Genomic DNA, 46,898 nt, shown 5'->3' with positions numbered 1-46,898 from the left:
CCATTTATTGGGCTATAGCCAAGCGGTAAGGCAACGGGTTTTGGTCCCGTGATCGTTGGTTCGAATCCAGCTAGCCCAGCCATTTACTTCTTTTCAATAGAATGTTTTTGAGCCATTAGCTCAGTTGGTAGAGCATCTGACTTTTAATCAGAGGGTCGAAGGTTCGAGTCCTTCATGGCTCACTTTATAGATCAGTTCCAGTAACTGTTTCTATTACGCGGGTGTGGTGGAATTGGCAGACACGCTAGACTTAGGATCTAGTGCTTCGGCGTGGGGGTTCAAGTCCCTCCACCCGCATCATCATTACTTTACTGCTGAGCGGAAGTAGTTCAGTGGTAGAACACCACCTTGCCAAGGTGGGGGTCGCGGGTTCAAATCCCGTCTTCCGCTCCATATGGGGCCTTAGCTCAGCTGGGAGAGCGCCTGCCTTGCACGCAGGAGGTCAGCGGTTCGATCCCGCTAGGCTCCACTCATATGAAAGTCGTCCATTTGGACGGCTTTTTTTAATTTTTTAAGCATAGGAGTAAATCTCCTATGCCTTTTTTGTTTATTCTGAAGCCTATCGGGAAACAGTTTAGATAAAAGGTCTTTGGTAGGAGGATACGAATGAAGGATAGGCATACATATAACCGCATGAATATCTTGTCTGGATTTTTGTTCGGTGTCGGTTTGGTTGCTTTTATTGATGAAGCTGTCTTTCATCAGCTTTTGCATTGGCATCATTTTTACGATTTATCTTCTTCAACTTGGGGGCTTGTATCCGATGGTTTCTTCCATGCGCTGAGTTGGTTTGCAACGGTTGGAGGTCTGTTCCTTTTTGCTGATCTTCGCAGACGCAGAGATCTAATTCCGCTTAGATGGGGCGGTGCTGTTATGCTCGGAAGCGGCGTTTTCCAGCTGTACGATGGCCTGATACAGCATAAATTGTTCCGCATACATCAGATTCGTTACGGAGTGGATATCTTCTATTATGATCTGATATGGAATGGTATCGCTGTGCTGTTGATTGCGGCGGGAATCTGGTGTATCCGTCTTTCAAGGAGGAAAGAGTATGCACGTTGATAAGCTTGCTCTTTATTTTGCCTTCTTCTGTATACTATTTTATCTGCTGGCAATGAGAACTTCTGCCAAGCGCTTCAAAGCCTGGCCGCTGCGCAAGTTGCTGCTATTTGTAAGCGGTATTGTCATCGGTCTTCAAGCTGTGGCGGGTCCAATTGCTATGCATGCGCATCATAGCTTTGTTTATCATATGATCGGGCATCTGCTGCTCGGGATGCTCGCGCCCTTGCTGCTCGTTTTATCGCAGCCAGTCACCTTGCTCCTGCGTGCACTTCCGCAATCGGGAGGGAGAGCTGTCTCTCGGATTTTTCGCAGCGGGTATGCGCGTTTCCTAATTCATCCGATCACTGCAGCCGTATTAAATATCGGAGGGCTATGGCTTCTTTATACAACGCATCTATTTCATAACATGCATCAGTCATCCTTCGTTTCTATGCTGGTTCATCTGCATATATTTGCAGCGGGTTATTTGTTCACGTTGGCTATGCTGTATACAGATCCCGTCCCGTATAGGAAAAGCTATCTTTACCGGGTGATTGTTTTTGTGTTTGCTCTTGCAGGACACGGCATACTATCGAAGTACTTATACGCGAACCCACCTATGGGCATAGCAGCTGCAGATGCACAGCAGGGGGCGATGTTAATGTATTATGGCGGTGACTTGATTGATCTTACTATAATTGTTATATTGTGCTGGCAATGGTATCAAGCTGCTGCACCTAAAACTTCATTATCAACTGCAAAAGCTGCCGAATAAGGCAGCTTTTTTCATGGTTGCTAATATTTTGGTAAAAATAACACTGTAACAGATTTACAAAGTGTCAAGACACCTGTAAACTTAATGTGTCAAATAATACATTTTCGCAGAGGTGCTGGAATGGAAAAAACAGTAGCAGATAAAAAAACAGGTAAAACGATATCTGAGCGGAAGCTGCTCGGTATTGTCGGAACAGGTTGGTTGTTTGATGCAATGGATGTTGGTATTTTATCATTTATTATTACGGCGTTAACATTGGACTGGGGATTATCATCCCAGCAGGCAGGCTGGATAGGCAGTATCAATAGCATTGGGATGGCTGTGGGGGCATTTGTATTTGGAATTATGGCAGACCGTGTAGGCCGGCGGACAGTTTTTATGATCACAATTTTGATTTTCTCTATTGCAAGCGGATTGTCGGCTTTAGCTGCATCTTACCTTATTTTTGTTGTGCTGCGCTTCTTTATCGGTGCAGGGCTGGGCGGTGAGCTGCCGGTTGCGTCAACATTAGTATCGGAGTCTGTGGCGCCAGAAAGACGGGGGCGCATGGTCGTGCTGTTGGAGAGCTTCTGGGCAGTCGGCTGGCTGCTAGCAGCGATTATTTCTTATTTCGTCATTCCGGATTACGGCTGGCGAGTAGCTCTCTTGCTGACAGCAATACCTGCGTTATTCGCAGTCTTTCTTCGTAAGAATCTGCCGGATTCACCGTCTTATACAAAGCTGAAGCAAAAAACTTCTGTCATGGCTGGTATTCGTCAATTGCTTGCGAAAGGATTTGCTAAACGCAGTGCGATGCTTTGGATCGTTTGGTTCTGTATTATGCTCAGCTATTATGGCATGTTTCTGTGGCTTCCGAGCGTGATGGTTGAGAAGGGATTCGATATGGTCCGCAGTTTCGAGTATGTATTGATTATGACACTCGCGCAGCTGCCAGGATACTTCTCTGCAGCTTGGCTGATTGAGAAGGTGGGCAGGAAGCCGATTCTGATCATTTATCTTATCGGTACAGCCATCAGTGCAGTTCTTTTCGGTAATGCAGAGTCAGCAAGTATGCTGCTGACGGCCGGCATGCTGCTGTCATTTTTCAATCTAGGGGCTTACGGTATTTTATATGCTTATACTCCGGAACAGTATCCTACTGCTATCCGTGCAACTGGCTCTGGGATCGCAGCAACCGCAGGAAGGATCGGCGGTATCCTGGGACCATTGCTGATTGGTTATCGCGGCACGCTCGGGATATCTGTCAGTACGGTTTTCCTTCTATTCTGTGTAACAGTTCTTATTGCTGCAGTAGCAGTGTGGCTGCTTGGGGAAGAAACGAAGGGTAAGACGCTTGCTTGATGCGAGATTTCGGTCCTGTGTGGTAAAGTAGAGCAAGAGTAAGAAGGAGGTTAACATTTTGTTTTCCATACAAGATTATACCGAGGCAGTCAGTGTCTCCTTGGAGAAGCATTCGGAGGATGTCATAAGTGAATTGAAGCAGATTTTCCAGCTGCCGTTCCTCCCGGAAGTAGAGAAAATTGCTTTTCGCATGTTCAAGGAGCCGATGGCCTTTGAACTGACAATCATGTATTATGCACTCGATGCAGACGGCAATGAACGTTATTATGATGAAATGGGCGATAAATACGCTGGAGGAAGTGAAGAAGTAGCAGAGGAGATCCCGTATTTCCAGCTGTCTGATACAGCTACCGATGCATTCGAAGCTTTTCGTGAACTGCAGGAGGATGCTGTAGAAAAAGCGGATGAACAGGTGATGATTGCCTGGTTTGCTGATTGCTACAAGCGAGCTGGCGGAAATGCTTTTTCTCTAGAAGCGAGTGTCGGTTTTCACAACGATGTGAAGGCATACTTCCTGAAACAAGGTGCCTGGGCGGAAGATCGTCACTGAATGAAAGTGCGTACCACGTGTACGTACTTTTTTTATGCAAAAAAAATTAACAGCTTCCCTTACAGGCTGTTAATTGCGCTACATATTTTTTCTTTGTTTTTCGTATTCGTTCAATAGATCATCAAGTTGCACACTTGCAGTGACGACTGCATCGGATGTAAGCGGCATACGGCGGGACAGGCTTAGCATGTGGTTGCGCGTCTGTTCGATTTTTTCCAAAAGATTGTCTAAAGTAACCATTTTAACCTCCATAATCTGATATACTATTTGTCGTTAAGAGTACCCTTTCTTTTTTTATTTAAAACGTCATATCTCTAAAAAATATAAAAAGTAAGAAAAAACTGTTGCTGGCAAACTATAAGGTTTGAGAAAAGATATTTTTGTGAAAGTGAAACCTTTTCGGAACGTCATTCGTTACTAAGAAGCCGCAGTTAGGCGGGAGGATTCCATGGAGAACATCATAAAATATCATATAAAAAACGTCAAGAAGGGTGATCATGCGGCCTTTGAGGAAATCGTTTCCTTTTATCAGAACAAGGTGTACCATATCGTATACCGAATGGTCGGAGATAGCCACGAAGCGCAGGATATTGCCCAAGAGGCGTTTATCCGTGCTTACACCAACATCCATTCTTTTGACGAGAATCGAAAATTCTCCACATGGCTTTACCGGATCGCAACGAACTTAAGCATCGATCGTCTGCGGAAGAAGAAGCCTGATTTTCATCTGGATGCCGAGGTGAAGGGGACAGAAGGATTGGATATGTATTCTCAGTTGGCGGCTGACCAGGCACTGCCTGAGGAAGAAGTCGAGAGCATGGAGCTGCAGAGTTATATCCATAAGGAAATATTGTCCCTCCCGCCAAAGTATCGCAGTGTTATCGTACTGCGGTTCCTGGATGATTTATCATTAGCGGAGATTGGCGAAATCCTGGACCTGCCGCTCGGGACAGTGAAGACGCGAATCCACCGTGGCAGAGAGCTACTACGGAAAAAACTGCGCCACGTATAAAGGGGGGTAACACATGAATTGCGAAGAAAGCCTTGCGCTTATGCATCTGTATCTGGATGGAGATGCTTCAGAGGAAGAAGCACAGCAGCTTCGAGAGCACCTGAAAATATGCCCAGATTGTAACCAGCATTACCGAGAGCTCAAACAGACAGAAAGCCTGCTTAGCGGTGCTGCCTATGAGTTGAGTGCACCGGCCGGCTTCACCGCCAGTGTCATGGCGAATTTGCCGAAAGAAAAGAAGCGCGCCGGGTATATGAGATGGTTCCGTGCGCACCCTGTCATCACGGCTGCTGCGGTATTCTTCCTATTCATGTTCACAAGCGTATTATCTGCTTGGAATAGTGATAGCAGTGTAAGTGTATCGAAGCAAGAGGGTTTAATAGTAGAGAACGATCTCGTAATCGTACCGGAAGGTGTCACAGTCAAAGGAGACCTGGTCGTCGAAAATGGCGATTTGGATATTAGAGGTCAAGTGGATGGTGATGTCACGATCATCAATGGCGACCTCATCGAGGATCCTGGAACTAAAGTGAATATGGCTTCTGTTGATAATATATCAGGCGAATATCAGGAAATTAACCGGATTTTCGGCTGGGCTTGGTACCATCTAAAAGAATTGGTTACATTCTAATGTAAGAGTATGTTGAGCTGCTTGTTGAAGGGCTCTTTTTTTTACCCTTAAATCATTGGCGGTACAAGCCTGTATTACGTTAAGATAACAGGGGACAGTAAGGTTAAATTACTCTCCTTGTTAGTAAGCGACTGCTATAGGGTAACTGTGCTATAATGTACGAAGAAATTCGAGCTATTCATATAAAAGGACGTGTATCCATGTTTGGGGGATTAAGTGAACTTTCTATATTATCCATACTGCGGATTATCGTGGACATTGCGGCAGTATGGTTTATTTTCTACAAAGTCTTAATGCTCATAAGGGGAACGAAAGCGATTCAGCTGTTGAAGGGGATCTTCATCGTTGTTATTATCGCTTTCTTGAGCAGTGAGCAGATACTCGACTTCCCGATGCTCGCCTTCCTGAGTTCGCAAGCGATTACATGGGGATTCGTAGCCATCGTCGTTTTGTTCCAGCCAGAGATCAGGCGTGCGTTGGAGCAGCTTGGACGAGGCAGCTTCTTCTCCCGAAACGTGCGATCGGAGGAAGAACAGACCAATAAGAACATTGAAGCGATTGTAAAGTCCTGTAATTACATGGCGAAGCGGCGGATTGGTGCGCTGATCACAATCGAGCGCGAAACAGGTATGGGAGATTATATTGAGACAGGAATTCCGGTGAATGGTCACCTGACATTCGAACTGCTCACGAATATTTTTGTCCCAAATACGCCATTGCATGACGGAGCTGTCATTCTGAAAGAAAACCAGATTGCGGCAGCAGCTTGCTATTTGCCGCTATCTGAGAGTCCATTCATTTCTAAGGAACTTGGGACGCGTCACCGGGCAGCTATGGGAATCAGTGAGGTGACGGATGCACTGACAATCATCGTTTCGGAGGAGACAGGATCGATTTCCTGTACGAAGAACGGAGAATTGTTCCGTGACATCACGCCGGATGCCTTGAAAGAGATCCTCGATAGAGAAGTAGGCGTACCAGCTTCCGGTTCCAAGGCAAGAAGATGGAGGGGTAAGAATGGATAAATGGCTGAAGAGTCCATGGACATTGCGTGTTGTATCGCTTGTGTTTGCTGTCCTTCTCTATGCCTATGTGAGTGCGGAATCGGACGTAGATAACCGTGCCGGCGAGGTTCCAATCACCAGCTCGGACGAAACAAACACAGTCGATGCACCTGTTGGCATCCGGATCGATGACTCCAAATATGTCGTCAGTGGTGTGCCAGAGTATGTTTCCATGCAGCTTGTCGGACCGGCAAGTGATGTAACAGCAGCGATACAGCAAAAGAACTATGAAGCTTATGTGGATCTGACAGATCTTGATACCGGAACGCACACAGTGAAGCTGCATTACGAAAATGTCTCGGACAACCTGCAAGTATATATGCAGCCGGCATCTGTTGAGGTGACAATCCAAGAAAAAGCTTCACAGCAATTTAATGTTGACGTAGGCTATACCAATGAAGATCAAATGGCAGCTGGATTCCAAGTAGACAGCTCCACAGTGGAACCTCAGACGGTTTCAATCGTAAGTACACAGGAGGTCATCGATCAAATTTCCAGTGTGCGTGCGTATGTGGATCTGACAGATGTTGATGCTGATATCGATAGCAGGGAAGCACCAGTGAAAGTATATGACGCCCAGGGCAATGAGCTGAGTGTGAATGTACAGCCGGAGACAGTCGAGGTTTCGGTACAAGTAAGCAATCCGAGCAAGACAGTCCCGGTAGAAGTGAAGACAAAGGGGCAAGCGCCGGATGATGTATCTGTTGCTTCGCTTACACCAGAAATTCAAGAAGTGACTATCTATGCATCGCAGGATACATTGGATGGTATCGATTCGGTCAGTACCGAAGAAATTGATTTGTCCAAGGTGACAGAGAACCAGACGATAGACGCGAACTTGCAGCTGCCGGATAATGTACGCTCAGCAAGTGATGAGCAGATATCAGTCGATATTGAGCTGGATGAAACGAGCGAGACGACAATCGAAAACGTTCCAGTTACAATCGAAGATTTGCCTGATGATCAGGAAGCGACCATTACAGATCCGCAGAATGAGCAGATCGATGTAACAGTAAGTGGAGCGCAGAGTGAAATCGAAGGCCTATCGGCAGACGACATTACGGCAACGATTGATGGAAGCAACTTGGAAGAAGGGGAGCAGACGGTTCAGATTGACGTATCAGGACCTCAGAATATCGAGCTTACCCCGAGCCAAGAGGAAGCCACAATAACTGTTCAGACCGCAGATAATGCAACGAGTGAAGAAGAGGAAGATACGAATACAGATACACAGACACAGTGACTGTGAGCCATGTGAAGGAGAGGTAACAATGGGAAAATATTTTGGAACGGACGGCGTCAGGGGGATTGCGAATGAGGAGCTCACCCCGGAGCTTGCCTTCAAGTTAGGCAGATATGGCGGCTATGTGCTGACAAAGACAAGTGAAGATAGACCGAAAGTGATGATCGGCAGAGATACACGTATTTCCGGTGAAATGCTTGAAGGAGCGCTTGTTGCAGGACTTCTGTCCATCGGAGCTGAGGTGATGCGTGTTGGTGTCGTTAGTACACCAGGTGTTGCTTATCTTACAAAGAATATGGGAGCAGCTGCAGGCGTTATGATTTCTGCGTCTCACAACCCTGTGCAGGATAATGGAATCAAGTTCTTCGGTCCAGACGGTTTCAAGCTTTCTGATGAGCAGGAGAACGAAATTGAGCAGCTGATTGATGCAGAGACAGACGAACTGCCTCGACCATCCGGAGCTGATCTAGGTCAAATTAATGACTATTTCGAAGGCGGTCAGAAATATATTCAATATTTGAAGCAGACAATCGACAATGACTTCGAAGGACTTCACATTGCGATCGACTGTGCCCATGGAGCGACTTCTTCCATTGCAACACACTTGTTTGCGGATCTGGAAGCGGATATCTCCTCAATCGGTACATCGCCTGATGGTTTGAACATCAATAAAAACGTCGGCTCCACGCATCCAGAAACATTGCGTGATTTCCTTCTGGAAAAAGAAGCAGATGTCGGACTTGCCTTTGATGGTGATGGCGATAGATTAATCGCTATTGATGAAAAAGGACAAATTGTGGATGGTGACAAGATCATGTACATTTGTGCTAAATTCCTGAACGATCACGGACGTTTGCGTCATAACACGGTCGTATCCACAGTCATGAGCAATATCGGCTTCTACCGTGCATTGGATAAGCATAATATCAAGAGCAACAAGACAGCTGTTGGTGACAGATACGTGATGGAAGAAATGCGCCGAGGTGACTTTAATCTTGGTGGAGAGCAATCTGGTCACATCATCTTCTTGGATTATATGACAACTGGTGATGGCATGCTTGCAGCACTGCAGTTGATCAATGTTATGAAAGAAACCGGCAAGAAGCTATCCGAGCTTGCGAGTGAAGTCGAGATCTTCCCGCAGATCCTAATAAATGTGCCGGTAACAGATAAGCAGGAAGCACTTGTGAACCAGCAGATCCTGGACTCCATCGCAGAAGTCGAGCAGGAGCTTGGAGATCAAGGGCGCGTCCTTGTACGACCATCTGGTACTGAGTCACTTGTACGGGTAATGGTGGAAGCACCGACGAAGGAAGACTGCAAGAAACATGCAGACAAAGTAGTAGCTGTCATCGAAGAGGTACTAGGAACAAAATAAAACCAACGTATGCGTAGGGAACAGAACATGCTCCCTGCGCATACTTTATTTACATGCAAGAAAGAATTGACCAACTGGATTTCCTTCATGTAGAATGAAGAGGTTAGTCATTCATGCAGGAAAGTGAGGATAGAGGTTACAACAACATAAAAGCGCCAGGACTTATCCCGACCGGTGGGGTAAGTTGACGAGGTGGAGGTTTATCGAACCATTCGGCGGATGCCTCCCGATTGCACACATCTCAGTCGTCATGTTTTAGAACCGAAAGCAGAGAGGCGACTCTCTGGATAAGGACAAAACAAGATGTGAAAAATAGATAAAACGAGAAAGGGGCAAACAACTGCCCCATGCTTAGCGCAGGCCGTTCGTTTGCCCCTTCCAAGTCTTGAGGAGGACAACAACGACATGTGTGGAATTGTAGGATATATTGGACAGAATGATACAAAGGAAGTATTGCTTAACGGATTAGAGAAGCTGGAGTATCGCGGATACGATTCAGCTGGTATCGCAATTGAAAACGAGCAAGGTGTGAACCTTTTCAAAGTAAAAGGCCGCATTGCTGCATTGCGTGAAAAAGTAGATCACAACGTTTCATCCACAATGGGAATTGGCCATACTCGCTGGGCGACACACGGTGCACCGAACGAAGACAACGCGCACCCGCACCAAAGCGCTTCTGGCAAATTTACGATTGTGCATAACGGTGTAATTGAGAACTATGTCGACATCCGTAAAGCGTATCTTTCTGACGTAACATTAAAAAGTGATACCGATACAGAAATCGTTGTACAGCTTGTAGAGAAAATGTATGAAGAGACGCAGGATACAGCAGCAGCATTCCGTAAAGCGGTTAGCTTGCTTACTGGTTCTTATGCCCTTGCAATGATCGATAAAGACGATAAAGAAACAATCTTTGTGGCAAAAAACAAAAGCCCATTGCTTGTAGGTATCGGCGAAGGCTTCAACGTCGTAGCAAGTGACGCGATGGCAACACTTCGCGAAACAGATACGTACAAAGAGATCCGTGACAAAGAAATCGTTATCGTTCGCCGTGACAGCGTGGAAATCCAGCTGCTTGACGGCACGACAGTAGAACGCGATAGCTTCAAAACGGAAATCGATGCATCCGATACGGAAAAAGGCACATACGATCACTTCATGCTGAAAGAAACAGATGAGCAGCCATTCGTTATCCGTAAAATCATCCAGCACTACCAGGATGATGCGGAACAAATTAAAATGGAACCTGCTATTCGTAACGCGATGGTAAATGCAGACCGTATTTACATCGTAGCAGCGGGAACAAGCTACAACGCTGGACTAGTCGGTAAACAATTCATCGAAAACCTGGCTAAGATTCCGGTTGAAGTGCATATCGCGAGTGAATTCGCATATAATATGCCGCTTCTATCTGAGAAGCCATTATTCATATTCCTTTCCCAATCAGGTGAAACTGCAGACAGCAGAGCCGTATTGGTGAAAATCAAGGAACTTGGACACCCAGCACTTACTATCACGAACGTGCCAGGATCCACCCTTTCTCGTGAAGCAGACTTCACATTGCCGCTTTACGCTGGCCCAGAAATCGCGGTTGCCTCTACTAAAGCATATACAGCACAGATGGCAGTTATGCTATTGCTTGCTGTAGATGCAGCAAAAGGCAAAGAAATCACACTTGATTTCAACCCGCTTCAGGAGCTTGCTATCGTTGCGAACGCAATGGAAGTACTGACTGACCAAAAAGAAACATTCGAAACACTAGCACAAAGCTATCTAAGTGAATCCCGCAACGCATTCTTCATCGGCCGCGGTGTCGATTACTTCGTCTGCGTCGAAGGATCACTGAAACTAAAAGAAATCTCCTACATCCAAGCAGAAGGCTTCGCTGGAGGAGAACTGAAACATGGCACAATCGCTTTGATCGAAGAAGGCACACCAGTCATCGCACTAGCTACACAAAGCTCCCTGAACCACTCCATCCGTGGTAACGTACAGGAAGTAAACGCACGCGGTGCCAACACATTGCTCATCAGCATGAAAGGCCTAGAGCATGACGAAGACGCCTTCGTCATCCCAGCAGTGCATGAGCTATTAACACCACTTGCAAGTGTCGTACCGCTTCAATTGCTTGCTTATTATGCAGCAGTTCAGCGTGGTGCAGATGTCGATAAGCCGAGGAACTTGGCTAAGAGTGTTACGGTGGAGTAAGTCTTACCGGTTAACGGAATAACAAACTCGCTATCGATTTAGTCTTAGCGTATATACAATACACACAGAGAAGCACCATACTTATTATTTATGAGTATGGTGCTTTTTTTCGAGGAAAAGAAAGGAGGGCCTATATTTGAAAAAAACATATTTTATTTGGCTTTCTATTCACTGTGTTGTTTGGACTTTAGCATATTGGGAATTTGCCCCGAATCTAAATGCAGGGCGACTAACAGGTGTGGGTGTCTTTCTAGTCCTGTTATTCATTGTTCCGCTCTTTAAAGAAAAAACACTGATACAAACCCTATTATTTTGTGCACAAGCTCTACTGACAATCTTCATCTTCTATCCTATAAGCAACGACTTAAGCCCATATCCGATCCTCATACAATCCTTAATTATGGCAGAAGCAGTCTTTTATCTTTCACGTACTAAAAGTTTAATAGTAATTGCTGTTCAAATTGCGAGTGTTGCAGTGATTTTAATATTATCGACACCTAGCATTACTCAATTAGTATGGTGTGCATTATATTACCTTTTACTAGTAGTCGCCTTGCTTTATCATCAAGTTATACATAACAGAGAAAAAGAGGCGCGCTTAAGCAATGAGGCCTTACTCGAAGAATACAGAAGAATGAAAAGACAGCTTCTTGTAGAGGAGCAACAAGCAAGACAAGATGAGCGGATGCTAATTGGACATGAGATTCATGATTCGGTCGGGCATAAGCTGACGGCATTGCTGTTTCAGTTTGAGGCATTTCGGTTAACAGCGGCTGAGAAGGATAAGGAGATGGTCGGGAAGCTGAAAGAGCTGGCTGAACAGAGCTTGGAGGAGACACGGCAGGCGGTGCGGTCATTCAAGCAAAATGAAGTGGGCGGTTTGCAGGGTGTGATCCGACTTATTCGGAAATTAGAGATAGAGAGTTTTATGAAGATCAATTTTTCTGTAAAGCATGGTGCGTTTGCGGCTCCTTTGACGGGTGAGCAGTCATTTGCAATCTTTCGGGCTGTACAGGAGGCATTGACGAATATTATGAAGCATAGTTCTTCAAGAGAGGCGCAAGTCATATTCGAAGCTCCTGGAGGCAGTATTTTTCGGTTTGAGGTGATCAATGCTGCGATGCATGATCGTTACTTTCAGGAAGGGTACGGGTTGAAGGCGATGCGGGAGCGCTTAGAGAAAGTGGGCGGAACGCTTGAGATCGATTATGAGACGCACCGCTTTTTGGTGAGAGGCACGATAAGATTAGCAGACTGGGGCGGTTCTGATGATTAAAATTTTGCTGGCAGAAGATCAAGTGATGGTTCGCCAAGGCTTAAAGATGATGATTGAAACGGATGACGAGATTCGCGTCATCGGGGAAGCGAATAATGGGAAGGAAGCGGTCAGCTTATGTGAGAAGCGGCTTTTCGATGTGGCCATTTTGGATATCCGCATGCCTGTGATGGATGGCATTGAAGCAGCGAAAATCCTCCGCTCGCGCTTCCCTCATATCAAGATCCTCATGCTGACTACATTTGACGATAATGAATATGTATTGAGTGCCTTAAGGCTGGGAGTCAGCGGTTATATGCTGAAAAACGGGGATACAGCATCTCTCATTCGCTCCATTAAAAGCGCATTGAGCGGCGGCTTATCCTTGGAGGATCAGGTTGCTTCGAAAGTGATGCCGATTTTACTGCAAAACCAGGAAGAAAGGCAAATCGACTCAACATTGACCCCGAGGGAAAGAGCAATATTGAAGTGTATAGGAGAAGGATTGAATAATAAGGAAGTGGCCGAACGACTAGGATTATCGGTTGGGACTGTGAAAAATCAAACGAGTCACATTTTAGATAAATTGGAATTAAGGGATCGGACACAGTTAGCTATTTATGCGATACGTCATCGTCTCGTATAAAAAAGTGACGAAAGTAATAAGTGCCCAATTGCAGAATGACCATAGTCAGTAGTGGCTTTGGTTTTTTTTATTTATGATGCAAGTAACAACATAAAGGAGGAAAAAACGTGCTGGAAACCATCAACTTAAGTAAGTCCTTCAAAGGAAAGAAAGTTGTTCATGATCTCAACTTGTACTTGGCAGATGGAGAATCAGTCGGATTGCTCGGTCCAAATGGAGCCGGGAAATCAACTACAATTTCGATGATTTCCACCTTGATCAAGCCGACAAGCGGAAGAATAACGATGAACGGTGTGAACGCGATTACTAAACCGGGTGAGATCAGAAGCGTTTCTGGTGTGGTGCCACAGGAATTGGCGCTATATCAGGAGCTGTCCGCCTATGAGAACCTTAAGTTTTTTGGATCGATTTATAAATTGAGGGGCAAAGAACTGGAGAAAGCTATTCAGCAGGCTTTGGAGTTTGTCGGGTTGGATGATCGAAAAAAGGATTTGGTTAAGACCTATTCCGGCGGGATGAAACGCAGGCTTAATATAGCGGCGGCGTTATTGCATCGCCCGAAGATTTTAATATTGGATGAACCGACAGTCGGTATCGATCCGCAATCGAGAAATCATATCCTGGAAGCTGTACGGGCGTTGAATCAGACAGATGGAACGACAATTCTTTATACGAGTCATTACATGGAAGAAGTAGAGCAGCTTTGCGATCGATTATACATTATGGATCACGGCAAGGTCATTGCAGCAGGAACAAAAGATGAATTACTCAGTATATTGTCGACCGAGGATAAGATAAAGGTGGAGTTAAACAAGCTGGATGAAGCCTTTGTAGAGCAAGTAAAGACAATTGAAGGAGTTCATAAAACAGAAGTAACGGAATTGCAGCTGAAAATTATAGCCGCAAAAGGCAGCAACTTGATCAGCAAATTGGTCCATCTTACAGAACAGCATCAAATCCAATTGCTTCATTTCCAAACAGAAACGCCTAGTTTGGAAGATGTATTCCTTCACTTAACCGGACGTACGCTGAGAGATTAAAGGGGTGTCGTGATGCGAAGTTTCATCAAGAAAGATTTGTTGATATTTTTAAGGGACTGGAAAGAGCTGCTCACGGTCCTGTTGCTTCCTATTATTTTGGTTATCGTGTTGAATTTTGCTTTTGCTGGGTTATTTGATAGTGGTGATGAAGTATCAATGGATTTACAGTTAGCCGTGGTCAATCAGGATAATGAGACGGAAGCAATGGAGCAGCTGAAGGAAAGATTGGTTCGTGATGCTGCCTTTGAAGAGCAAGAGGCAAATGCTATCTTGGAAGCTGCGGGAGAGATACAGCCTGTTCAACTGCTATCGGATTATCTGGAAAGTGACGATGTAAAGGAATGGGTGACGGTTCATCATCTGGAGGAAAAGGCAGCAGCCGAGAAAGTCAAAGAGGGCGAACTGGATGGTATGCTAGTCATCCCCCAGGGGTATACCGCGGATAGTTTATATGCGAGCTTCGCAGGCGAACCTCCAACTACATCATTGATTTATAAAATAGAAGAAGAGACGACAGATAGCAGTGCTCTACAACAGTTTATACAAGGATTTATTGAGCAATTAAATTATCAATTTGCAATGCAGGAAATAACGGGTGGTGCAGAAATAGAGGCTGATCTTCCTGAAGGTGGTTTGGAGGATATAGGCACCGCGCACGACTTCACGATGACCCAGTACTTTACGATAGCTTTAGGAGGGTTATTTGCCTTATTCGTCGTAGCGACGGTAGCGATGAAAACAGGAGTGGAAATCAGGGACCAAGTATTCAACCGAATCTTATTAGCGAACAGCCATCCAATGCGGTTTTTAATTGGTAAAATGGTTTCCACGATTTTTCTGGTTGTACTGCAGATTATATTTGTATTACTTGTATCCCACTTTCTTATGGATGTATTTCCGGGTCGTTCGATAGCCTTTTGGGGTGGTGTCTTCGTGATGATAGTCTTGCTCGCTTTGGTGCTGTCGGGTTTAGCGGCTATTTATACGGCAATGTTATTGCGAATGAATAGTGTTGATGCAGCAAATGGGATTTTTATGTTCCTTACTTTGCTGTTCGGTACGCTAGGAGGAGGATTTGTTCCCATTTATATGCTGCCTGAATGGCTGCAGCAAATTGGAGAATGGACTCCAAACGGTTTATTTCTGTCCATACTGACAGAGTGGGTACAATTTGAGAATCTGTCATCCATCTTCCAGCCAAGCATGTTCATGATCGGTTATTTCTTATTATTCACTTTCATTGGCTTAGCTTTGTTTCCGAAAAGGGGGAGAGCACAATGAAAAATGTATTATGGGTGCAATTCTCAAAGGACAAACGAAATCCATTGCTCGTTCTATTGTTGATTGCGGGAAGTATTGTAGCTGCCATTTTATTTGGCGGTGGCATTCAGTCCGCGACAACAGTTGGGATTTTCAGTGAAGAAGCTGATGCTGCAGAAATAGAAGATAAGTGGGAAGCATTGTTAAATACCGATGACTCCTTTACATTTGAAATAGTGGAACCAGAAGAAGCGCGTGAAGATATAAAGAAAGGCAATATCGATGTATCAGTAAAGGTCATGGAGGATGATTACCGATTACTGGTCTCCAAAAATATGCCGACCGTTTCTTCTGTAGAACGACATGTTGATAAGGTGTTTCAGCAAGAAGCACAAATCAGTGCGGTTGAGTCACAAGTGGGAGAAGATGTCCGGGATGAAATGGAGAGCTACCTAGAAGATGCACCATTTCAGCTGAAAGCGCAAGGATTGGATAGTGAACAGATTCCTGCGTACAACATCCGAACACAGCTGTTATTTTCCTTCACATTCTTGATCTCGATGTTCATCCTTGGATTCAAGGTTAACAATGTGACACAAGATAAGGTTGCTGGTATTTGGGATCGGATGATTTTATCGCCAATGAAGAAAACTGGTATGTACAGTGGTTATTTGTTGTATAGTTTTCTGATTACGATGCTTCAAATAGTTATCGTGCTAGTCGTGTTTAAATATGTCTTGCGTTATGATGTCGGAGATAGTCTGTGGCTGATCATCCTCATTGCAGCGTGTTTTACTTTTGGCATGATCAGTATTGCCATGTTGATTACAGGATTTGTCAGGACGCCGGAGCAATTCTATGCCATTTATCCGTCCGTCATCCCGCTAATTCCGCTTGTCAGCGGAGCTTATATGATGCCGGGAACGATTACGAATCCTGTGCTACTGTTTATTGCGGATCTGTTCCCGCTGGCACATGCAATGGAAGCGATTATGTCGGTTGTGTTCTATGGTGCTGGTTTGCAGGATGTCATGATGTCTCTGTTGTATATGTTGTTGATTGGTGTCGTGGCTATGGGAGTGGGGATTAATCTTGTGGAGCGGCGGAGCAGTTAAGAGATTGCTTATATGAAACAAAAGAACCTCGATTACGCATCGAGGCTCTTTCGTTTCTCATCATACCATTTGATCAAGCTATGTAAAATACTATCAAATAAACCAATCTCGACTGCTTTTGCTATGGCTCCATCCCCAAATCGTTCACTGCGCACTATATAAGTAGCAGCTCGAATCGCATCTGCAACGCTTAACTCTGTATCTGACGAGTAGTCTGGCAATCCGTTACTTCTCCAATTGTATAAAGGAGTTATTGCGCCGACAGTATATAGCAGACTCGTGGCCTTGTTTATACGTTCACTATAGACGGGGTATTTTAATGCTTGCTCGTTTCCTCCATTTGACCATACCACATTACGATCTTCGTCTGTCATCCCTTCCGCAACAGAACGCAATTCTTCCCAAGCGTCTGTTTTCGACAGGTCTAATTCGTTTATGAGTTGTATATTATCTGGATTTCCGTCCATAAACACCATCCTCCTTTTATTTGATTATATCGTATTCTTATTGAATCATATAAAATCTCTGATTTTGCGATTTGTTTAAGATAGACTAATATCTTCAACTAATCTATTGACAATGGTATTTGTACGTATAAGTTCTGCTTCTATACTTTTCTAATGCTATTTTCAATATCAATAATAAAGAATCTATCTATAAAACAAGGATTTTATACTTATTGACAACTTTCTCCATTCCTCCTAATCTTAAACTAGTGTTATGAAAGCGTTATCATATATTGAGGAGGAAAGAGATGAAAGCTAACAAACGTATACTCGTAACGTCGATGTTGTCGGTCGCATTACTTATACCTGCAATTCCAGGCGCGGATACTCTGGCAAAGGATAAAGGCGAAAAAGAGAAGGTACCTGTATTTGAGAATGCTTCTGTTCATGATCCATCCTTCATTGAAGTGGACGACCAGTACTATGTGTTCGGTTCCCACCTAGCTGCAGCAAAAACGAACGACCTTATGAAATGGAAAATGGTCGACTTGGGTGTACGTGATGGAAATAAACTCATTCCTAATGTAACGGAAGAACTCAAGGAGACACTTGAATGGGCACAGACGGATACTCTCTGGGCGGCAGATGTAATTCAACTGGCGGATGGGAAGTTTTATATGTACTACAATGCGTGTAAAGGGGATTCACCACGTTCTGCAATGGGTGTGGCAGTGGCGGATAATATTGAAGGACCTTATGAGGATACGGGGATTATCCTGAAGTCAGGTATGTGGGATGAGCCTAGCGAGGACGGTACGATTTATGATGCGACAAAGCATCCGAATGTGGTGGATCCTGATGTGTTCTATGACGAGGATGGCAAGCTATGGATGGTGTATGGATCTTACTCTGGCGGTATTTTCATTATGGAAATGGATGAGGAGACAGGCAAACCGCTTCCAGGACAGGGGTATGGGAAGAAGCTGATGGGTGGCAACCATAGCCGGATTGAAGGGCCAGCAATGATGTACAGCCCAGAAACAGATTATTACTATATGTTCCTATCATTCGGTGGGCTGGATGCTGTTGGCGGCTACAATATTCGTGTGGCGCGTTCTAAGTCTCCAGATGGTCCGTTCTACGACGCAGAAGGGAATGACATGATTGATGTGAAAGCAGATCCGAATTTACCTCTGTTTGATGATAAGTCAATTGAACCTTATGGCGTGAAGCTGCTTGGAAACAACTTGTTCGAGAAGAAGGTCGGTGATCCAGGACAGGACCCGGGTATTGGCTATGTCTCACCAGGACATAACACTGCTTTTTATGATGAGGATACGAAGAATCATTATTTAATCTTCCATTCTCGTTTCCCAGAGCGCGGGGAGGAACATGAGGTGCGGGTACATCAGATGCATATGAACGATAAAGGCTGGCCAGTCGTAGCTCCATCTCGCAATACCAATGAGAAAGAAGCGAAGATTAAACGCAAGGATATGGCTGGTGACTATCAGTATGTGAATCATGGAAAAGATATTTCTGCTGATGTGAAAACTTCTGAACAAATCACCCTGAAAGAGAACGGAAAAGTCGAAGGTGCTGTAAAAGGAAAGTGGAAGTACGGAAAAGAGAATGAGATTACCCTGACAATTGATGGCGAGAAGTATAATGGGTTCTTCCTGAAACAGTGGGACGAAGCGGCAGAAGAATATGATACAACTTTCACTGCTTTATCTGACAAAGGCGTCGCAGTCTGGGGCAACCGAATGGAAGACATGAAAGATAAAGAGGTTGTTTCAGAAGTCAAGAAGGATCTGAGCATCTCAAACAGCGATAATTTATTTCAGAATGTAGAGCTGCCGACAGAAGGGACTCATGAATCCGCGATCAAATGGACGTCATCCAATCCAAAAGTGATCGAGGCTGATGGTACGATACACCGGCCAGCGGCAGGAAGCGGAGACGGCAAAGCTACGCTGACCGCAAGTATTCAAGCAGGAAAAAAGAAAGATACGAAAACATTCCAAGTGACAGTGAAGCAACAGGCATCTGAGCCAGAAATAGCACAATATAATTTCAGCGATCCAGGTAGTAAGGAAGCGGCCGATTCTTCCGGCAGCAATCTGCCAGCACAATTGAATGGAAATGCTGTGCAAACCGAGGATGGAAAGCTAGCGTTGGATGGAAAAGATGCGTATGTGGAACTTGCCCCTCTGGTTGCAGATGCAGAGGATTTCACATTTTCCGCCCGGGTGAACTGGCAAGGCGGTGTAGCATGGCAGAGAATCTTTGATATAGGTGAAAGCAACGGCAAGAACATGTTCTTCACGCCATCTGACGGCAGCGGCAAGCTGCGATTTACGATTCATAATGGAGTAGATCAGAATATCACGACTGATGAGGCATTAGCTACAGGGGAATGGGTGCATCTTGCCGTGACGCTTGAAGGAGATACCGGAAAGCTGTACGTGAATGGAGAGCTTGCAGGAACAAATGAAAATATAACGACTAACCCATCTGATATTCTTGGAAATACAAACTATCTAGGGCGAAGCAGGTATGCTGCGGATGCGTTCTTTGGCGGGCAGATGGATGATGTTGCGGTGTATCGGAAGGCGTTGAGTGAAACGGAAATAACAGAACTGGCTAACTAATAGGCAGTATGAGAACACCTCTTGTGAAGGAGGTGTTCTTTTGCTTTAACTCATAAATTAAAATTAATATAAGTATTAACAGTGATTCTAATATGGATTAGGAATAATATTCCTTTAGTGTTTATAATGGAAAATACAAAGTGAAAGTTTATGTTAGGGTGATGATGTTGCGTACCGAGAGATATAAGAACCAAACAGAGGCTTTAGAGTATTGTCATGAAGCTATATTCTCTCTTGTTATAGGAATCTTATCAATATTAGGAGTCATTTTTTGGGATAATGGAGCAACTCTAGGCGGATTCGGACTAGGGATTGCGTACATCGCCCATAGAGAGATTAAGAAGAGAAAACTAAAAGGACGCAAGTTTGTAGTGTTAGGTATAGTTTGCAGTTTGATTGGTATAGTAGGTAGTTTCTTGTGATAGATTCCTAGTAAAAAGTCGGTAATAGAACAATCTATTACTAATCATCTTTTCTTTTTCAAGGCTTGTGGTTATAGTAGGGATACAATAAGATCTTCAATAATTTTTCTTGGGGGTAAGTAAAATGGAAGCATTCGCAGAATATCTAGCTCAAATTGATAATCCGCAGCACCGGGAACGAACGGAAGAAGTGCTGAAATGGGTGGCTGAGAAATTTCCTGCTATGGAGCCGAAAATAGCCTGGAATCAGCCTATGTTTACGGATCACGGTACATTTATTATTGGCTTTAGCATCGCCAAACAGCATTTGGCTGTTGCTCCGGAAAAGGCGGGAATAGATTATTTTTCTGATGATATTGTGCAAGCAGGCTATGACCATACGAAGCAATTGGTTCGTATCAAATGGGATGGACCTGTTGATTATTCATTATTAGAAAGAATGATAGAGTTCAATATTACAGACAAGGCAGACTGTACGACTTTTTGGAGAAAATAAAGTGAGTGAGTTGGAAGCACCTCTAAAGGTGTTTCTTTGCTGGGAATTCAAGATTCCGAGCTTGCTGGACAGAGTAAGGAGAAGACATATGGAACAATCTAATCAATTAAGACAAAACGCCTCACGTATTGGTATTGCTGTGTTAGTCTTAAGCATTCTGCTTGTCGGTGCTAATTTGCGCGCTCCGATAACAGGGTTAAGCCCTTTAATAGACAATATTCGTTCAGATACAGGCATAGGTAATGCTGCAACGGGCATGCTGACTACTTTGCCTTTGATTGCGTTTGCTGTATTTGCGCTGGTCGCGCCAAGAATTGCTAGGCGTGTAGGTATTGAAAGAACTTTGTTTGCCGGACTGATTATCATAGCTGTTGGACTTATATTTCGGTTTTTCTCACCAGTATGGATGCTTTTCGTTGGTACGGCTTTAGCAGGAATCGGAATCGCCATGGGGAATGTACTCTTGCCGGGCTTGATCAAGCGGGAATTCCCTAAAAATGTAGGCGTGATGACTGGAGCTTATGCGATGACCATGAACGGGATGGCTGCACTCGCTTCAGGAATTAGTGTTCCTCTTTCAAACGGTCTTGGCAGTGGATGGCATGGCTCACTCGCAGTATGGGTGATTTTGACGCTTGTAACGATGGGCGCTTGGATACCGCAGCTACGCCAGAGAGTAATAACATCATCCATTTCCCTTCCTAAGAAAGGAAAGAAACTATGGTCCTCGGGTCTCGCCTGGAAGGTAACAGGTTTTATGGGATTGCAATCGCTATTGTATTACATCATGATTACCTGGATGCCCACAATACTTCAAAATCAAGGCTTTAGTGAATCAACAGCTGGCTGGCTTTTAGCTCTCACACAGCTTTGCAGCTTGCCGACTTCATTTTTGCTCCCGATCCTAGCAGGTCGTCTTGCAGGACAAAGGGGCATAGTGAGCATAATAGCTTTGTGTTTCGTTATGAGCTTCTCCGGGTTGTTGACGGGTATTGCCTGGATTAGTGTCATCAGTGTTTTGCTGTTCGGATTAGCGGGAGGCGGTGTGTTCAGTCTCGCAACAATGTTTTTTGTATTGAGGACACACTCAGCTCAGGAATCCGCAGAATTATCAGGTATGGCACAGTTTGTCGGGTATCTATTAGCCGCAGTAGGGCCAACATTATTTGGCTTAATTCATGATGTTACGTCAAGCTGGACAGTGCCGCTAGCATTGTTGGTTGCGGTGGCTGTAGTGCTCTGGATTGTTGGTATGGGAGCGGGGAAAAACGCGTATATCAATCAGCAACACTAATCAAAAAGGCTAACTCCTTATTACAGGGAGTTAGCCTTTTTATATATAGCTGCACCGCCGATTTTATTTAGTAATCACAATTTATATCTTCACAATCTTCTTTGCATTCAGAAAATCCTTTTTCAGTACTTACCTTTAAATGTAAGGTCAACATTAAGACTAAGATAAACAAATGGCATACCAGATATTTACATATTTCAATAGCTTAATTTATCGAAAAGTACTAATTTTCTGTAATATGGTAGTATAGTTAACAAAAGGAGTGAAAAGTAAAAATGGAGAATCTTCCTCTCGCTGTGGTGGTCACGATTTTTAGTTTTACTGCACTTACTTTTTTGGTCAGTATAATTTGTATATTTAAAAGGCGGAACCTGTTAATATCCATATTAACTGCACTTGTAGCTATTCCTGTATTTTGTCTATCTGGAATGTATAATAGCTTGATGAGGGGGAGTCAGGGAAACGAATTGGAGTTCTTTTTTTACGGATTGGGTAATTTTTATCCAGCTGCATATATTACCTTGTTTAGTTTATTATTCATACTTTTTTGGTGGGCAAAGTATATTGCTTCTTTGATCTCGAAATAGCATTTGTGTATATACCAGCTGAATATCCAACCGTATTATAAGAACCCGGAACATTATTTGTTTCGGGTTCAATTATTTGCATTAAATACTCATGAATTAGTTAACTTAGATAAAGTTGGTTGCCAATTTTCAAGGAGTTTCGGATAATACACTTCCTGCTTCGAATCAAGCGGCTTAACTAGTTCTGGATAATGGCTGTGCCATGGAACAAGCACACGTGGTTTGATTCTATCAATGATATATAGAATATCTTCATTCTTGGCATGTCCAGATACATTCAGAGATTGATAGGATACACCGAAGCGTTCCAACAGCGCATACATCGTTTGGTGAGCAGGATCGAAGGAACCTAAAGGCATGCCATTGGAATGCAGGTAGATGCTTTCCTTCAAATCCAGATCAAGTAAATTTTGAATAGAATGATAGCTATTCTGCAGCAGGTATCCTGCTGGATTCTGATTGATATCAAAGGCAGTTACAGCTTTATATTTTGTCAGCAGCTGCTCGGTAATCACGGCATGTTTGCTGCTGTCGCCCAAGTAGACCATGAAATGAACATCATGTAAGAAGTGATCTGCCAGATAAGCTGTCGGTGCTTCTAAGACCGGTGTTCTGCCTGTTAACTTGGCCATTTGAAGGAAAGTGTTAATTCGATCGATATTCCGGTGGTAGATATTGAATATCCCTAGACCTTGCTTTTGGGAAAGTGCATCCTTTCCGACTATAAGAATATCCGCATCCTCCTTGCATGCTGTTTCTGTGTCTTTTTTATCCGGGTTGAAAGTGGTGCCTTCAATGAGCAATACGTCGATATCTCGCGTGGCCATGTAAGTTAGCCAGCCTTCTGTGTATTCTGGATGTGCACCGTGCATTCGCAGATCACCCGAGTTCACAACTGTGAGGTCAGGTGTTTCAATGAGGAAGGAGGCGGCGCCGATTACATCGTGATCTACTGGGATAGGTGTAATGCGTATGTCTCCTACCTCGATAGTTTGACCAAATGACATCCCGGTTGCTTCCTTATGTAATGATAATCCTTCGCCGACATGTTCCAGTGCATCATAAAGCTGCTTCGAGTCTTCCGTCATGTAAACAGGGATCTGTGGTGATAGTGTATCCATGGCACCCATATGATCTAGATGAAGGTGGGAGATGAATACAGCTGTTTGGTAGGATGACTCTTCCAGCGGTTCTGGTTTTACTGCAGAAAAACTGTCTCCTGTTAAAGATTCTTTGCTGTAGATGCCATCAATGGCGGGAATAGCGCCTAACTTGAGCATATCCAGCACGTAGCTCTGTTTGCGTTCTTTTGTATCAATGATGCTGCTGGCAGGATTATAGACAAGTCCGAAATCAAAGATGATTCGATCCTTCCCATAAGTTACTTCTGCAATATTACCGCCAATCGTGCGCAGCCCGCCCCAAAATTTGATAGTTGTCTTCATGTCTGTCACCTCTTAAAAGAAAAGGCAGGGGATAACCCTGCCAATCATTTATTATTGTAATTCAGCTTTTGCGCGTTCTTGTGCTTCTGTCAGACCTTCTTCTACTGTCTTCATGCCTTGGAGGATGTAATCCATTTCCTCAAGCACGATGTTGCGTACTGCATCTCCGCCAGGAACGCGAGCGATGAAGAATCCGGCATCAAATTGCTCTGTGCCTGCTTTGTAGGCTGGGTTTTCTTCAAGGAATTTCTGATATTCTTCTGTATCCAATGCAGATTGACGGATAGGCAAGTATCCGGAAAGCATGGACCACTCAGAAGTTACTTCAGGGCTAGTCAAATACTTCATGAATTCCCAAGCAGCTTTTTGTTCTGCTTCTTCACTTTGGTTGAAGATTACGATGTCATTGCCGGCAAATGTTGTAGCAGCCTCGCCGTCCAAAGTAGGGATTGGTGCAGTAGACCATTCGATGCCATCTTCCATAGCGCCGCCAACGTGCGGGATACCAGCAGAGGAACCGATATACATCGCAACATCACCGCGGCCGAATGGGTTGGACATATACTCATCTTCACCAGCTGTACGAGCAATGCCTTCGTCGATCATACCGCTAATCATTCCCATTGCTTCCTGTCCTTCTTTGGAAGCGAATTCTGGTTCGCCAGTTGCTTCATCCATATACGTACCGCCCATTTGTTTCAGGATGCCTTGGAATTCCGCTTCGTAAGAGTTCTCAAAGCCCATGCCGACAACACCGTCTTTTGTTACAGTCTTTGCAACTTCCTGTAGCTCGTCCCAAGTTTTAGGTGCTTCCAGGCCATTTTCTTCAAGCAGTGTCTGGTTGTAGAAAAGCACACGTGTGCTCTTGCTGAAAGGCAAGCTGTAGTATGTGTCATCCCACGTACTGGAGTCACGGAATACTTCGATATAATCATTCAATTCGTCTTCGGATAAGCCAACTTCCGGATCCTCGATAAAGTCATTCAAAGAAGTGATAAATTTGTTATCAATGTATTCTGGGATGACATTTGTTGTAGCCTGTGCCATATCAGGCAGGTTTCCAGCTTTGGCAGCAGCCATGATTTTCTGTTGCAAGTCCTCATAGCTTCCTTGATTCACAGGTTTGATCGTAATGTCATCATGTGTGCTATTGAAATCATCTGCAAATTTTTTGATGGCTTCTTCATGCGGTCCGCTCATTGCATGCCAGAATTCTACTTCTGCAGGTCCGTCTGCGTCACTTCCATTGGCATTGGCACCGGAACTATTATTACAAGCAGCTAAAAACAGAACCAAAAATAAGGACAGTACAGATATTACTTTTTTCATATTTGTCTTCCTCCTTAAAGGGGTTTGGTAGTATGCAAGATCAGTTGCGAAGTGCTGCGGTAGATTCCCTGGTCATCACCTCCAATAAGTGCTTTTGTCATGCTTAGCCTTTCAAACCGCTTCGGGCTACACCGGAAATGACGTATTTCTGCATGACGAAGAATAAAAGCAGCATAGGCAGGATTACCATTGTCGAAGCAGCCATGAGTAATTCATATTTGATGCCGGCTTCCGTTGTGAATGCTGAGAGTCCTACCGGCAGAGTCCTTAGTTCCTGGGAGTTGGTAACAATCAATGGCCATAGGAAGGCATTCCAGCTGCCGATGATTTTCAGCAAAGCAATCGTGATGAGTGCGGGCTTGGCCAATGGTACCATCACATACCAGAGAAACTTGAAGTCGCTGCATCCATCCACTTTAGCCGCATAGGACAGCTCCTGCGGTACCGAGAAGAAGTACTGGCGCAATAGGAAGATTGAGAAAATGCTGGCGATCCACGGAACAATCAGACCCTCATAAGAGTCGATCCAGCCTAAGTTTGAGACAGTGACGAAATTGGGAATCAGCAGCATCTCTCCAGGAACCATCATCGTTCCAAGCAAAACAGCAAACACGATACCCTTGCCATAAAAGTTGATCCGGGAAAAGGCGTAGGCAGCTAGTATAGTCGTCAATAACTCTCCAATCGTAGTCAGCACCGTTACAACAATACTGTTGAAGAAATAAGTGCCGAATGGAGCAGATTCACTCGCCTCGCTGTAGTTTCCGAACTGCCATTCAGAAGGAATCCAAACGGGCGGCATCGCCATAACTTCATTGGGAGCTTTTAGCGATGTGCTGATCATCCAGACGAACGGCAGCAGCATGAGGATGGCGCCTAATGACAGCAGTATATAGATTGTGCCTTTTGATAAAGCTTCCTTGCGCATTCCAATTCCTCCTTAGTTGTAATGTACAAATTTCTTTCCGACTATCAATTGGATGATAGTGAAGAGGAAGATGATAAGGAACAGGACAAAGGCAGCAGCTGTGGCCAGACCGAATTCCCATTCTTCATAGAATTTTTGATACACATAGTAAACGACGGTCAAGGCGCTGTTGGCTGGTCCTGGTCTTCCGTTGAACAGCGCAAATATTTCATCGAAGACTTTGAATGCATTAATGATGGAAATGATTGAAACAAAGAACATTGTCGGAGACAGCAAAGGCAGCGTGATGCTCTTGAAGCGATTCCAAGCAGACGCACCATCCACTTTTGCCGCTAGATAATATTGATTTCCGATATTCTGCAAGCCGGCTAAGAAGATGATGATATTAAATCCGAGTCCCTTCCATATACTTAAGATGATTAAAGCGGGCATCGCATAGGTTGGGCTCGTCAGCCAATCGATCGGATCGACGCCGAACAGACCGAGTATATAGTTCAAAAGGCCATAATCTGAATGGAAAATCCAGCTCCAAACAATTGCAACAGCTACCACTGAAGTGACGAAAGGCAGGAAGTAGATCGTCCGGAAGAATCCACTTAGCTTGATTTTGCTATTCAGTAAAACAGCAATCGCTAATGAAATGATGATTGACAACGGCACGACGCCAATGACGAATATGCCGGTATTTTTTAATGCAGTAATGAAGTTGGGATCCTGGAATAGCTTCGTGAAGTTCTCTAGACCATAAGCATTAACTGTGTCCGAAAAGAAGTCATAATCGGTATAAAAGCTCATCAAGAAGGATTTGATGATCGGGTAGATACTGAACACAACCAGGATGAGTAAAGCAGGTAACAAATAGAGATAGCCTTTAAGCGTGCTCTTCCACGTTGGTTTTTGCATGCCAGTTCCCGCCTCTCATTTGAAGTGGGAGTCGCTTTCCGCTTTCAGAATGGAAATAATGGACGTTCCCCGGGCGGACTCCTAAGCTATAAGCATCTCCAATTTGCAGCTGCTGTTCAGGATCAACCAACGCTCGTACGGTGATACTGCCGACTTGCATGCGGATCAGTGTATCGCGTCCGATTGTTTCAATATGTATAATTTCACCTTGGAAAAGCGGGTTCTCTGTTGTATGGAACAGATCTTCTGCTCGGATTCCCAGTCGTACTGTCTCCATATCTTCAGGTGGCAGTGCGGGCAGCTGGATAATTTCCTTTGAATCTGCCAGACGATAGACAGTAGATTCGTGGGTTTTAGTTAGCGTCATCAGATTGATTGGAGGATTGCCAAGAAAAGATGCTACAAACTCGTTTTCCGGCTTTTTGTACATGTTCTGTGGTGCGGATTCTTGTTGAATAATCCCATCTTTCATCAGCATGACGCGGTCGGAGATGCTCAGTGCTTCCTCCTGATCATGCGTGACGAAGATTGCAGTAATACCGATCTCCTGCTGAATGCGACGGATCTCTTCGCGCATCTCCAGACGCAAACGCGCATCCAGATTAGAAAGCGGCTCATCCAGCAAAAGCACGTTCGGTTTCTTGACTAATGCTCTGGCAATGGCCACCCGCTGCTGCTGGCCGCCGGATAATTGACCTGGCTTTCGGTCCAATAAATGCCCAATTTGGACAAGTTCAGCCATTTCTTTGGCCCGAGCTTCTGCTTCTTTCTTCGGTACTTTTTTCATTCTCAGCGGAAACATGATATTTTTCAGAACGGAGAGGTGGGGATATAATGCGTAGCTTTGAAAAACCATCCCGATACCGCGTTTCTCTGCATCCAATTTCGTTACGTCTTGATCACCGAAATGAATCGACCCGGAAGTAGGCTTGTACAAACCGGAAAGAAGCATTAAGGTTGTGCTTTTCCCACAGCCACTCGGTCCGAGCAGGGAAACGAGCTCGCCGTCCTTGATGGTAGTTGTCATTTCCTGAACAGCTGTAGTATTATCGAAAACCATTGAAAGCTGATTAAGATGTATATCCATAATGATTTCCCCCATAGTTTTCTATTTGAAAATTCAAGTAAATACTATCAGACTAGTATCAATTTACTATTAAGGGTTTGTAAAAATAAACTTTACAGCGGAAAGCTGGCAAAATCGTGTGTTATTCTGTAATCTTGGGTGAATTTTGACCATAAAAATGAACTTTAGATAGATGGAACGATGATAGTCTCTTGGAGAATGGAGAAATGTGAGAAGAAGTGAACTTGGTAAAGCAAATAAATTGGATAAGTGAAAAACAAACAACCGTCAGCAATGAAGCGCTGACGGTTTTAATTCGTTCACCTTTTTTATTAAGAATCGGCTCTCATCTTATAGGGTATAGATACAATAATCAGGCAAGATTCAGCTGTGGAAAAGTATTGTAATTCCTATATTTGGATTAACAGAAAGTATCGTATCCAGCCGGGGTTGGTTGTATAATCATGAAGCGTATATAACAGAAGCATTTATCACAGCAATTATAGCAGTTTAATACAACGAAAATTATTACCAAGCAAACCAGCAGCATGAGTTAAAGACCTAGCAGAACGAGGTGTTGCGATAGTGAATGTATATAAATTAAATGAAGATAAATTGAAAGAAGAGCTTCGTCACGCATTGGATAGAGAGGAGTTTTGTCTTCTTTACCAGCCGAAGCTCAACTTAAAGACAGGCAGGTTATGCGGGGTGGAAGCGCTGATTCGCTGGGAGCACCCTGAGCGAGGAATCATTTCTCCACTGGATTTCATTCCTGCTGCTGAAGAGACAGGAATGATCTTACCTATTGGAGAATGGGTACTTCGGACCGCTTGTGAGCAGAATAAAGCGTGGCAGGAAAAAGGTCTGTCTCCTATGATTATGGCGGTCAATCTATCAGCTTGTCAGTTGTTTGTGGATGGGCTGGCGGAAAAGGTACAGTCTATCTTAGATGAATCGGGGCTCGCTCCGGAATATCTGGAATTGGAGATTACCGAGTCCATGACAATGGATGTCGATTCTGTCCTGCCAGTTTTACACAAGCTGAAACAGATAGGAGTCCGCATCAGCATGGATGACTTTGGCACCGGATTTAGCTCGCTCTATCATTTGAAGGAATTTCCGATAGATTCCATTAAAATAGATCGGTCATTTGTACGGAATTGTACCAATGATTCTAAGGATGCTACCATTGTCAAAACGATTATTGTAATGGCGCATCAATTGCAGCTGGAAGTTATTGCCGAGGGTGTAGAATTTAAAGATCATCTTGTCTTTCTCCAGCAGAATCTCTGTGACGAAGCACAAGGATATCTTTTCAGTAAACCAGTACCGCCAGTGGAATTAGTGAACATCATTCCGATATTGGAAGAAGTCATTCCGATTGAAGGTATTTCTCCGGAGTCATCCAGAGAGACGTGGCTGCAATGGGGTGCGGAAAGAACGCAGCAGGACCTGCAGGAAACAGTTCGGAAACAGCAAGGCATGATTTTCAAATTCACTAAAGAGAACGGAAGATTTATCCATGGCTTTAGTGATGGCGAACTGATTTATCGTATGGAATATACCCCGCAGCAACTTATCGGAAAGGAATTGAATGAATTCCTTCCTCAAGAAGAAGCAGACAGAAAAAAGTCTTTTTATGAACGGGCATGGAATGGGGAAGAAAACGTCGTTTACGAATCGGATGTGCAGGGATTACGATATGTTACCACCTTGCGCCCTATTATAAGAGGAGGGAAGGTTGTCGAGGTGATTGGCTGTTCAGTGGATATCACGGATAAAAAGGAGCCTGACTTCCATCTGAATGACACTGAAAAAGTAAATGCTGAAGAAGCTCTACGGCAGAGTGAAGCACGATATCGCTTGATTGCGGAGAATATGTCAGATTTACTCTGTATCATAGACTGGGATGGTTATTTCAAGTATGCTTCGCCGTCACACGTAACAGTGCTCGGGTTCCCGGCTGTAGCGTATGAGGGAAAGTATGCAGGAGATTTCATGCATGCAGATGACCGAAGGAAGATACGAGAGCAGCTGGACGAAATGGTGGAGACCAAAGAAGGGCGCGTGCTGAAATTCCGTTTTAAGAATATTAGAGGTGATTGGATTTGGCTGGAAGCGAAAGCAAATCCTATCTTTGATGAGACTGGAATATTTAATCATTTCCTTGTTGTCTCACGTGATATTACGGAAAGATTGGTATATGAAGAGAAACTGACATATATGGCTTATCATGATACGTTGACAGGACTGCCGAATCGAAGGCTGTTTAAGGAAAAGCTGGAACAAGCGCTGGAAGAAGCGAAGCAAACGAAGAAGAAAGTAGCTGTCATGTATCTGGATCTCGATAATTTTAAAGATATCAATGATACACTAGGGCATGATGTAGGTGATGAGCTGCTTAATCAATTCGCACAAAGGGTGAAGGGGTGCCTGCGGGATGAGGATGTACTTTCGAGGCAGGGTGGCGATGAATTTACGATTCTTTTGCCAGGAATCGAGGAGGAACAGGATGCGATTCTCACTGCTGACAATATCCGGGCGTCCTTTCAGAGAGCATGGAACATAGGCAGAAATCTATTTAAGACAACTTCTAGTATCGGAATAGCTTTTTATCCGGCTCATGGCACAAAGGGATATGAGCTAATGCGCAGTGCGGATACTGCTTTGTATCAGGCAAAGAAGGACGGCAAGAATATTTATCGGTCATTTCTGGGATAAGATTTCATCTTAATAGAACTTCCTGTTTACAGCTATTTTGTAATCAGGGAGTTTTTAATTTTTTTGGTAGTTTGAGATATTTATTGTGGAAGATATATGTAAAAATAGCTATATGAGCAATAATAGGAGGTAATTTAAAATGCAAACAGAACACGTACTCGAGAATCTTCCATCCTTAGAAACCGATCGTCTTCTTCTTCGTAAGTTGACTCCATCAGATGTAGAAGCAATATATGCCTATGGTTCGGATCCTGCTGTTTCAGAATTTGTTACCTGGCCGACTCACAAATCAATTGACGATACACAGCAATTCCTAGATATCATTCTTAGTTTATACGAAAGTAATCAGGCTGTTTTTTGGGGAATTGAGCTTAAGGAAGAGAAGCGCCTGATTGGTACAATCAATTATGTCTCCTGGCAGCAAAATCATCATGTGGGCGAAATAGGGTATGTGCTTGCGCAGCCGTATTGGCAAAAAGGCTATATGACGGAGGCAGCAAAGCAAGTCATTCAATTTGGTTTTGAGCAAATGGAACTTGAGCGGATTCAGGCGAAATGTGATGTGGAAAATAGCGGTTCGGAGAGAGTCATGCAGAAGGCCGGTATGTTATATGAAGGGACATTACGGAAGTTGCTTTATATAAAAGGAGCACAGCGTGATGTGAAAATGTACGCAATAACTAAATCTGATTTCTTACATACGAAAAAGACAGGTTGATAACAACCTGTCTTTTTCATGTATAGGTATCAGTTCTCCATTCGATAACTGATAAACGATAATAGGGAGGCGATAAGGGCACATATCCCGCCCACGATTGCAAGGTTAGGCAGGTTCCCGTATGCAACGATCACTCCACCTAAAGCGGAGCCAAGTGTAATACCGATATTGACGGATACAGGAGTCAGTGAGGAAGCAAAATCCCGAGCAGCTGTGGAATAAGCTGCTGCTTGATCCATGAGATAGATTTGAATGGTTGCATTCATGACGTAAATCATGACTGCCATCAGCATGATGCTGATCAATCCAGCAATTGTAATATCCATTGTCACGTACAGGGAGCCAATGATGACTGCTTGGATGATGAATGCGTAACGCAGATCTCCAATGCCGTTACGGCCGGCAATCTTACCAGCCAGGAAGTTGCTGCCGATGGAGAAGAGTCCGTATGCAAGCAGAACAAGCCCGACAGAGCTGGAGGCAATACCTAGTTCGTCCTCGATGATAGGTGTGATATACGTGTAGATCGTATACGTTCCAGCTATACTGAATGTCGGGATGAAGAAACCGACAAGTATTTTTGGATTCTTAAACAGAACAAGCTGCTTCACTATGGAGCTTTTCTCGCCCGCTGCTGTCTTTGGTAAGATGAACAAGCTGATGATGAAGGCAATCACTCCAAGCAGTGCAGTTGTCCAGAATGTCAGATGCCACGAGCCTAGCTGCCCTATGAACGTGCCAAGCGGTACACCCAAGACATTGGAAATCGTGAATCCGGCAAAAATGAGTGCAATTACGGAAGAACGTCTCGCCGCTGGCATAGTATCACTTGCTACTGTCATTGCCAAAGCGGTAAGGACACCACTCGCTGCTGCAGTCACAATTCGTGCTGCAAGTAAAACGCCGAAGGATGATGTTAACGCACTGATAATATTACCTAGAATAAAGACGATAATAAGTGTGAGCATCAAGGGATACTTCGGAAAACGGCTTACCCAACCAGTTAAGAGGGGAGTACCAATTGCATAGGCAATAGCAAATCCTGATACAAGTGTACCGGCAGATGCTACCGTTACGTTTAAATCGGCAGCTACCTCTGTCAGTAAGCCAACAATGACGAATTCGCTTGTTCCCATAACGAACGTCAATAAAGTTAATGTAAATGCTAAAAATGTCTGTTTCTTAGTTAAAGCCATCGTGTCACTCCAATTGTTGTATATTTGTATATCGTAATAAGCCGATATTCAAAGTTGAAAGAAAAGAAATCCGTAAAGGATCTCTTGTAAGTCGTTATAATTCTTTATCCAGGTAAGCTGCTAGCTTCTGAATTGTTTTTTCATTTCTGCGATAATATGTCCATTGGTTATAGCGGATAGACTCCAATAACCCAGCACGTTGCATCATGGCCAGATATTGCGAAACCGTGGATTGAGAAGCTTGGACCTTTTCTTGAATGTCGCCGACACAGACACCGCCCTTGTAATGAACCTCCTTCGGCAGATGAGCCTGCTGCTTGGGAAAATGCTTCTCCGGTTCTTTAAGCCAATGCAGTATTTGCAGTCGTTTCTCATTCGACAAAGCTTTGAATAGTTCGATTGTATTCATGCGTCTATTGTATATCGAGTTTTTCCGATAAAGCAACCATAATAACTTTAAACTATTTGGTAATTGGTGGGGTGATTCATGAAATCTTGCTCCATCTTGCAGTTATGTCAGTATCTTGCTATAATGTTATAAGAAAATGGAATACGTTCGTGTTACACTGTATAACCTCAATAATTTGGTTTGAGGGTCTCTACCAGGAGCCATAACTCCCTGATTACAGATTTTTAATCTGTGATTGGGGAGTTTTTTATGTGCCATTTTCGAAAATAGGATATAGAAAGGAAATGGAAATTGAATTTCAGAGTCTTTATATTAGCTATTTCTGTTATATCGGTAGGGTTAGTTGAACTGATTGTCGGGGGTATATTGCCAACCATTGCGAGTGATCTGCAGGTTTCGATTGGACAGGCAGGACAGCTTATTACGGTATTCGCTTTGGTTTATGCGGTGTCTGGCCCGATTTTATATACGATGACTGCAAATATTGAGCGGAAGAAGCTCTTGCTGCTGACGTTAGGTATATTTGTACTGGGGAATGTCATCACTTATATGAGTCCGTCCTTCCTCTTTGTCATGATTGCTCGCGTTGTTACTGCCATGAGTACAGCATTAATTATAGTTCTTTCTTTGACGATAGCGGCGAAGATCGTGAAGCAGCAGCATCGTGCGAAAGCAATCGGTCTTATTTACATGGGGATCAGTTCCTCGCTTGTACTTGGGGTGCCAATTGGTATTATCATCAGTGATGCCTTTGGCTGGAGAATGCTGTTTTTGTTCATTGGTTTAATGGCTTTGCTTTCTATGATATTAATTGCATTCACGCTCGATCGTATTGAGGTAGACCAAGTGCAATCCTTGAAATCGCAGCTGAAAGCACTGCGTAATAAAAAGATGCTGACAGCACATTTAACAATGTTGTTCCTGCTTGCGGGTCACTATACGATTTACGCTTATTTCACACCTTTCCTGGAATCAGAGTTAGGTCTGAATACGCAGTGGATTAGTATTTGCTACTTTATCTTCGGTATTGCTGCAGTTGGCGGCGGAGCCTTTGGAGGCAGCCTGGCTGATAAATTCGGATCAAAGGTGAGTATCATCCTTGTTGTGGCATCATTTGCAATTATTTTATTCCTGCTTCCGTTCTCTACGGTTTCCTTCCCATTATTCCTTGTAGTTATGGTAATCTGGGCTGCATTAAGCTGGAGTCTGGCACCGCCATTACAGAATTATATAGTGGAAACAGATGCGGAAACAGCTGGCATTCATCAGAGCTTCAATAATTCGGCACTGCAGATTGGTATCTCGTTAGGTTCATTGGTTGGAGGAGTCGTAAACGGTGCTACTTCTTCCATGCAGACAACAGCACATGTTGGCAGTCTTTTGGTCGTTATCTCCCTTGCTTTCGCAATATGGTCTTTACGAAGTATGGTTCGGAAAACAGTTCAAAATCAATAAAGAAAAAGCGGACATGTCATATGTCCGCTTTTTCTATTTCTGCAGTTGTCCGCCGTGAAATATTTTAAGAATGATATCTCGTTCGGGTACTTTCAATCTTTCATATCCTTCTAAGAAAGATCTGTTATCATATAGGACTGCCGTTAGTTTTATTTTTATTTCTTCTTTTATATCTACAATTGCGTAAGGTGCGGCAGGCTTTGGTTGACAGCCGAGAGAGCCAGGGTTCAGAAAGATGCTGCGGTTGTTGCGAAAATGATGAAGCGGATGGTGATGACCAAAACAAATGAGTTCTGTATCCGTTTGTTCCTGAAATAACAGCTCCAGGCTTTCCAGGGAAGGCTTAACAATACGAGAAAAAGGGTCCTCACTTATATGTGCAGTCGCCTTATCGTGGGATATATGGTAGTGCGTGAACAAAACAGCATGCCCTTCAATCTGCTGAAAGATTTGACGTGGCAGCTTATGTATCTTATCAAGATAACCTGGATCAGTTCGGTCAGCAATCCATTGATGATGTGCTCTCTCGTTTTGATGGCTTTCGGGGTAAGTTTCCTGTCCGCTTAGTGCCAGCACAGCTTCATCGTGATTTCCGGTAATCATCAATATATCTTCCCTGCCAAATAAAAGCTCTAATATCCGATTTGTTTCATAACCAATCGCCAGCATATCACCGAGGCAGTAAATATGCTCGATGTCTCCCCTTTTGTCTATATCCGCTAGCACAGCCTCTAGTGCTGGTAGATTTCCATGTATATCTGTCAGGACAGCAATGCGCATACAACCAACCCCATTCATACTTTTTATATCCTTCATATATTTCCAATTATGGTAACATGGTTTGTGAGTGGAGAATAGGGGTCGATTACATGAGTGTGAAAGGTTTGATTGTCGGAGCTGCATTCAGTATCACGGCTGCTGTACTTTGTACCTTTGTTTTTGGAGTTGTTGTCAGCAGCTCTTTTATAATGGCTGGATCCTCGATAATGTATATTGGAGTATTCCTTCAGGTCATTGTCCCATTCCTAGTGGTTTTCAGTATTGCTGGAGCGCAATTCAAAAGGATTGACCAAGTCAGTGAAGGGGTTAAATGGTTGATCAGTATCATCATGGCTTTCATTGTGGTCACCTATGCCGGTTCGCTCGGTTCTCTAACGACTCATGTAATCGTATGGGGAGATAAACTGGAGAATTTAGCTGTTGGAGATATTGTTGCGTGGGGTTTTATCTATGGGTTTTTGCTGCTGCCGTTGGCAGCACCAGTCAGCAGATGGCTGATTTTTTTACTAATGGACTGCTGCAAGTATTTTGAAGATTCAAAAGAGGAGGATATTTAAGTATGAGCGGATTAAAGAATAAGTTGGTAAAAGTAGCAGAAGAAATAGATTTTTCTGGTGTGGCGTATGTAGAAGAAGATCAGGAAAGCTTTTTCTTCCAAAATGGTTATGCAAATAAGCAAGACAAACTAGCATTTGATAAACACACAAGGTTTGGGATAGCTTCTGGAGCAAAGATTTTCACAGCTGTGGCGATTGCGAAGCTAGTAGAGCAAGGACGACTGGATTTTCAGTCAAAGTTAACAGATTGTCTCTCGATAGCATTTCCACATTTCCATCAAGACGTTACAATACACAACTTGCTCACACATACGTCTGGCATACCGGATTATTTTGATGAAGAAGAAATGGATGATTTTGAGGAGCTATGGCAAACACTGCCGATGTACCGGGTAAGATCTGGTGCAGATTTTCTGCCATTATTCCAAGACAAAAAAATGATGTTTCCGCCAGGTGAACGGTTCCATTATAACAACGCTGCTTTCATCGTATTGGGATTAGTAGTAGAGGAGCTAGCTGGCGAACCATTTGCGGCCTTTGTCCAAAAGCATATGTTTGATCCTGCTGAAATGACAGAAGCTGGCTATTTTGCATTTGATAAACTGCCGGGGAATACTGCAATCGGCTATATTAAAGACGAAGATGAGTATCGGTCCAATATATATGCGCTGCCGGTAAGAGGTGGTGCGGATGGCGGGGTGTATGTGAGTGCTTCTGATATGGCGCGTTTCTGGGATGCATTAACTCAGCATAAGCTGCTGAACGCAGAACTTACCGAGGAGCTGCTGAAGCCGCATGTCAAAGTGGATGAGGAAACGTCTTACGGATATGGCATCTGGATCAAAAAAGACGCAGGAAAAATCAAGAAGTACTATGTTGTCGGATTCGATCCAGGTGTAAGTTTCCATGCTGCTTATTATCCAGAATCTAAACGAAAGGTAGTTGTACCTTCAAACCACGGTGCCGGCCCTTATTATATGGTACAAGCAATTGAAGAATAGGAGACAGGAAGTAGATGACACAGGATTTGACCATTGATTTAGGAGAACAGATGCTGAATTGCCGGGCTGCTGGCATAATTGTGAAAGATAATCATGTGCTGCTGCATAAGAACAAAAAAGACCCATTCTGGACGCTAATTGGCGGGCGAATCCAGCTTGGAGAAGATTCAGCTCATGCCGTGGAGCGAGAATTCGAAGAGGAACTTGGCATTTCTGCTAAAGCAGATCGGCTGCTATGGGTTGTGGAGAATTTTTTTGCATATCGAGATTATCCCTTCCATGAGTACAGTTTTATTTATTTGATTAAAGATGTGGAAAATAAACTTCAGGGGAATGGAGAGGTTATTTCTCATGTTGCTGGGGATTTTATTTACGAATGGATTCCCTTGGAAAGAATCGAGGCAATCTCTCTAAAACCTGATTTCCTGCGAGAAAAGCTAGTCAATTTGCCATCTGTACCAGTGCATCTGATTCATAAAGAGAAAATCTCTGTGGAGGCGGAATGAAAAGCAGCTATATGCACCCTCCATTCTGCTGCCGACGAAGAATATAGAAAGCAAGATCTGCATAATGAAACATTTCAATTCAAAAGGGTGGTTTCCGGTATAGAAAGCAATATTGCCGGAAACATCCGCTACCCTGATCCACTCGCCCATTACCCCAACTTGATTTAAAGCATTCACTTGATAGGAATTCATGAGCAACACCACTTCCGCCTCTGCCGAAAGTATTACAAATTGAATTATTGAACATATTAATCTTATATGTGTAATAAATGATTCTGTCCCATTGCAATTCGCTTGACTGAATTTTCATTGTAGGTGTAAGCTTTTACATAGAGGTAGGTAAATAAACCTATTTCTACATACTCAGGGGGGCTTTGCTTATGGGTGAGCAGAAAGTTGCAGTCATCACTGGAGGGGGCAGCGGACTTGGACAAGCTGCAGCATTGCGACTGGCTGAAGAAGGTATCGCAATCAGCGTCGTTGACATATCCGAGACAGCTGGTAAAGAGACAGTTCGCTTAGTAGAAGAAAAAGGGTCAAAGGCTATCTTCGTTAAAGCTGATGTAAGCAAGGCTGAAGAAGTGAAGCATTATGTGGATAAAACGGTAGAGGCATTTGGCACTATAGACATGTTTTATAATAATGCAGGTATTTCTGGCCCAGGGGTAAAATTTGTGGATAATACAATCGAGCAGATCGATATGGTATTAGGAATTAATTTGAATGGCGCCCTTTATGGTTTGAAATATGTATTGGATGTAATGCTTGCTAATGGCGGTGGTCGAATTGTCAACACATCATCCACAGCGGGTGTTGTTGGCCAAGCGACAGTTGGTACATATTCTGCGACGAAGCATGCGATGGTTGGGATTACAAAAACATTGGCTGCTGAGTATGCCGAGCAAGGCATTGTGGTAAATGCAATAGCTCCAGGTACGACAGAGACGCCGATGGTTCGAGAATATAAGGAAAAGAATCCAGATGCGTTCAAGAATGCAACGGAACCAATTCCGCAGAAGCGTCTTGGCCAGCCGGAGGAAGTGGCAGAGCTTGTCACATTCCTATTGACTGGTAAAGCACCATATATTAACGGTGTAGTTGTACCAATCGATGGCGGATTTACTGCAATTTAAACATAACTATAAAAGGAGAGATTTCCATGAAACGTTTTGAAGATAAAGTAGTATTGATTACAGGTGGCGGTTCTGGGTTAGGCCGCTCAGCAGCTTTGCAAGTAGCAAAAGAAGGTGCAAAACTTTCCCTTGTTGACTTGAGTGAAAAAGGAATGGAAGAGACAAAGCAGGAAGTTCTTGCAGTAGCACCTGAAGCAGAGGTCCTTACAATTGTGGCAAACTGTGCAAACGAGCCGGAAGTTGAGGCGTATGTAAAACAAACAATTGATCAGTTTGGTAAGATCGATAGTTTCTTCAACAACGCTGGTGTGGAAGGAACACAGAATCTAACAGAAGAGTACCCTGTGGATGAATTCGACCGCGTTGTGAACATTAACTTGAATGGTGTTTTCTACGGCATGCGTCACGTATTGAAAGTAATGAAAGAGCAAGGTCATGGTTCTGTAGTAAATACAGCTTCTGTAGGTGGTATCCGCGGAATCGGTAACCAGTCCGGCTATGCAGCAAGTAAGCATGGTGTAGTAGGTCTTACTAAAAACTCCGGTATCGAATACGGACAATTCGGTGTAAGCATTAAAGCCATTGCACCAGGTGCCATCATGACACCAATGGTTGAAGGTTCCCTTCGTCAGCTTGGCGGAGAAAACTGGGAAGAGGCAGGAAAAGAATTCGTCAGCGTTAACCCGATGAAACGTTTTGGTAAGCCAGAGGAAGTCGGTTATCTTGTTGCATTCCTTCTTTCCGATCAAGCAAACTTCATCAATGCTACTGTTATACCAATTGATGGCGGACAATCTTATAAATACTAAGTAAGCGCTGAAAGACCATCTGGAAAAAACCAGATGGTCTTTTCTTTTCTATAATCAAAATCTTGCATAAAATGCTATTTATGTTACGATGTGGGTAAGTTCATAATGATTCACACTAGGGGATCCCTTTATAAGGGCTGAGATTAAGAGTAGTGACTCTTTAAACCCTCATAACCTGAACAGGTTCGGACCTGCGTAGGAAAGTGTAGACACTCGAGTTTACATGCTTTTTTTGTATGTATTTATTCGCAAGTTTCACACCACTTTCCTTTAGGGAGTGGTGTTTTTTGTATGTCCGGCCTGTTCGTATACAGGAGGTGATGGCAATCAAATTGATGGCAGTAACTGATGATGCACATGAGGCAGGAGACTTGCTGCGTATCTTGCTTGAGATACACCCTTTTGTCGATCATGTGCAGATCAGGGAAAAACGAAAGTCTGCTGGTGAAGTGTACCAACTCTGTAAGGAGCTTTTGGCGGAAGGGCTGCCAGCAAACAAGCTTTGGCTTAATGACCGAGTGGATACAGCTTCGTTGCTTGGCTTGAGGCAAGTGCATATACCGGGTCATGGTCTTCCGCTGGAAGAATTGAAAAAGCTGTATCCTAATTTGCGGATTGGTGCGCCTGTTCATTCACTTGAAGAAGCAGTACAGGCGGAGGCAGCCGGAGTTGCATACGCGCTATACGGGCATTGTTTTCCCACAGCCAGTAAGAAAGGGAAATCCCCGCAGCCTTTATCCAATTTAGGATATATTCGTCAGAACATCCGAACTCCCTTGTATGGAATAGGAGGAATCGATGTAGAAAGATTAGTCTATTTGAAAGCGCTTGATTTAGATGGGGTTGCTGTTATGAGTGGTATCTTTTCAGCGAAAGACCCGCTTGATGCCGTGAAGAATTTAAGGGAGGAGTGTCTGCGTCTTGAAGAGATTCAGTGAAGTAGCAATTGTTGGAGGAGGTATCATCGGCAGCGCAATCGCTTATTATTTAGCAAAGGCGGGCCATCAAGTTGATTTGCTGGAAGCGGGCCAAGTCGGATCAGGCTCGACGCAAGCTGCAGCTGGTATGTTAGGTGCCCATTCTGAGTATAAGGAATTCGGTGCTTCACTTTATCCATTTGCCCGTACTAGCCAAAGGCTTTATGAACAAGCGGAAGCGGATATTCGCTCCCTGACAGGGATAGACATGGAACGTCGTACAGGTGGTTTATTACAGCTTGTTTATACAGAAGGAGACACAATAATGTCACCGTTAGCTTCGTTGGAAGGTGTAACATGGCTGGATCGTGCAACTGTGTTAAAGAAAGTACCCGGATTGTCAGAATCAGTTTCAGGTGCTGTTCATATGGCAGAAGATGTGCATGTCACACCTGCAATTGCCTGCAAAGGATTCCATACAGCCGCACGTATGCTAGGTGCCCAAACTAATACGTATACCCGGGTCGATGAGATTGTGAAGGAATCCGGTCGTTATCGGTTACGGACTTCCAAGGGGGAATGGCAGGCTGATCGTGTGGTGGTTGCCAGCGGGGTTTGGAGTAATGCTCTGCTCCAGCGTTCAGGATTGGGAATGCCGATTTTTCCAGTGAAAGGTGAGTGCATTGTTGTTACGAATACACAAACTCCTCTTACATGCAGTTTATTCCATGATCAGCATTATATTGTCCCGCGGAACAACAACGAACTGGTCATAGGTGCAACCAAGGTCAAGAATGATTGGAGTACCGAACCCACACTTGGCGGATTACAGACTGTGATGGAGAAGGCGAGGAAAATGCTGCCGAATGTGGATAAGATGCCGTTTCGCAGAAGCTGGGCAGGTCTGAGACCTCAGACATCAGATGGCAAGCCGCTAATTGGTGAACATCCGGAAATGAAGGGTTTGTATATTGCTGCTGGACATCAGCGAAATGGAATTCTGCTTGCTCCAGCTACGGGTAAGATGATTTGTGATTTGATAGGCAACAATGTGGTTCCGGAAGAATGGAAGGAAGCATTTCGTGTCGACAGATTGAACACTGGCGAGGAGGTGTTAATGTGAACATTCAGCTGAATGGCAGGCAGCAGGAATTATCCGCTGATATCAAGACTATAGCTCAGCTGTTAGCATCACTTTCCCTGGAAAAAAGAATTGTGATTGTCGAACTGAATAAAGAGATCATTAACAAGACTGCATATGCAGAACAGTCGATTAGAAATGGTGATAAAGTTGAGCTGATTCATTTTGTAGGAGGAGGATGAAGGATGTTACAGATTGCAGATAAGACTTTTACTTCCCGTTTATTATTAGGAACAGGCAAATACCCGTCATTTGAGGTGCAGGAAGAGGCAGTCAATATTTCGAAGGCAGAGATACTGACATTTGCTGTGAGGCGGATGGATATATTTGAGCCATCTCAGCCTAATTTTCTGGAACAGCTGGATTTGGAAAAGTACTCTTTACTGCCAAATACAGCAGGGGCAAAGACGGCAGAGGAGGCTGTCCGTATAGCCAAACTAGCCAAATCTTCCGGGTTATGCGATATGGTGAAAGTGGAAGTGATCGGCTGTGATAGGACGTTGCTTCCAGATCCAGTCGAGACTTTGCGGGCTTCAGAAATGCTGTTGGATGAAGGCTTCATTGTTCTGCCTTACACGTCAGATGATGTTGTATTAGCTAAGCGACTCGTCGATCTGGGAGTGCATGCGATCATGCCGGGTGCATCGCCAATTGGGTCAGGGAAAGGAATCATCAATCCTTTTAACCTGCGTATGATCATTGAACAGAGCAGTGTACCAGTCATTGTCGATGCTGGTATTGGTTCACCTAAAGATGCTGCCTATGCAATGGAACTTGGGGCTGATGGTGTCTTGTTGAATACAGCTGTGTCCGGTGCTGCTGACCCTGTTCGTATGGCACATGCAATGAAGCTAGCCATTGAGGCAGGCCGATTAGGGTTCGAAGCAGGAAGAATTCCCGAAAAAGATTATGCAGTAGCAAGCAGCCCGAATGAAGGTTTGATTACCTGATGAAGGATCGTTATCGGAAACAGGAGCTGTTCATCGGCAAGGATGGGCAGGCGCAGGTAGAAAACAGTAAAATTGTCTTAATAGGGATGGGAGCATTAGGCTCTGCTTCCGCAGAGATGCTAGTACGTGCAGGTATCGGAGAATTGGTGCTTATTGATCGGGATTATGTTGAATTTCATAATCTTCAGCGTCAGCAGCTGTATACCGAGCAAGATGCTGCTTCCTATTTGCCGAAAGCTTTTGCAGCAAGGGAGCGATTACAGGCAATCAATCAACAAGTGACATTGCATACAGTGATCGAAAATGTTGACCACCATAATATCGAGCATCTGATTGAAGGTGCGGATGTAATTGTGGATGCTACAGATAATTTCGAGACACGTTTAATTATCAATGATGCAGCATTGAAGCATAGTATTCCTTACTTGTATGGAGCGTGTGTAGGCAGCTATGGGATAACATACCCAGTGCTTGTAGATATAGATACTCCATGTCTTCACTGTCTTCTGGAACAGCTTCCGCAGCAAAGCGAAACATGTGATACAGCGGGAATCATCAGTCCGATTGTCCAATGGGTGGCAGCGATGCAAGTCACACAAGCATTGCGAATCTTATGCGGTCAGGAAGTAAAGGCAGAACTGTGTGCGTTTGATATATGGACAGGTGATTATACGAAGGTGGACGTAAATAGCCTTCGCAATTCAAGCTGTTCCAGTTGCGGCACAAATGCAGAATTTCCTTTTTTGAATGGTTCCTCCCGGACGAGGCTTGATGTCCTTTGCGGCAGGGAGGCTGTCCATATCCGGCCTAGCGCCAACAAATCACTGGATTTGCCAGCTTTATCAGAAGAATGGGCAAATGCACTCGATCAGGTCACTGCCAATGAATACTTGCTTGCTTTTCAATACAAGGGTCATCGAATTGTGTTATTTGCTGATGGCAGGGCGATCATTCATGGTGTGGCCGATATAAGCCGAGCGCGTTCCCTTTATGACAGTCTTGTCGGATAATGTTGTTTGAATTTTCAGTTGACTCTATATATTATTCATGCTAAACTCCTTCATAACAAATGAATACAAAACTCTTATCAAGAGCGGCGGAGGGACTGGCCCGATGATGCCCGGCAACCTGCAAGTGTAACTTTAACTTGTATAGGTGCTAATTCCTGTAGATGAGAGAAGACACAGTACGGTACATTCGTCTCCCTGTCCTCTCAGGGAGGCTTTTTTTTATGCAGAAAATTATTTAAGGAGGCAAAACAGATGACAGCAGTGAAGATAGGGTTGATTGGATATGGCACAGTAGGAAGTGCTGTAGGGAGGACGATCCGCTCCCATCAAGCGAATCTGCAGGCGATTTTTGGTAAGGAAGTACAAGTGGCAGGTGTCTTGGTGCGGGAGAAGCAGAAGTATGAACAGCAAGTAACGGACGCATTGCTGACAGACGATGCAGCGGAGCTCTTCTCAATATCTGACCTCGATGTAATCATCGAAGCAAGTGTCGGCATTGAGCCAGCCTTCAGCTACCTGACTGAAGCGATCCATCATGGCTGTCATATCATCACGGCAAATAAAGAACTGATTGCTTCCCGGGGTGCAGAGCTCAAACGCTTGGCTAAGAAGAAAGGCGTGCGGCTGGAATATGAAGCTGCAGTCGCAGGTGGCGTGCCGGTGATTGGGACGCTGAAACAGCTTCTGCATATCAACCATGTCGTTAAAGTAGAGGCAATTTTGAATGGCACATCCAATTTTATTCTGACGGAAATGTCCGATAAGGGACTACCGTTTGAGGAAGCGCTGCAGCTTGCGCAGGAAGCAGGATTTGCAGAAGCTGATCCCGCCAATGACGTTGATGGCTGGGACGCGTTTTATAAACTGATGGTGTTAAGTGATTTGTTGTTCGAGGCTCAGCCGGACTGGGAGAAAGTTACACGAAAGGGAATACGCTCAGTTTCCTCACAGGATATCCAAGCTGCTGGAGAACAAGGTTGGAAAATCAAACATGTTGCTACGCTTGAAAATGCGGGCGGAGAAGTGACTGCATCTGTCGAACCAGTCATTTTATCTGCTGCACATCCTTTGTACAGCGTGGATGGAGTAGATAATGCTGTATGTGTGGAAGGTGACCTAGTTGGCAAGCTGAAGCTTCAAGGGCCAGGTGCTGGGGCATTGCCGACTGCAAGCGCCATCGTTGAGGACTTGGCGAATCTTGTCCACCAGCGGAAGGAAATAGAAGTAAAGCGGGTAATCAAATTCACGGAGAAGCGCGAGGCAGTTCCTTTCGTTCACTTGCCGTCTGGTGAGACCATTCTTCTGCACGGAGAAAACGTTGAATCTGATAGCCATTATTATAGAGTTGCCGCTAGAAAACCGGCTAAAGCAGAAGCTTAATACAGGAGGAGAGTTCGGATGACAATCGTATTTCTAAACGGAAGCTTGAATCCTGCATCTACAACGAGGAAGTTGTTAGAAGAAGTACAGACGCTGTTGCAAAAGGCCAGATATGAGACCGATATAATCAATATAGGGGAATTAGATCTGCCGCTTTTTCACCCGGTCCGGCCGGCTGGAGCAGCAGCTGATTGGCTGCGGGAACGAATCAGTTCGGCAGAGGGACTTGTGGTCGGTTCACCTGAATACCATGGCAGTTACAGCGGGGCATTAAAGAACGCAATTGACTATCTGGATAAAGATTTGCTGAAAGGTAAGCCCGTCGGACTGTTAACGAGTACAGGAGGACTAAAGGGCGGTATCAATACATTGAATGGGATGCGGACTGTTTTTCGCAGTCTGTCTGCGCATGCAATTCCCCAACAGCTGGCTGTAAGCCGAAAAGAATACAAGGATTTTATTCTGACCGAAGATTGTCAAAAAACACTGGAGCAATTTGTTATTGGGCTGGATGAGGCGTTGCAGCATCAAGCTGTTGCCGCCCATATACTGTTAAAATAATTTAAATATTTTGAATTTATATTGACGCGTACAAGGATTGCGTTTATTCTAATTACCATAAGTTGTATAAATGCTGACTGGACCACCAGAGGCTTTTATTCCCCGTTTGTAGGAGTAAAAGCGTTTTTTTATTTAATTGAATAGTTCTTATCAAGAGAAGTGGAGGGATATGGCCCTATGAAGCTTCGGCAGCGGGTTCCGTCAGGAATACTGTGCCAAATCCATCGGGTGATCCCGAAAGATAAGCAGGAACGACTCCCCACTTATCTTTCGTGGGGAGTCGTTTTATTTTTAGATAGAGGTTTCTGTGCCTTTAATTCCTACTATGATGATTGGAAAAGTTTAATTTATATAAGGTGGATGGAGGTGGACAGCAATGCTATATGTATTGTCTCGTTTCGGTATGGCTGCCGGTGTCATTTTAGGTTCGGTCACGCTTGTGTTTATTATCGTTAATATTCTTCCTGGAGATGTAGCGACATTATTAGCCGGAGACGATGTGCCGACAGAGACGGTAAATCAGCTTCGAGAAGAACTCGGATTGGATAGACCACTTATTTCACAATATCTGGATTACATAGCTGGGTTATTCCAAGGAGATTTAGGAACCTCTTATGCGAATAGTGAACCGGTTCTGGACCGGCTGCTTGATAATTTGGGACCAACATTGGCGCTAACCATATCGAGCATGATTGTAGCTATTGTACTAGGTCTGATTTTAGGTATCTTATCAGCGGTATATCAGAACAAACTGCTGGATGGCATTATCCGGGTGTTGAGTTTGATCGGGGTTTCTACTCCTAATTTCTGGATTGGAATTCTTCTTATTTGGATCTTTTCCGTACAACTCCACCTGCTGCCGTCCATCGGAAATGGATCCTTTGAGCAGCTGATTCTGCCATCGATTGGTCTCGGAATTACCGGCGCGGGAGTGATTACAAGGCTGATTCGGAACAGCATTTTGGAAGCTTCTAATGAGCCATTCATCCGATCTTTACGCGGAAAAGGTATCGGGCAGCGAGCAATTTTGTTTAAGCATATTCTGCGTCATGCCCTTATTCCAGCGGTGACTATGGTGGGAATGATCTTTGGAGAGATGCTCGCTGGTTCGGTTGTTACGGAAACTGTTTTTTCAAGACAGGGACTAGGGAGACTTATTGTAGATGCAATCGACCAAAAGGATATTCCGATCATTCAAGGTGCCATCCTGTTTACTGCCGCCTTTTATGTTGTGATCAATATGCTTGTCGATATTTCCTACAGATATATTGATCCGAGAATTCGGCTGAATGAGAAGTGAGAAAGGGTGATTTATGATGATTGGCAGCTTAAAGCGTATCAAATCTTTGTCGTACCGCCGGAACAGCTGGTGGACAGGAAGTCTGCTGCTGCTCTCAACCGGCTTTATCCTATTCATTGTAATTTGTTCATTATTCCCTGATCAGATTGCCAGTCATTCGCCGACAAGGATGGATCCAAGCGATGCCTTATTAGCTCCATCACTGGAGCATTTGCTAGGAACCGA

45 protein-coding genes, 5 tRNA genes and 4 riboswitches (1 of these 54 cut by a window edge) are annotated in these 46,898 nt (G+C 44.1%); of the genes, 40 read left to right on the top strand and 10 right to left on the bottom strand.

Features of this window, described 5'->3' with window-relative positions; genetic code table 11:
- Positions 1-8 precede the first annotated feature (8 nt).
- The 9 genes from CHH48_RS17310 to CHH48_RS17270 all read left to right on the top strand — a co-directional run bounded on the left by CHH48_RS17310 (position 9) and on the right by CHH48_RS17270 (position 3,707).
- Positions 9-82 (top strand) — tRNA-Gln (locus tag CHH48_RS17310).
- A 27-nt stretch (positions 83-109) separates the two neighbouring features.
- Positions 110-182, top strand: a tRNA-Lys gene (locus CHH48_RS17305).
- A 35-nt stretch (positions 183-217) separates the two neighbouring features.
- A tRNA-Leu gene (locus CHH48_RS17300) sits at positions 218-297 on the top strand.
- A 21-nt stretch (positions 298-318) separates the two neighbouring features.
- Positions 319-393 (top strand) — tRNA-Gly (locus tag CHH48_RS17295).
- A 3-nt stretch (positions 394-396) separates the two neighbouring features.
- A tRNA-Ala gene (locus CHH48_RS17290) sits at positions 397-469 on the top strand.
- Positions 470-606: 137 nt separating this feature from the next.
- Positions 607-1,062, top strand: coding sequence for a DUF2243 domain-containing protein (locus CHH48_RS17285; RefSeq protein ID WP_095220465.1), 456 nt, complete (start codon positions 607-609; stop codon positions 1,060-1,062).
- Positions 1,052-1,816 carry a cytochrome c oxidase assembly protein gene (locus CHH48_RS17280; protein WP_095220466.1) on the top strand — a complete coding sequence of 255 codons (765 nt, stop codon included), beginning with the start codon at positions 1,052-1,054 and terminating at the stop codon, positions 1,814-1,816. The genes CHH48_RS17285 and CHH48_RS17280 overlap by 11 nt, the downstream gene beginning before the upstream one ends.
- 120 nt (positions 1,817-1,936) lie before the next feature.
- Positions 1,937-3,157: an MFS transporter gene (locus CHH48_RS17275; RefSeq protein WP_095220467.1), complete on the top strand. Its 1,221-nt coding sequence runs from the start codon at positions 1,937-1,939 to the stop codon at positions 3,155-3,157.
- Between the two features lie 58 nt (positions 3,158-3,215).
- Positions 3,216-3,707 carry a hypothetical protein gene (locus tag CHH48_RS17270; RefSeq protein ID WP_095220468.1) on the top strand — a complete coding sequence of 164 codons (492 nt, stop codon included), beginning with the start codon at positions 3,216-3,218 and terminating at the stop codon, positions 3,705-3,707.
- A 78-nt stretch (positions 3,708-3,785) separates the two neighbouring features.
- Here the strand turns inward: CHH48_RS17270 and CHH48_RS17265 are convergent, their stop codons facing one another.
- The gene (locus tag CHH48_RS17265) at positions 3,786-3,947 is read right to left on the bottom strand and encodes an aspartyl-phosphate phosphatase Spo0E family protein (protein WP_095220469.1); all 162 of its coding nucleotides are present in this window, start codon (positions 3,945-3,947) and stop codon (positions 3,786-3,788) included.
- Between the two features lie 208 nt (positions 3,948-4,155).
- Between CHH48_RS17265 and sigW the strand changes: the two genes are divergently transcribed.
- The 11 genes from sigW (at position 4,156) to CHH48_RS17210 (ending at position 16,559) form a co-directional block, all read left to right on the top strand.
- Entirely contained in the window at positions 4,156-4,719 is a 564-nt protein-coding gene (sigW, locus tag CHH48_RS17260; RefSeq protein WP_095220470.1) for an RNA polymerase sigma factor SigW, read from the top strand.
- A 13-nt stretch (positions 4,720-4,732) separates the two neighbouring features.
- Entirely contained in the window at positions 4,733-5,350 is a 618-nt protein-coding gene (locus CHH48_RS17255; protein WP_095220471.1) for an anti-sigma factor family protein, read from the top strand.
- Positions 5,351-5,550: 200 nt separating this feature from the next.
- Positions 5,551-6,375, top strand: coding sequence for a diadenylate cyclase CdaA (cdaA, locus tag CHH48_RS17250; protein WP_038565321.1), 825 nt, complete (start codon positions 5,551-5,553; stop codon positions 6,373-6,375).
- On the top strand, positions 6,368-7,657 hold the full coding sequence (locus tag CHH48_RS17245; protein ID WP_095220472.1) for a CdaR family protein: 1,290 nt from the start codon (positions 6,368-6,370) through the stop codon (positions 7,655-7,657). The genes cdaA and CHH48_RS17245 overlap by 8 nt, the downstream gene beginning before the upstream one ends.
- 28 nt (positions 7,658-7,685) lie before the next feature.
- On the top strand, positions 7,686-9,035 hold the full coding sequence (gene glmM, locus CHH48_RS17240) for a phosphoglucosamine mutase (RefSeq protein ID WP_095220473.1): 1,350 nt from the start codon (positions 7,686-7,688) through the stop codon (positions 9,033-9,035).
- 405 nt (positions 9,036-9,440) lie between these two features.
- Complete coding sequence (gene glmS, locus CHH48_RS17235; RefSeq protein WP_095220474.1) at positions 9,441-11,243, top strand: glutamine--fructose-6-phosphate transaminase (isomerizing); 1,803 nt, start codon at positions 9,441-9,443, stop codon at positions 11,241-11,243.
- 136 nt (positions 11,244-11,379) lie between these two features.
- Positions 11,380-12,519 (top strand): sensor histidine kinase, encoded by a 1,140-nt coding sequence (locus CHH48_RS17230; protein WP_095220475.1) that lies wholly within the window; start codon positions 11,380-11,382, stop codon positions 12,517-12,519.
- Positions 12,512-13,144 carry a response regulator gene (locus CHH48_RS17225; RefSeq protein WP_095220476.1) on the top strand — a complete coding sequence of 211 codons (633 nt, stop codon included), beginning with the start codon at positions 12,512-12,514 and terminating at the stop codon, positions 13,142-13,144. The genes CHH48_RS17230 and CHH48_RS17225 overlap by 8 nt, the downstream gene beginning before the upstream one ends.
- Positions 13,145-13,251: 107 nt before the next feature.
- On the top strand, positions 13,252-14,184 hold the full coding sequence (locus CHH48_RS17220) for an ABC transporter ATP-binding protein (protein ID WP_095220477.1): 933 nt from the start codon (positions 13,252-13,254) through the stop codon (positions 14,182-14,184).
- Between the two features lie 12 nt (positions 14,185-14,196).
- Complete coding sequence (locus CHH48_RS17215) at positions 14,197-15,465, top strand: ABC transporter permease (RefSeq protein ID WP_095220478.1); 1,269 nt, start codon at positions 14,197-14,199, stop codon at positions 15,463-15,465.
- Positions 15,462-16,559: an ABC transporter permease gene (locus tag CHH48_RS17210; protein WP_095220479.1), complete on the top strand. Its 1,098-nt coding sequence runs from the start codon at positions 15,462-15,464 to the stop codon at positions 16,557-16,559. Before CHH48_RS17215 ends, CHH48_RS17210 begins: the two co-directional genes overlap by 4 nt.
- Before the next feature lie 32 nt (positions 16,560-16,591).
- Here the strand turns inward: CHH48_RS17210 and CHH48_RS17205 are convergent, their stop codons facing one another.
- Complete coding sequence (locus CHH48_RS17205) at positions 16,592-17,026, bottom strand: DUF6508 domain-containing protein (protein WP_095220480.1); 435 nt, start codon at positions 17,024-17,026, stop codon at positions 16,592-16,594.
- Between the two features lie 287 nt (positions 17,027-17,313).
- On the opposite strand from CHH48_RS17205, the gene CHH48_RS17200 reads away from it, so the two are divergent.
- The 3 genes from CHH48_RS17200 (at position 17,314) to CHH48_RS17185 (ending at position 21,871) form a co-directional block, all read left to right on the top strand.
- Positions 17,314-19,659: a family 43 glycosylhydrolase gene (locus CHH48_RS17200; RefSeq protein ID WP_095220481.1), complete on the top strand. Its 2,346-nt coding sequence runs from the start codon at positions 17,314-17,316 to the stop codon at positions 19,657-19,659.
- A 546-nt stretch (positions 19,660-20,205) separates the two neighbouring features.
- The gene (locus CHH48_RS17190; RefSeq protein WP_095220483.1) at positions 20,206-20,577 is read left to right on the top strand and encodes an iron chaperone; all 372 of its coding nucleotides are present in this window, start codon (positions 20,206-20,208) and stop codon (positions 20,575-20,577) included.
- Positions 20,578-20,716: 139 nt separating this feature from the next.
- Positions 20,717-21,871, top strand: a complete 1,155-nt coding sequence (locus tag CHH48_RS17185; protein WP_245840429.1) for a CynX/NimT family MFS transporter — start codon at positions 20,717-20,719, stop codon at positions 21,869-21,871.
- Positions 21,872-22,547: 676 nt separating this feature from the next.
- Here CHH48_RS17185 and CHH48_RS17175 read toward each other — a convergent pair.
- The 5 genes from CHH48_RS17175 to CHH48_RS17155 form a co-directional block, all read right to left on the bottom strand.
- Positions 22,548-23,903, bottom strand: a complete 1,356-nt coding sequence (locus CHH48_RS17175; RefSeq protein ID WP_095220485.1) for an MBL fold metallo-hydrolase — start codon at positions 23,901-23,903, stop codon at positions 22,548-22,550.
- Positions 23,904-23,954: 51 nt separating this feature from the next.
- Positions 23,955-25,232, bottom strand: a complete 1,278-nt coding sequence (locus CHH48_RS17170) for an ABC transporter substrate-binding protein (RefSeq protein WP_095220486.1) — start codon at positions 25,230-25,232, stop codon at positions 23,955-23,957.
- A 103-nt stretch (positions 25,233-25,335) separates the two neighbouring features.
- Complete coding sequence (locus CHH48_RS17165) at positions 25,336-26,160, bottom strand: carbohydrate ABC transporter permease (protein WP_095220487.1); 825 nt, start codon at positions 26,158-26,160, stop codon at positions 25,336-25,338.
- A 12-nt stretch (positions 26,161-26,172) separates the two neighbouring features.
- Positions 26,173-27,063 carry a carbohydrate ABC transporter permease gene (locus CHH48_RS17160; RefSeq protein WP_095220488.1) on the bottom strand — a complete coding sequence of 297 codons (891 nt, stop codon included), beginning with the start codon at positions 27,061-27,063 and terminating at the stop codon, positions 26,173-26,175.
- Positions 27,032-28,150, bottom strand: a complete 1,119-nt coding sequence (locus CHH48_RS17155) for an ABC transporter ATP-binding protein (protein ID WP_095220489.1) — start codon at positions 28,148-28,150, stop codon at positions 27,032-27,034. Before CHH48_RS17155 ends, CHH48_RS17160 begins: the two co-directional genes overlap by 32 nt.
- 564 nt (positions 28,151-28,714) lie before the next feature.
- Here CHH48_RS17155 and CHH48_RS17150 point away from each other — a divergent pair.
- The gene (locus CHH48_RS17150; RefSeq protein WP_095220490.1) at positions 28,715-30,850 is read left to right on the top strand and encodes an EAL domain-containing protein; all 2,136 of its coding nucleotides are present in this window, start codon (positions 28,715-28,717) and stop codon (positions 30,848-30,850) included.
- 139 nt (positions 30,851-30,989) lie between these two features.
- Complete coding sequence (locus tag CHH48_RS17145) at positions 30,990-31,568, top strand: GNAT family N-acetyltransferase (RefSeq protein WP_095220491.1); 579 nt, start codon at positions 30,990-30,992, stop codon at positions 31,566-31,568.
- Positions 31,569-31,597: 29 nt separating this feature from the next.
- On the opposite strand, the gene CHH48_RS17140 is transcribed toward CHH48_RS17145, so the two are convergent.
- Together CHH48_RS17140 and CHH48_RS17135 are read right to left on the bottom strand one after the other, a co-directional pair.
- Entirely contained in the window at positions 31,598-32,764 is a 1,167-nt protein-coding gene (locus tag CHH48_RS17140) for an MFS transporter (protein WP_095220492.1), read from the bottom strand.
- A 94-nt stretch (positions 32,765-32,858) separates the two neighbouring features.
- Positions 32,859-33,173 carry an ArsR/SmtB family transcription factor gene (locus tag CHH48_RS17135; RefSeq protein ID WP_095220493.1) on the bottom strand — a complete coding sequence of 105 codons (315 nt, stop codon included), beginning with the start codon at positions 33,171-33,173 and terminating at the stop codon, positions 32,859-32,861.
- A 137-nt stretch (positions 33,174-33,310) separates the two neighbouring features.
- Positions 33,311-33,410: riboswitch (purine riboswitch) on the top strand.
- Positions 33,411-33,464: 54 nt separating this feature from the next.
- On the opposite strand from CHH48_RS17135, the gene CHH48_RS17130 reads away from it, so the two are divergent.
- Complete coding sequence (locus CHH48_RS17130) at positions 33,465-34,628, top strand: MFS transporter (protein ID WP_095220494.1); 1,164 nt, start codon at positions 33,465-33,467, stop codon at positions 34,626-34,628.
- Between the two features lie 33 nt (positions 34,629-34,661).
- Here the strand turns inward: CHH48_RS17130 and CHH48_RS17125 are convergent, their stop codons facing one another.
- Positions 34,662-35,408 (bottom strand): metallophosphoesterase family protein, encoded by a 747-nt coding sequence (locus tag CHH48_RS17125; protein WP_095220495.1) that lies wholly within the window; start codon positions 35,406-35,408, stop codon positions 34,662-34,664.
- A gap of 89 nt (positions 35,409-35,497) precedes the next feature.
- Here CHH48_RS17125 and CHH48_RS17120 point away from each other — a divergent pair, with 89 nt between their 5' ends.
- The 14 genes from CHH48_RS17120 to CHH48_RS17055 form a co-directional block, all read left to right on the top strand.
- Positions 35,498-35,965, top strand: a complete 468-nt coding sequence (locus CHH48_RS17120; protein WP_095220496.1) for a hypothetical protein — start codon at positions 35,498-35,500, stop codon at positions 35,963-35,965.
- A gap of 2 nt (positions 35,966-35,967) precedes the next feature.
- On the top strand, positions 35,968-36,966 hold the full coding sequence (locus tag CHH48_RS17115) for a serine hydrolase domain-containing protein (protein ID WP_095220497.1): 999 nt from the start codon (positions 35,968-35,970) through the stop codon (positions 36,964-36,966).
- A 14-nt stretch (positions 36,967-36,980) separates the two neighbouring features.
- Positions 36,981-37,472, top strand: coding sequence for an NUDIX hydrolase (locus tag CHH48_RS17110; protein ID WP_095220498.1), 492 nt, complete (start codon positions 36,981-36,983; stop codon positions 37,470-37,472).
- Positions 37,473-37,852: 380 nt separating this feature from the next.
- Complete coding sequence (locus tag CHH48_RS17105) at positions 37,853-38,605, top strand: SDR family NAD(P)-dependent oxidoreductase (protein ID WP_095220499.1); 753 nt, start codon at positions 37,853-37,855, stop codon at positions 38,603-38,605.
- A 26-nt stretch (positions 38,606-38,631) separates the two neighbouring features.
- A complete protein-coding gene (locus CHH48_RS17100; protein ID WP_095220500.1) occupies positions 38,632-39,414 on the top strand; it encodes an SDR family oxidoreductase in 783 nt (260 codons plus the stop codon).
- A gap of 107 nt (positions 39,415-39,521) precedes the next feature.
- Positions 39,522-39,633, top strand: a riboswitch (TPP riboswitch).
- Positions 39,634-39,734: 101 nt separating this feature from the next.
- Positions 39,735-40,352 carry a thiamine phosphate synthase gene (locus tag CHH48_RS17095; protein WP_245840428.1) on the top strand — a complete coding sequence of 206 codons (618 nt, stop codon included), beginning with the start codon at positions 39,735-39,737 and terminating at the stop codon, positions 40,350-40,352.
- Positions 40,336-41,454, top strand: coding sequence for a glycine oxidase ThiO (gene thiO / locus CHH48_RS17090; protein WP_095220501.1), 1,119 nt, complete (start codon positions 40,336-40,338; stop codon positions 41,452-41,454). Before CHH48_RS17095 ends, thiO begins: the two co-directional genes overlap by 17 nt.
- Positions 41,451-41,654 (top strand): sulfur carrier protein ThiS, encoded by a 204-nt coding sequence (thiS, locus tag CHH48_RS17085; protein ID WP_095220502.1) that lies wholly within the window; start codon positions 41,451-41,453, stop codon positions 41,652-41,654. Before thiO ends, thiS begins: the two co-directional genes overlap by 4 nt.
- A gap of 3 nt (positions 41,655-41,657) precedes the next feature.
- Positions 41,658-42,422: a thiazole synthase gene (locus tag CHH48_RS17080; protein WP_095220503.1), complete on the top strand. Its 765-nt coding sequence runs from the start codon at positions 41,658-41,660 to the stop codon at positions 42,420-42,422.
- Positions 42,422-43,432 carry a ThiF family adenylyltransferase gene (locus tag CHH48_RS17075; protein ID WP_095220504.1) on the top strand — a complete coding sequence of 337 codons (1,011 nt, stop codon included), beginning with the start codon at positions 42,422-42,424 and terminating at the stop codon, positions 43,430-43,432. Before CHH48_RS17080 ends, CHH48_RS17075 begins: the two co-directional genes overlap by 1 nt.
- 71 nt (positions 43,433-43,503) lie before the next feature.
- Positions 43,504-43,600, top strand: a riboswitch (SAM riboswitch).
- Between the two features lie 84 nt (positions 43,601-43,684).
- The gene (locus CHH48_RS17070; protein WP_095220505.1) at positions 43,685-44,812 is read left to right on the top strand and encodes a homoserine dehydrogenase; all 1,128 of its coding nucleotides are present in this window, start codon (positions 43,685-43,687) and stop codon (positions 44,810-44,812) included.
- Positions 44,813-44,830: 18 nt separating this feature from the next.
- Positions 44,831-45,373, top strand: coding sequence for an NADPH-dependent FMN reductase (locus CHH48_RS17065; RefSeq protein ID WP_095220506.1), 543 nt, complete (start codon positions 44,831-44,833; stop codon positions 45,371-45,373).
- Positions 45,374-45,517: 144 nt separating this feature from the next.
- Positions 45,518-45,621, top strand: a riboswitch (SAM riboswitch).
- A gap of 128 nt (positions 45,622-45,749) precedes the next feature.
- Positions 45,750-46,673: an ABC transporter permease gene (locus CHH48_RS17060; RefSeq protein ID WP_095220507.1), complete on the top strand. Its 924-nt coding sequence runs from the start codon at positions 45,750-45,752 to the stop codon at positions 46,671-46,673.
- 16 nt (positions 46,674-46,689) lie between these two features.
- On the top strand, positions 46,690-46,898 hold the start of the coding sequence (locus tag CHH48_RS17055; protein ID WP_176466504.1) for an ABC transporter permease. Its footprint extends 655 nt past the window's final position; 209 of the gene's 864 nt are visible here — the first part of the coding sequence; the start codon lies at positions 46,690-46,692; its stop codon lies off the right edge, out of view.

Source organism: Terribacillus saccharophilus, assembly GCF_002272075.1.
Lineage (GTDB): Bacteria > Bacillota > Bacilli > Bacillales > Amphibacillaceae > Terribacillus > Terribacillus saccharophilus_A.
This window is presented reverse-complemented; position numbering and strand designations above follow the sequence as displayed.

Coding starts and splice junctions, on each gene's coding strand:
- CHH48_RS17170 (WP_095220486.1), bottom strand. CDS start 25,232: ATGAAAAAAGTAATATCTGTACTGTCCTTATTTTTGGTTCTGTTTTTA.
- CHH48_RS17200 (WP_095220481.1), top strand. CDS start 17,314: ATGAAAGCTAACAAACGTATACTCGTAACGTCGATGTTGTCGGTCGCA.
- CHH48_RS17165 (WP_095220487.1), bottom strand. CDS start 26,160: ATGCGCAAGGAAGCTTTATCAAAAGGCACAATCTATATACTGCTGTCA.
- CHH48_RS17155 (WP_095220489.1), bottom strand. CDS start 28,150: ATGGATATACATCTTAATCAGCTTTCAATGGTTTTCGATAATACTACA.
- CHH48_RS17275 (WP_095220467.1), top strand. CDS start 1,937: ATGGAAAAAACAGTAGCAGATAAAAAAACAGGTAAAACGATATCTGAG.
- CHH48_RS17080 (WP_095220503.1), top strand. CDS start 41,658: ATGTTACAGATTGCAGATAAGACTTTTACTTCCCGTTTATTATTAGGA.
- CHH48_RS17110 (WP_095220498.1), top strand. CDS start 36,981: ATGACACAGGATTTGACCATTGATTTAGGAGAACAGATGCTGAATTGC.
- CHH48_RS17065 (WP_095220506.1), top strand. CDS start 44,831: ATGACAATCGTATTTCTAAACGGAAGCTTGAATCCTGCATCTACAACG.
- CHH48_RS17120 (WP_095220496.1), top strand. CDS start 35,498: ATGAGTGTGAAAGGTTTGATTGTCGGAGCTGCATTCAGTATCACGGCT.
- CHH48_RS17060 (WP_095220507.1), top strand. CDS start 45,750: ATGCTATATGTATTGTCTCGTTTCGGTATGGCTGCCGGTGTCATTTTA.
- glmM (WP_095220473.1), top strand. CDS start 7,686: ATGGGAAAATATTTTGGAACGGACGGCGTCAGGGGGATTGCGAATGAG.
- CHH48_RS17100 (WP_095220500.1), top strand. CDS start 38,632: ATGAAACGTTTTGAAGATAAAGTAGTATTGATTACAGGTGGCGGTTCT.
- CHH48_RS17265 (WP_095220469.1), bottom strand. CDS start 3,947: ATGGTTACTTTAGACAATCTTTTGGAAAAAATCGAACAGACGCGCAAC.
- CHH48_RS17175 (WP_095220485.1), bottom strand. CDS start 23,903: ATGAAGACAACTATCAAATTTTGGGGCGGGCTGCGCACGATTGGCGGT.
- CHH48_RS17205 (WP_095220480.1), bottom strand. CDS start 17,026: ATGGACGGAAATCCAGATAATATACAACTCATAAACGAATTAGACCTG.
- CHH48_RS17190 (WP_095220483.1), top strand. CDS start 20,206: ATGGAAGCATTCGCAGAATATCTAGCTCAAATTGATAATCCGCAGCAC.
- CHH48_RS17280 (WP_095220466.1), top strand. CDS start 1,052: ATGCACGTTGATAAGCTTGCTCTTTATTTTGCCTTCTTCTGTATACTA.
- CHH48_RS17105 (WP_095220499.1), top strand. CDS start 37,853: ATGGGTGAGCAGAAAGTTGCAGTCATCACTGGAGGGGGCAGCGGACTT.
- CHH48_RS17160 (WP_095220488.1), bottom strand. CDS start 27,063: ATGCAAAAACCAACGTGGAAGAGCACGCTTAAAGGCTATCTCTATTTG.
- CHH48_RS17215 (WP_095220478.1), top strand. CDS start 14,197: ATGCGAAGTTTCATCAAGAAAGATTTGTTGATATTTTTAAGGGACTGG.
- CHH48_RS17285 (WP_095220465.1), top strand. CDS start 607: ATGAAGGATAGGCATACATATAACCGCATGAATATCTTGTCTGGATTT.
- CHH48_RS17095 (WP_245840428.1), top strand. CDS start 39,735: ATGGCAATCAAATTGATGGCAGTAACTGATGATGCACATGAGGCAGGA.
- CHH48_RS17075 (WP_095220504.1), top strand. CDS start 42,422: ATGAAGGATCGTTATCGGAAACAGGAGCTGTTCATCGGCAAGGATGGG.
- CHH48_RS17115 (WP_095220497.1), top strand. CDS start 35,968: ATGAGCGGATTAAAGAATAAGTTGGTAAAAGTAGCAGAAGAAATAGAT.
- cdaA (WP_038565321.1), top strand. CDS start 5,551: ATGTTTGGGGGATTAAGTGAACTTTCTATATTATCCATACTGCGGATT.
- CHH48_RS17255 (WP_095220471.1), top strand. CDS start 4,733: ATGAATTGCGAAGAAAGCCTTGCGCTTATGCATCTGTATCTGGATGGA.
- sigW (WP_095220470.1), top strand. CDS start 4,156: ATGGAGAACATCATAAAATATCATATAAAAAACGTCAAGAAGGGTGAT.
- CHH48_RS17245 (WP_095220472.1), top strand. CDS start 6,368: ATGGATAAATGGCTGAAGAGTCCATGGACATTGCGTGTTGTATCGCTT.
- CHH48_RS17135 (WP_095220493.1), bottom strand. CDS start 33,173: ATGAATACAATCGAACTATTCAAAGCTTTGTCGAATGAGAAACGACTG.
- CHH48_RS17145 (WP_095220491.1), top strand. CDS start 30,990: ATGCAAACAGAACACGTACTCGAGAATCTTCCATCCTTAGAAACCGAT.
- CHH48_RS17140 (WP_095220492.1), bottom strand. CDS start 32,764: ATGGCTTTAACTAAGAAACAGACATTTTTAGCATTTACATTAACTTTA.
- CHH48_RS17070 (WP_095220505.1), top strand. CDS start 43,685: ATGACAGCAGTGAAGATAGGGTTGATTGGATATGGCACAGTAGGAAGT.
- CHH48_RS17225 (WP_095220476.1), top strand. CDS start 12,512: ATGATTAAAATTTTGCTGGCAGAAGATCAAGTGATGGTTCGCCAAGGC.
- CHH48_RS17210 (WP_095220479.1), top strand. CDS start 15,462: ATGAAAAATGTATTATGGGTGCAATTCTCAAAGGACAAACGAAATCCA.
- glmS (WP_095220474.1), top strand. CDS start 9,441: ATGTGTGGAATTGTAGGATATATTGGACAGAATGATACAAAGGAAGTA.
- CHH48_RS17125 (WP_095220495.1), bottom strand. CDS start 35,408: ATGCGCATTGCTGTCCTGACAGATATACATGGAAATCTACCAGCACTA.